This is a genomic window from Gordonia sp. NPDC003424, from assembly GCF_053588655.1.
The window spans coordinates 1-56,453 of sequence record NZ_JBSFQJ010000019.1 but is presented as its reverse complement, the minus strand read 5'-3'; the positions used below and the strand labels follow the sequence as shown (position 1 = coordinate 56,453).

At 67.7% G+C, this 56,453-nt stretch carries 53 protein-coding genes, 4 tRNA genes and 2 pseudogenes (1 of these 59 running past the window's edge); 24 read left to right on the top strand and 35 right to left on the bottom strand.

The annotated features are described in order from the left end of the window. The 9 genes from zapE to ACWDTI_RS22200 form a co-directional block, all read left to right on the top strand. A protein-coding gene (zapE, locus tag ACWDTI_RS22240; RefSeq protein WP_449740297.1) for a cell division protein ZapE crosses the window boundary here: on the top strand, nt 1-937 show its 3' portion. The gene continues 77 nt to the left of window position 1, outside the view; the window shows 937 of its 1,014 coding nt (coding positions 78-1,014); its start codon lies beyond the left edge, outside the window; it ends in the stop codon at nt 935-937. Between the two features lie 79 nt (nt 938-1,016). Continuing rightward, complete coding sequence (locus ACWDTI_RS22235) at nt 1,017-1,736, top strand: CBS domain-containing protein (protein WP_449740296.1); 720 nt, start codon at nt 1,017-1,019, stop codon at nt 1,734-1,736. 1 nt (nt 1,737) lies between these two features. Further along, nucleotides 1,738-2,865 (top strand): 4Fe-4S dicluster domain-containing protein, encoded by a 1,128-nt coding sequence (locus ACWDTI_RS22230; protein ID WP_449740295.1) that lies wholly within the window; start codon nt 1,738-1,740, stop codon nt 2,863-2,865. Then, nucleotides 2,862-3,278: a Crp/Fnr family transcriptional regulator gene (locus ACWDTI_RS22225; RefSeq protein WP_449740294.1), complete on the top strand. Its 417-nt coding sequence runs from the start codon at nt 2,862-2,864 to the stop codon at nt 3,276-3,278. The genes ACWDTI_RS22230 and ACWDTI_RS22225 overlap by 4 nt, the downstream gene beginning before the upstream one ends. Continuing rightward, nucleotides 3,275-4,105 carry an FAD/NAD(P)-binding protein gene (locus ACWDTI_RS22220; RefSeq protein WP_449740293.1) on the top strand — a complete coding sequence of 277 codons (831 nt, stop codon included), beginning with the start codon at nt 3,275-3,277 and terminating at the stop codon, nt 4,103-4,105. The genes ACWDTI_RS22225 and ACWDTI_RS22220 overlap by 4 nt, the downstream gene beginning before the upstream one ends. Continuing rightward, a complete protein-coding gene (locus ACWDTI_RS22215; protein WP_449740292.1) occupies nt 4,106-4,879 on the top strand; it encodes an NADH-quinone oxidoreductase subunit B family protein in 774 nt (257 codons plus the stop codon). Further along, nucleotides 4,863-6,170, top strand: a complete 1,308-nt coding sequence (locus tag ACWDTI_RS22210) for a Ni/Fe hydrogenase subunit alpha (RefSeq protein ID WP_449740291.1) — start codon at nt 4,863-4,865, stop codon at nt 6,168-6,170. Before ACWDTI_RS22215 ends, ACWDTI_RS22210 begins: the two co-directional genes overlap by 17 nt. After that, entirely contained in the window at nt 6,167-6,655 is a 489-nt protein-coding gene (locus tag ACWDTI_RS22205; RefSeq protein ID WP_449740290.1) for a hydrogenase maturation protease, read from the top strand. Before ACWDTI_RS22210 ends, ACWDTI_RS22205 begins: the two co-directional genes overlap by 4 nt. After that, nucleotides 6,655-6,927: a DUF1918 domain-containing protein gene (locus tag ACWDTI_RS22200; RefSeq protein ID WP_449740289.1), complete on the top strand. Its 273-nt coding sequence runs from the start codon at nt 6,655-6,657 to the stop codon at nt 6,925-6,927. Before ACWDTI_RS22205 ends, ACWDTI_RS22200 begins: the two co-directional genes overlap by 1 nt. Before the next feature lies 1 nt (nt 6,928). On the opposite strand, the gene ACWDTI_RS22195 is transcribed toward ACWDTI_RS22200, so the two are convergent. The 9 genes from ACWDTI_RS22195 to ACWDTI_RS22155 all read right to left on the bottom strand — a co-directional run bounded on the left by ACWDTI_RS22195 (nt 6,929) and on the right by ACWDTI_RS22155 (nt 20,163). Then, a complete protein-coding gene (locus tag ACWDTI_RS22195) occupies nt 6,929-7,171 on the bottom strand; it encodes an acyl carrier protein (RefSeq protein ID WP_449740288.1) in 243 nt (80 codons plus the stop codon). Between the two features lie 8 nt (nt 7,172-7,179). Next, the gene (locus ACWDTI_RS22190; RefSeq protein ID WP_449740287.1) at nt 7,180-8,625 is read right to left on the bottom strand and encodes a dihydrolipoamide acetyltransferase family protein; all 1,446 of its coding nucleotides are present in this window, start codon (nt 8,623-8,625) and stop codon (nt 7,180-7,182) included. Nucleotides 8,626-8,633: 8 nt separating this feature from the next. Then, nucleotides 8,634-9,611, bottom strand: a complete 978-nt coding sequence (locus ACWDTI_RS22185; RefSeq protein WP_449740286.1) for an alpha-ketoacid dehydrogenase subunit beta — start codon at nt 9,609-9,611, stop codon at nt 8,634-8,636. After that, nucleotides 9,608-10,639, bottom strand: a complete 1,032-nt coding sequence (pdhA, locus tag ACWDTI_RS22180; protein WP_449740285.1) for a pyruvate dehydrogenase (acetyl-transferring) E1 component subunit alpha — start codon at nt 10,637-10,639, stop codon at nt 9,608-9,610. The genes ACWDTI_RS22185 and pdhA overlap by 4 nt, the downstream gene beginning before the upstream one ends. Continuing rightward, nucleotides 10,636-12,405, bottom strand: coding sequence for an acetate--CoA ligase (gene acsA, locus ACWDTI_RS22175; RefSeq protein ID WP_449740284.1), 1,770 nt, complete (start codon nt 12,403-12,405; stop codon nt 10,636-10,638). The genes pdhA and acsA overlap by 4 nt, the downstream gene beginning before the upstream one ends. Before the next feature lie 52 nt (nt 12,406-12,457). Then, on the bottom strand, nt 12,458-16,054 hold the full coding sequence (otsB, locus tag ACWDTI_RS22170) for a trehalose-phosphatase (protein WP_449740283.1): 3,597 nt from the start codon (nt 16,052-16,054) through the stop codon (nt 12,458-12,460). Between the two features lie 69 nt (nt 16,055-16,123). After that, nucleotides 16,124-17,467 (bottom strand): aldose epimerase family protein, encoded by a 1,344-nt coding sequence (locus ACWDTI_RS22165; RefSeq protein WP_449740344.1) that lies wholly within the window; start codon nt 17,465-17,467, stop codon nt 16,124-16,126. Between the two features lie 161 nt (nt 17,468-17,628). Then, on the bottom strand, nt 17,629-18,993 hold the full coding sequence (locus ACWDTI_RS22160) for an MFS transporter (RefSeq protein WP_449740282.1): 1,365 nt from the start codon (nt 18,991-18,993) through the stop codon (nt 17,629-17,631). Nucleotides 18,994-19,158: 165 nt separating this feature from the next. Further along, nucleotides 19,159-20,163: an AraC family transcriptional regulator gene (locus tag ACWDTI_RS22155; protein WP_449740281.1), complete on the bottom strand. Its 1,005-nt coding sequence runs from the start codon at nt 20,161-20,163 to the stop codon at nt 19,159-19,161. 125 nt (nt 20,164-20,288) lie between these two features. On the opposite strand from ACWDTI_RS22155, the gene ACWDTI_RS22150 reads away from it, so the two are divergent. After that, nucleotides 20,289-22,628 carry an arylsulfatase gene (locus ACWDTI_RS22150; protein WP_449740280.1) on the top strand — a complete coding sequence of 780 codons (2,340 nt, stop codon included), beginning with the start codon at nt 20,289-20,291 and terminating at the stop codon, nt 22,626-22,628. Between the two features lie 48 nt (nt 22,629-22,676). Next, nucleotides 22,677-23,636: a formylglycine-generating enzyme family protein gene (locus ACWDTI_RS22145; RefSeq protein ID WP_449740279.1), complete on the top strand. Its 960-nt coding sequence runs from the start codon at nt 22,677-22,679 to the stop codon at nt 23,634-23,636. A gap of 29 nt (nt 23,637-23,665) precedes the next feature. On the opposite strand, the gene ACWDTI_RS22140 is transcribed toward ACWDTI_RS22145, so the two are convergent. Together ACWDTI_RS22140 and ACWDTI_RS22135 are read right to left on the bottom strand one after the other, a co-directional pair. Continuing rightward, complete coding sequence (locus ACWDTI_RS22140; protein WP_449740278.1) at nt 23,666-24,304, bottom strand: carboxymuconolactone decarboxylase family protein; 639 nt, start codon at nt 24,302-24,304, stop codon at nt 23,666-23,668. Continuing rightward, nucleotides 24,304-24,870 (bottom strand): VOC family protein, encoded by a 567-nt coding sequence (locus ACWDTI_RS22135; protein ID WP_449740277.1) that lies wholly within the window; start codon nt 24,868-24,870, stop codon nt 24,304-24,306. The genes ACWDTI_RS22140 and ACWDTI_RS22135 overlap by 1 nt, the downstream gene beginning before the upstream one ends. A gap of 62 nt (nt 24,871-24,932) precedes the next feature. Here ACWDTI_RS22135 and ACWDTI_RS22130 point away from each other — a divergent pair, with 62 nt between their 5' ends. The 4 genes and pseudogenes from ACWDTI_RS22130 to ACWDTI_RS22115 all read left to right on the top strand — a co-directional run bounded on the left by ACWDTI_RS22130 (nt 24,933) and on the right by ACWDTI_RS22115 (nt 28,092). Then, nucleotides 24,933-25,568, top strand: coding sequence for a TetR/AcrR family transcriptional regulator (locus ACWDTI_RS22130; RefSeq protein ID WP_449740276.1), 636 nt, complete (start codon nt 24,933-24,935; stop codon nt 25,566-25,568). Further along, nucleotides 25,529-25,768: pseudogene (locus tag ACWDTI_RS22125) on the top strand (nuclear transport factor 2 family protein); the annotation flags it as partial. The gene ACWDTI_RS22130 and the pseudogene ACWDTI_RS22125, both read left to right, overlap by 40 nt. Before the next feature lie 303 nt (nt 25,769-26,071). Continuing rightward, nucleotides 26,072-27,214, top strand: a complete 1,143-nt coding sequence (locus ACWDTI_RS22120) for an acyl-CoA dehydrogenase family protein (protein ID WP_449740343.1) — start codon at nt 26,072-26,074, stop codon at nt 27,212-27,214. Continuing rightward, nucleotides 27,199-28,092, top strand: coding sequence for an isocitrate lyase/PEP mutase family protein (locus ACWDTI_RS22115; protein WP_449740275.1), 894 nt, complete (start codon nt 27,199-27,201; stop codon nt 28,090-28,092). Before ACWDTI_RS22120 ends, ACWDTI_RS22115 begins: the two co-directional genes overlap by 16 nt. A gap of 263 nt (nt 28,093-28,355) precedes the next feature. Here the strand turns inward: ACWDTI_RS22115 and ACWDTI_RS22110 are convergent, their stop codons facing one another. The 10 genes and pseudogenes from ACWDTI_RS22110 to ACWDTI_RS22065 form a co-directional block, all read right to left on the bottom strand. After that, nucleotides 28,356-28,682 carry an HNH endonuclease gene (locus ACWDTI_RS22110; protein ID WP_449740342.1) on the bottom strand — a complete coding sequence of 109 codons (327 nt, stop codon included), beginning with the start codon at nt 28,680-28,682 and terminating at the stop codon, nt 28,356-28,358. A gap of 239 nt (nt 28,683-28,921) precedes the next feature. After that, a pseudogene (locus tag ACWDTI_RS22105) lies at nt 28,922-29,383 on the bottom strand (HNH endonuclease); the annotation flags it as partial. A 399-nt stretch (nt 29,384-29,782) separates the two neighbouring features. Beyond that, nucleotides 29,783-31,324, bottom strand: a complete 1,542-nt coding sequence (locus ACWDTI_RS22100; protein ID WP_449740274.1) for a long-chain-fatty-acid--CoA ligase — start codon at nt 31,322-31,324, stop codon at nt 29,783-29,785. Beyond that, nucleotides 31,325-32,278, bottom strand: coding sequence for an SMP-30/gluconolactonase/LRE family protein (locus ACWDTI_RS22095; RefSeq protein WP_449740273.1), 954 nt, complete (start codon nt 32,276-32,278; stop codon nt 31,325-31,327). A 162-nt stretch (nt 32,279-32,440) separates the two neighbouring features. Further along, on the bottom strand, nt 32,441-32,770 hold the full coding sequence (locus ACWDTI_RS22090) for a hypothetical protein (RefSeq protein WP_449740272.1): 330 nt from the start codon (nt 32,768-32,770) through the stop codon (nt 32,441-32,443). Nucleotides 32,771-32,899: 129 nt separating this feature from the next. Beyond that, nucleotides 32,900-33,229, bottom strand: coding sequence for a hypothetical protein (locus ACWDTI_RS22085; protein WP_449740271.1), 330 nt, complete (start codon nt 33,227-33,229; stop codon nt 32,900-32,902). Nucleotides 33,230-33,344: 115 nt separating this feature from the next. Then, nucleotides 33,345-33,536: a hypothetical protein gene (locus ACWDTI_RS22080; protein ID WP_449740270.1), complete on the bottom strand. Its 192-nt coding sequence runs from the start codon at nt 33,534-33,536 to the stop codon at nt 33,345-33,347. 77 nt (nt 33,537-33,613) lie between these two features. Next, nucleotides 33,614-33,685, bottom strand: a tRNA-Val gene (locus ACWDTI_RS22075). Nucleotides 33,686-33,707: 22 nt separating this feature from the next. Continuing rightward, a tRNA-Cys gene (locus tag ACWDTI_RS22070) sits at nt 33,708-33,781 on the bottom strand. 22 nt (nt 33,782-33,803) lie between these two features. Continuing rightward, nucleotides 33,804-33,876: transfer RNA gene (locus ACWDTI_RS22065), tRNA-Gly, on the bottom strand. Between the two features lie 186 nt (nt 33,877-34,062). Between ACWDTI_RS22065 and ACWDTI_RS22060 the strand changes: the two genes are divergently transcribed. The 3 genes from ACWDTI_RS22060 (at nt 34,063) to ACWDTI_RS22050 (ending at nt 36,784) form a co-directional block, all read left to right on the top strand. After that, nucleotides 34,063-34,137: transfer RNA gene (locus tag ACWDTI_RS22060), tRNA-Val, on the top strand. Nucleotides 34,138-34,236: 99 nt separating this feature from the next. Next, complete coding sequence (locus ACWDTI_RS22055; RefSeq protein WP_449740269.1) at nt 34,237-35,826, top strand: HsdM family class I SAM-dependent methyltransferase; 1,590 nt, start codon at nt 34,237-34,239, stop codon at nt 35,824-35,826. Nucleotides 35,827-35,833: 7 nt separating this feature from the next. Continuing rightward, the gene (locus ACWDTI_RS22050; RefSeq protein WP_449740268.1) at nt 35,834-36,784 is read left to right on the top strand and encodes a hypothetical protein; all 951 of its coding nucleotides are present in this window, start codon (nt 35,834-35,836) and stop codon (nt 36,782-36,784) included. An 11-nt stretch (nt 36,785-36,795) separates the two neighbouring features. Here the strand turns inward: ACWDTI_RS22050 and ACWDTI_RS22045 are convergent, their stop codons facing one another. From ACWDTI_RS22045 to ACWDTI_RS21995, 11 genes are all read right to left on the bottom strand, one after another. Beyond that, entirely contained in the window at nt 36,796-37,347 is a 552-nt protein-coding gene (locus tag ACWDTI_RS22045; protein WP_449740267.1) for a hypothetical protein, read from the bottom strand. 121 nt (nt 37,348-37,468) lie between these two features. Further along, nucleotides 37,469-38,962 carry an IS1634 family transposase gene (locus ACWDTI_RS22040; RefSeq protein WP_449740266.1) on the bottom strand — a complete coding sequence of 498 codons (1,494 nt, stop codon included), beginning with the start codon at nt 38,960-38,962 and terminating at the stop codon, nt 37,469-37,471. A gap of 520 nt (nt 38,963-39,482) precedes the next feature. After that, on the bottom strand, nt 39,483-40,010 hold the full coding sequence (locus ACWDTI_RS22035) for a hypothetical protein (protein WP_449740265.1): 528 nt from the start codon (nt 40,008-40,010) through the stop codon (nt 39,483-39,485). Between the two features lie 180 nt (nt 40,011-40,190). Next, complete coding sequence (locus ACWDTI_RS22030; protein ID WP_449740264.1) at nt 40,191-40,880, bottom strand: hypothetical protein; 690 nt, start codon at nt 40,878-40,880, stop codon at nt 40,191-40,193. Nucleotides 40,881-40,892: 12 nt separating this feature from the next. Continuing rightward, nucleotides 40,893-41,111 carry a hypothetical protein gene (locus ACWDTI_RS22025; protein ID WP_449740263.1) on the bottom strand — a complete coding sequence of 73 codons (219 nt, stop codon included), beginning with the start codon at nt 41,109-41,111 and terminating at the stop codon, nt 40,893-40,895. Next, nucleotides 41,108-41,437 carry a hypothetical protein gene (locus ACWDTI_RS22020; RefSeq protein WP_449740262.1) on the bottom strand — a complete coding sequence of 110 codons (330 nt, stop codon included), beginning with the start codon at nt 41,435-41,437 and terminating at the stop codon, nt 41,108-41,110. Before ACWDTI_RS22020 ends, ACWDTI_RS22025 begins: the two co-directional genes overlap by 4 nt. A 115-nt stretch (nt 41,438-41,552) precedes the next feature. After that, nucleotides 41,553-41,792, bottom strand: coding sequence for a hypothetical protein (locus ACWDTI_RS22015; RefSeq protein ID WP_449740261.1), 240 nt, complete (start codon nt 41,790-41,792; stop codon nt 41,553-41,555). Nucleotides 41,793-41,932: 140 nt separating this feature from the next. Next, nucleotides 41,933-42,121, bottom strand: coding sequence for a hypothetical protein (locus tag ACWDTI_RS22010; protein WP_449740260.1), 189 nt, complete (start codon nt 42,119-42,121; stop codon nt 41,933-41,935). Beyond that, a complete protein-coding gene (locus ACWDTI_RS22005; protein WP_449740259.1) occupies nt 42,118-42,759 on the bottom strand; it encodes a recombinase family protein in 642 nt (213 codons plus the stop codon). The genes ACWDTI_RS22010 and ACWDTI_RS22005 overlap by 4 nt, the downstream gene beginning before the upstream one ends. Nucleotides 42,760-42,898: 139 nt before the next feature. Then, a complete protein-coding gene (locus ACWDTI_RS22000) occupies nt 42,899-43,585 on the bottom strand; it encodes a hypothetical protein (RefSeq protein ID WP_449740258.1) in 687 nt (228 codons plus the stop codon). After that, nucleotides 43,582-44,064, bottom strand: a complete 483-nt coding sequence (locus ACWDTI_RS21995; protein ID WP_449740257.1) for a hypothetical protein — start codon at nt 44,062-44,064, stop codon at nt 43,582-43,584. Before ACWDTI_RS21995 ends, ACWDTI_RS22000 begins: the two co-directional genes overlap by 4 nt. Before the next feature lie 724 nt (nt 44,065-44,788). Here ACWDTI_RS21995 and ACWDTI_RS21990 point away from each other — a divergent pair. The 3 genes from ACWDTI_RS21990 to ACWDTI_RS21980 all read left to right on the top strand — a co-directional run bounded on the left by ACWDTI_RS21990 (nt 44,789) and on the right by ACWDTI_RS21980 (nt 48,966). Then, the gene (locus tag ACWDTI_RS21990) at nt 44,789-45,022 is read left to right on the top strand and encodes an excisionase family DNA-binding protein (protein WP_449740256.1); all 234 of its coding nucleotides are present in this window, start codon (nt 44,789-44,791) and stop codon (nt 45,020-45,022) included. Nucleotides 45,023-45,243: 221 nt separating this feature from the next. After that, nucleotides 45,244-47,553, top strand: a complete 2,310-nt coding sequence (locus tag ACWDTI_RS21985; RefSeq protein ID WP_449740255.1) for an AAA family ATPase — start codon at nt 45,244-45,246, stop codon at nt 47,551-47,553. Nucleotides 47,554-47,586: 33 nt separating this feature from the next. Further along, nucleotides 47,587-48,966: a hypothetical protein gene (locus ACWDTI_RS21980; protein WP_449740254.1), complete on the top strand. Its 1,380-nt coding sequence runs from the start codon at nt 47,587-47,589 to the stop codon at nt 48,964-48,966. Nucleotides 48,967-49,054: 88 nt separating this feature from the next. Here ACWDTI_RS21980 and ACWDTI_RS21975 read toward each other — a convergent pair whose 3' ends face one another. Next, entirely contained in the window at nt 49,055-50,221 is a 1,167-nt protein-coding gene (locus ACWDTI_RS21975; RefSeq protein WP_449740253.1) for a tyrosine-type recombinase/integrase, read from the bottom strand. A gap of 227 nt (nt 50,222-50,448) precedes the next feature. On the opposite strand from ACWDTI_RS21975, the gene ACWDTI_RS21970 reads away from it, so the two are divergent. Together ACWDTI_RS21970 and ACWDTI_RS21965 are read left to right on the top strand one after the other, a co-directional pair. Further along, entirely contained in the window at nt 50,449-50,919 is a 471-nt protein-coding gene (locus tag ACWDTI_RS21970; protein ID WP_449740252.1) for an FABP family protein, read from the top strand. Nucleotides 50,920-51,068: 149 nt separating this feature from the next. Continuing rightward, entirely contained in the window at nt 51,069-52,493 is a 1,425-nt protein-coding gene (locus tag ACWDTI_RS21965; protein ID WP_449740251.1) for a carboxylesterase/lipase family protein, read from the top strand. Nucleotides 52,494-52,507: 14 nt separating this feature from the next. Here ACWDTI_RS21965 and ACWDTI_RS21960 read toward each other — a convergent pair whose 3' ends face one another. After that, nucleotides 52,508-52,933: a zinc-binding dehydrogenase gene (locus ACWDTI_RS21960; protein ID WP_449740250.1), complete on the bottom strand. Its 426-nt coding sequence runs from the start codon at nt 52,931-52,933 to the stop codon at nt 52,508-52,510. Nucleotides 52,934-53,007: 74 nt separating this feature from the next. Continuing rightward, nucleotides 53,008-53,454, bottom strand: coding sequence for a quinone oxidoreductase family protein (locus ACWDTI_RS21955; protein ID WP_449740249.1), 447 nt, complete (start codon nt 53,452-53,454; stop codon nt 53,008-53,010). 334 nt (nt 53,455-53,788) lie between these two features. Here ACWDTI_RS21955 and ACWDTI_RS21950 point away from each other — a divergent pair, with 334 nt between their 5' ends. Next, nucleotides 53,789-56,362 (top strand): LuxR C-terminal-related transcriptional regulator, encoded by a 2,574-nt coding sequence (locus ACWDTI_RS21950; RefSeq protein WP_449740248.1) that lies wholly within the window; start codon nt 53,789-53,791, stop codon nt 56,360-56,362. Nucleotides 56,363-56,453: the final 91 nt, after the last annotated feature.

Sequence of the window (56,453 nt, the reverse complement as noted above, 5' to 3'; positions counted from 1 at the left end):
ATTCGACGAGGTCAGTTTCGATTCCTACATTCCCGACCCAGGCGAGCCGTCGCAGGCGCAGGCGGTGTCGTCGGCCCGCGATTTCGTCGCACGGGCCGGCAAGCTCCGGTCCGGCAAACGCGGCCTGTTCTCCCGCAAACAGACCGCTCAGGGCGTCGGCCTCTACCTCGACGGCGGATTCGGTGTCGGTAAGACGCACCTGCTGGCGTCGATCTACCACTCGATGCCCGAACCCAAGGCGTTCGCGACGTTCGTCGAGGTCACGCATGTCGTCGGTGCACTGGGCTTCGTCAACGCCGTGGAACGGCTCTCCGACCGCACCGTGCTCTGCATCGACGAGTTCGAACTCGACGACCCGGGCGACACGATGCTGGTGTCGCGCCTGCTCGCCGAACTCACGGCCAAGGGCGTGTCCATCGCGGCGACGTCGAACACGCTGCCCGGCCAGCTCGGCGAGGGACGTTTCGCCGCACAGGACTTCCTGCGGGAGATCCGCAAGCTATCGTCGATCTTCCAGACCATCCGCGTCGACGGCCCCGACTACCGGCATCGCGACCTGCCGCCCGCCCCGGACCCGCGCACCGATGCCGAACTCACCGAGATCGCCGAGGCGACCCCGGGCTCGACGCTCGACGACTTCGACGCGCTGTGTGATCACCTGAGCACGCTGCACCCGTCGAAATACAAGGACCTGGTCGACGGGGTGTCGCTGGTCTGCATCTCCGACGTCCATCCGGCGAAGGACCAGTCGGTGGCGCTGCGCCTTGTGGTGCTCGCCGACCGGCTCTACGACGCCAACATCCCGGTCACCGTGTCCGGGGCGAAGCTCGACGAGATCTTCACCGAAGAGATGCTGCACGGCGGCTACCGCAAGAAGTACCTCCGCGCCACCTCGCGTCTGCTGGCGCTGTCGCGGTTCGCCGAAGCCGGCGTCTGACGGTCTCCGCAGGACGAACGTCCTGTGTGTGGGGCGTTCGGCCCTTGCGTTCGGCGGCGTCACACGGTCGTATGTACGTGTGACGAACCGAACAGTCGCCGATGTGATGACCACCGATGTCCTGTGTTTCCCGCTCGACGCGACCTTCAAGCAGGTCGTGACATCGCTCGCCGACCGGCACGTCGGGGGTGCGCCGGTGGTCGATGTCGACGGGCGCGTGGTCGGGGTGGTCTCCGAGGGTGACCTGGTGGCCGAGCAGGCCGGGGTTCCACCCCACGGACGACATCGGTTCCTCGCGCGGTTCGACCGCGACAGCGGCGACGAGCCGGACCCGCACAAGCTGCGTGACGTGATGACCTCGACCGTCATCACGATCACCGCCGACACGACGGTCCGCCAGGCGGCCACGTTGCTGGCCCGGCACGGCATCAAACGGATGCCCGTCGTCGACGACGAGCGCCGGCCGATCGGCATCGTCTCGCGCAAGGACGTGCTCAGCGTCTACCTCCGCACGGACGCCGACCTCGCCGAGGACATCCGCACGACCGTGCTGGAACGCGCGATGTGGATGGACCCCCGCTCGATCGACGTCGACGTGTCGGACGGGCGGGTCACCTTCCGCGGGACCGTCGAGCGGCAGAGCATGATCCCGATCATCGGACACCTCACCAGGGCGGTCGACGGAGTCGTCGACGTTTCCGTCGTCGGCCTCGATGCCCGACTCGACGACCGGCACGTACCACCGCCGCCGCCGGAGGTCACCGGAATCCTGCATCTCCCGCATCACCAGGACGGATGACTTGAGCGCGGTCATCGACCGCAGTGGCCTCGACCGGCTGGTCGAGGTGCTCGCCGCACGCGGCTACGAGGTGATCGGACCGACCGTCTCCGACGACACGATCGTGCTGGGCCGGCTCGACAGCGGGTCGTTTTTGCCCGACGGATGGGGAGTGTCGACCGCACCGGGCAGCTACCGGCTGCGCCGCCGGGACGACGCCGCCGTCTTCGCACACTCCGCCGGGCCGCAGTCGTGGAAGCGTTTCCTGCACCCACCGCACCGGCAACTCGCCTCGATCGACCGCAACGGTGACTGGCACGAGCCCACCGACCCCGTCCCGCGGTACGCGTTCGTCGGGGTACACGCCTGCGACCTCGCGGCGATCCGGGTGCTGCGCGAGGTCCTCTGCCGCGGCGTCCACCCGGACGGCGCCACCGCACGGCGCTTCCGGCAGCTGTTCATCGTCGCCGCGAACTGCACCGAACCCGGCGAGGTGTGCTTCTGCGCCTCCATGGGGAGCGGCCCCGGCGCCGACCGCGACTACGACCTGGCACTCACCGAACGGATCGACGACCGGGGACACCGATTCGTCGTCGATGTCGGTTCCGACGATGGCGCCGACGTCCTGGCCGAGATCGACCACCGCGGCGCGGCGGACGCCGAGGTCGACGACGCCCGCGCGGCGGTGCGCGGCGCGGCGGACCGGATGGGCAGAGCTATGCCGGATGTCGACCTGCGCGGCATGCTCCGCGCGGCACGTGACTCCGACGTGTGGGGCGACGTCGCGGCGCGCTGCCTGACCTGCGGCAATTGCACCATGGTGTGCCCGACGTGCTTCTGCACGACGGTCGAAGACCACACCGACCTGACCGGTGAGCACGCGCAGCGGTGGCAGCATTGGTCGTCCTGCTTCGAACCCGACTTCTCCCACATCCACGGCGGCGATGTCCGCGGATCGACCGAAAGCCGCTACCGGCAATGGATCTCACACAAGCTGAGTACCTGGCACGACCAGTTCGGCAGCTCCGGATGTGTCGGGTGCGGCAGGTGTATCGACTGGTGTCCGGTGGGCATCGACATCACCGCCGAAGCCGCCCGGCTCACCGACGCGGTCGGGCGGGCCCAGCCGGACGGCGCACCGGCGACATGATCGCGCCGGATCATCGCGCACGGCTGCTCGGTCTCGGCCGGCCGGTGACGGTCGAGACCGGCACGATGATCTTCTCCGAAGGGCAAGTGGCGGAAGACTTCTGGATTCTGCACAGCGGTCGTGTCGCGCTGGTGGCCGGCCACCCGGGCCGCGGCGAACTCGTCGTCGAGACGTTCGGTGCCGGCGACCTGCTCGGGGTCTCCGGGCTGACCCGGCATCGCACCTTCCACTACGGGGCCCGCGCCGTGACACGAACCGAGGCGACGCGGATCGCCGTGCACGAGCTGCAGGCCCTGATCGATATCGACCCCGAATTCGGTTCCGCGATCACGGATTTGGTGGCGGAAACACTCGTCGACCGGTTGCAGTCGGCCCGTGCACGTCTGCTCGACCTCTACGGGGAGCCGACATGAGCGCCGGCACCATGGTGCCCACCCCGTACCGGGTGGACGAACGCACGATCGAGACGGCCGACACCGCTACCCTGACGCTCGAACCGGTCGGCCGGCGGCTGCCGACGTTTCGGCCCGGGCAATTCATGATGTTGTACGCGTTCGGGGTCGGTGAGATCGCGGTCTCCTGCAGCGGTGATCCGCACGCACCGGGCGGCCGGATGACGCACACCGTCCGCGGGGTCGGCGCGGTCAGCACGGCGTTGCGCGACGCCGGACCTGGCACCGTCGTCGGCATGCGCGGGCCCTTCGGCACCGACTGGAATCTGCCGCACTGCGTGGGACGTGACGTGCTCATCGTGGCCGGCGGGGTCGGGCTGGCGGCGGTGCGGGCCGCGGTTCTCGCGGCGGTGGCCGACCGTGACCGTTATCGGCGGATCATCCTCGTCGTCGGCGCCCGCACCCCCGACCAGATCCTGTACCGGACCGAACTCGATTTGTGGGCAAGCGATTTCGGTGTCGAGGTCGAGCTCACCATCGATCGCCCGGCCACCGGGTGGACCGGGCCGGTCGGGTTCGTGACCGACCCCCTGCGGCGGCTGACGCTCGACGTGGCGCGGACCTCGGCACTGCTGTGCGGGCCCGAGCCGATGATGCGTTACGCCGCGAGAGTCCTGGTGGAGAAGGGAATCCCGATCGACGACGTGCGGGTGTCGGTGGAGCGCAACATGCAGTGCGGGATCGGGCACTGCGGGCATTGCCAGCTCGGTGAGCTGCTGTTGTGCCGCGACGGACCGGTCGTGCCCTACTCCGTCGCCCGGCCGCTGCTGACCGTACGGGAGCTCTAGATGAGCCGCCCGACACTGGCCGTGTGGAAGTTCGCCTCGTGCGACGGTTGCCAACTCTCGCTGCTGGACTGCGAGGACGAACTGCTGGCCCTGTCCGGCGCGGTGCGGATCGCGCACTTCCTCGAGATGTCGACCGCCGTCGCCGACGGGCCCTACGATCTGTCCCTCGTCGAGGGCTCGGTCAGCACCGCCGCCGATGTCGAACGCATCCACCGCATCCGGGAGCAGTCACACACCCTGGTCACGATCGGTGCCTGCGCGACCGCCGGCGGCGTGCAGGCGCTGCGCAACTTCGCCGATGCCGCCGAGTTCACCGACGCCGTATACGCCCATCCCGAATACATCGACTCGCTGGCCACGTCCACACCGATCGCCGCGCACGTGCCGGTGGACTTCGAGCTGCGCGGGTGCCCGATCGACCGGAGCCAGTTGCTCGAGGTGCTGACCGCGTTCCTGGCCGGCCGCAGACCGAACATCCCGAACACCACCGTGTGCACCGAATGCAAGCGCCGCGGGCTCACCTGCGTGATGGTCGCGCACGGCACACCCTGTCTCGGTCCGGTCACCCACGCGGGTTGCGGCGCGGTGTGCCCGGGCCAATCCCGTGGCTGCTACGGGTGTTTCGGCCCGGCGCCCGACCCCAACATCGCATCGCTGACGGGATGGCTTCGGGATCTGGGGACGAGTGAGGCCACGATCGACCGGATGCTCGCGACGTTCACCGTGGCGGCACCGGAGTTCGTCGAGGGGCGCCGGCATGGCCGAGCAGACTAGACGGCTGACCCTGCAGGGTCTCGCCCGCGTCGAGGGTGCGGGCCGACTGCACGTCTCGGTGGTCGACGGGGTGGTGGCGCGCGCCGAGCTGAACATCTACGAGGCGCCACGGTTCTTCGAATCCCTGTTGCGCGGCAGGGACTTCCGTGAGGCGCCGGACATCACGTCGCGCATCTGCGGGATCTGCCCGGTGGCCTATCAGGTCAGTGCCACCAACGCGCTCGAGCAGGCGTGCGGGGTCGAGCTGAGCGACGGCCTGCGCGCCCTGCGGCGCCTCCTGTACTGCGGGGAATGGATCGCCAGCCACGTCCTGCACGTCTACTTCCTGCACGCTCCGGACTTCCTCGGATGCGCGGACGCGGTCGAACTCGCGCGGCACCAGCGTGTGGCAGTGGAACGTGGCCTCGCCCTCAAGAAGGCCGGCAACGCGATCCTCGAGCAACTCGGTGGCCGGCCCATCCATCCGGTCACCGTCCGGGTGGGCGGCTTCTACCGGGTGCCCACTCGAGCCGAACTCGCCCCGCTCGCCGAGCAGTTGCGCCGCGCCCTCGACGACGCCGTGCAGACCGTCGCGTGGGTGGCCGGTTTCGAGTTCCCCGACGCCCACCTCGACTGCGACCTGCTGGCGTTGCGCGGCCACGACCGGTACCCGATCGAGAACGGCACCGTCGCCTCGACGGGAGGTGCCGCGTTTGCCCCCGCCGCGTTCGCCCCCGCCGACCTCTCGGCGCATGTCACCGAGCATCAGGTGCCGCACTCCACCGCGCTGCACGCCCTTCTCGACGGGCACCGCTATCTCACGGGTCCGATCGCCCGGTACGCGCTGAACTCGTCGCTGCTCTCTCCGGTGGCCCGGCAAGCGGCCGCCGACGCGGGGCTCGGCGACGAGTGTCGTAACCCGTTCCGCAGCATCGTGATCCGCGGTGTCGAGACCGTCTATGCGGTGGAGGAGGCGCTGCGCCTGATCGACGAGTACGAACGCCCCGAAGAGCCGGCCGTCGAGGTCGCGCCGCGCGAGGCCGTCGGGCACGGGGTCAGCGAGGCGCCGCGCGGACTGCTGTACCACCGCTACGCGATCGGTGCCGACGGCGCGATCCGCGAGGCCGTCATCGTGCCACCCACCGCGCAGAACCAGGCGGTGATCGAGGACGACGTGCGTGCGATCGTGACGGCGAATCCCGCTGCCACCGACGCCGAGCTCACCGACCTGTGCGAGCGAGCGGTACGCAACCACGATCCGTGCATCTCGTGCGCCGCGCACTTCCTGCAGACGACGATCGAGCGGCGATGACCGGCGTGCTGATCGGGGTCGGCAACATCTACCGGCGCGACGACGGCGTCGGTCCCGCCGTGGCCCGGGCGCTCGAGCGGTCCGCCCCGCCGGGGTGGCGCGTCGTCGAGTCGAGCGGTGAACCCACCGAACTCCTCGACGCGTGGGCGTCGGCGACGACGGCGCTGACCGTGGACTCGATCGTCTGCGAGCCGTCGCGTCCGGGCACCGTGCATCGGTTCGAGCCCGGCGCGCTCCCGGCGGCTTCCGCGGGTCCGGCGAGTTCGCACGGTCTCGGCCTCGCCGAGGCGCTGCGTCTGGCCGCGGTGCTGGGCCGGCTGCCGCATCGGCATCTCGTGTACGCCATCGAGATCGCGGATACCTCTGTGGGAGAGGGGTTTTCGCCCGATGTGGCGGCCGCGATTCCGGCTCTGCTGGATGTGCTGCGCGCCGAAATGGCCGCGGGTCTTGCCAGCGACGGTATCGTCAGAACAGGAGGCGCGTGATGTTGGCAAAAACCGGAGACTGGCTCATCACCGAACAGCCCGTGCTCGGCAAGGAACCAAGGATGGGTCTGATCGTCGAAGTACACTCGTCCGACGGGTCACCGCCGTACCTCGTGCGATGGACCGACAACGACCACACCGCGCTCGTCTTCCCCGGGCCGGACTCGATCGTCCGGACCGCCGACGAGGTCGAGGCGGCGAACAAAGCGGCGGCCGAGCGGGTCGCGCGGCTGCAGTCGGAACCGGCTCACGGGGCCGACACAGGCGACTAGATCAGCGACGCTGCTCGACGTAGCCCACGATGTCGTCGAGCGTCCGCAGGCCGGCGTAGTCCGATTCGGGGATGTCGACCCCGAAGGCGTTCTTCACGCCGATCAGGAAGTTCAGCCAGTCCATCGAGTCCAGGTCGGCTTGGTCCCGTAGGGGTTCGCCGGCGACGAGTTCCTCGTCGGCCAACTCCGGCGCGACCTCGTACAGCGCGCCGATCACGGTGGTCAGTGTCGTTTCGGTGCTCATGATCCCCTTCACAGTTGTTCTGGTCGCTGCAACAGATCCCGGATCGCCGCGAGAAACAGTCCGCCGCGGCGTCCGTCGCTGACCCGATGGTCGGCGGCGAGGCTGGCGACGACCACCGGCACGGGTCGGATCTCGCCGTCGACGACCCAGGCCCGCTCGGCGGGTTTGCCGAACCCGACGAGTGCCACCTGCGGCGGGTAGATCACGCCGAACACCGATTCGACGCCTTGATCGCCGAGATTCGTCACCGTCAGCGTCGGATCCGACATCTCCGAACTCCGCAGTTTTCCGGCCCGGGCGCGTTTGACGAGATCGGTCAGGTCGCTCTGCAGCTGCTCGGGCGACTTGTCGGCCACATCGTGGATCGCCGGGGCGATCAATCCGCCGCGCCGCAGCGAGATCGCCACGCCGACATGCACATCGGGCTGTGGATGGTAGTCGTCGTCGAGCCAGAACCCGTTCATCTCGGGGTATCGTTTGGCGGCCACGGCGACGGCCTTGAGGAGCAGCACGGCCGGCAGGATGCGGTCGGTGACCGAACGTTCGGCGTTGTACTGCGTCAGCCACGACTGCGCGGCGGCCAGCGAGATGGATTCCGACAGGTAGTAGTGCGGGATCTCGCGTTTGGACCGGCCCATCGCCGCCCCGATCGTGCGCCGCATCTCCTGGGCACGCTCGGCCGCCGACATCGGGACGATCGGTCGCGCGGCCGCTGGTGATGAGGCCGTCGGTGACGCTGCCGCCGGTGCCGCGGCTGCCGGTGGCGCGGGTACCTGCTCGGCCGGTGCCGGTGCCGGTGCCGGTGCCGGTGCGGGTGTCGCGGCCGCGCGGTCGACGTCGCCGATGGTGACCGCACCGCCGGGGCCGGTGCCTCGCAGCCGTTCCGGGTCGATGCCCTTGCGGCGGGCCTGTCGCCGTGCGGCGGGTGTGATCGGGCGGCGCGTCGTCGGTGGCGGGCCCGGTGCGGCGGCCGGCGTCACGACGGGGGCGGGGGCGGGCGCCGGGGTCGGTACCGGCGGAGTCGCGGGCGGTGGAGGCGTCGGGGCCGGTGGGGGAGTCGGCGCCACCGGAGCCGCCGGAGCCGCCGGGGCCACCGGCGCCGCAGGCGGCGTCTCGACCACCGGCGCCGCAGGCGTCGTCTCGACCACCGGCGTCGCTGCGGGAGCCTGAGCCGGCGCCTCGCCGGGCACCGACGGCTGACCGGTGGCCGGTGCCTCGCCGGGTTCGAGGAAGATCGCCATCACCGTCCCGACCGGGATCGTCTGGCCCACCTCGACGGTGAGTTCGGCGACGGTGCCCTCGTGCCACGACTCCACGTCGATGGCCGACTTGGTGGTCTCCACCTCGGCGACGATCTGACCCTTCTCCACCGGGTCACCGGGTTTGACCAGCCACTCGTTGAGGCGCGCCTCGTCCATGTCGGCGCCGAGCGAGGGCAGCCGGAATTCGATCACGCGGTCACCTACTCCGATCCGAGGACGGAATGCACTGCGGCCACGACCTTTTCGGGCTGTGGGAGGGCGGCCTCCTCGAGGTGCCGGGCGTACGGGATGGGCACCTCGGTGCTGCAGACACGTGCGAGCGGGGCATCGAGCTCGTAGAAGGCCTCCTCGACGATGCGCGCCATCACCTCGCCGGCGAGGCTGCCGGTGCGCCAGCCCTCGTCCACCACGACCGCCCGGTGGGTCTTGGTCACCGACGCCACGATCGTCGCCATGTCCAGCGGCCGCAGCACACGCAGATCGATGACCTCGCAGGCGACGCCTTCGAGGGCGAGCATCTCGGCGGCGCGCAGCGTCTTCGGCAGCGATCCGCCGTAGGTGATCAGCGTGACGTCGCCACCCTCGCGCCGGATCGCGGCCGAGCTGATGTCCACCGGCACTGGCGGGTCGTCGAGATCGTCGGCGTCGTTGTAGAGCGTCGCGTGCTCGAAGATGATGACCGGGTCCGGGTCGGCCAGGGCGGGGCCGAGCATGCCGCGGGCGTCGGCCACCGTGGCCGGGGCGAGCACCGTGATGCCGGGGATGTGGGCGTACCAGTTCTCCAGGCTGTGCGAATGCTGCGCGGCCAGCTGCCGGCCGGCGCCGGTGGCCATCCGCACGACGATGGGCACCGAGAACTGTCCGCCGGACATGTGCCGCAGGGCCGCAGCGGTGTTCACGACCTGATCGAGCGAGAGCAGGCTGAAGTTGACCGTCATCACCTCGATGATCGGTCGCATCCCGTTCAGCGCGGCACCGATCCCCACACCGACGAAGCCGAGTTCGGACAGCGGGGTGTCGCGGATGCGTTCCGGGCCGAACTCCTCGAGCAGCCCCTTGGACACCGCGTAGGTGCCGCCGTAGCGGCCCACGTCCTCGCCCATCAGGAACACCCGCTCGTCGGCGAGCATCGCCTCGCGGATGGCGTCGCGTAGCGCGCTGCGATAGGTCGTTTTCATGCCGACTCCTCGACGACAGCGTGTGGATAGGTGGGGTTGGGGGTGGGCGGGGTGGTGACGTCGCGTTCGAGGGTCTCGACCGGCTCGAAGGTGCCCTGCTCGGCGAAGGCGACCGCGGCGTCGACCTCCGCACCGGCGCGGGTGTCGATCTCGGCGGCCTCGTCGTCGGTGAGCAGCCCGGCCTGGCGCAGCCGGTCGGTGAAGGCGTCGATCGGATCGCGTTCCTTCCACGTCGCGACCTCGTCCTTGTCGCGGTAGAGCTCCGGGTCGAACATCGAGTGCGCGCGGAAGCGGTAGGTGAGGAACTCGATGAAGTACGGGCCGCCCGTGTCGCGGACGTGCTGAGCGCCCAGGCTCGCCGCCTCGTGCGTGGCGATCACGTCCATCCCGTCGACCTGCACCGTGGGCACCTTGTACGCGGCGGCCTTGGTGGCCAGGTCGGTCTGCGACTGGGCCCGCTCGATCGCGGTGCCCATCGCATAGAGATTGTTCTCGCAGCAGAACAGGATCGGCAGATTCCACAGTGCGGCCATGTTGATCGACTCGTGGAAGGCGCCCTCGGCCACCGCGCCGTCCCCGAAGAAGCAGGCGGTCACCCGCCGCCGGCCGGCCATGGCGTCGGCCAGCGCGATCCCGACCGCCAGCGGCAGGCCGCCGGCGACGATCGCGTTGCCGCCGTAGAAGTGTGCCGCGGCATCGAACAGGTGCATCGAACCGCCGCGCCCGCCCGAGCAGCCCTCCTGCTTGCCGAACATCTCGGCCATGATCGCGTTCATCGGCACCCCACGGATCAGGGCGTGCCCGTGCTCGCGGTAGGTCGCCACCACGGCGTCGTCGTCGGACAGTGCCCGCAGGGTTCCGACCGCGACCGCCTCCTCACCCACGTACAAGTGCAGGAAGCCGCGGATCTTGGTGGCCCCGTACAGTTCTGCGGCGCGTTCCTCCATCCGGCGGATGCGCACCATGTCGCCGAGGAGGTCGTGGAGGAACTCCCGGCGGTAGGGCAGGGTCGTCGTCGGCGTGTTCATGTGTTCGCCTCCAGAGTCGAGATGTCGCCTTCGGGCAGGCCGAGTTCGCGGGCCTTCAGCAGCCGGCGCATGATCTTGCCGCTCCGGGTGTGGGGGAGGTGGGTGGCATGGTCGATCTCCTTCGGCGCCACCGCGGCGCCCAGCTTCTTGCGGGCGTGCCCCATCAGTTCGCGGCGCAGCTTGTCGTCGAACTCGTATCCCTGCCGCAGCGTCACGAAGGCCTTCACCACCTCGCCGACGATCGGATCGGGTTTGCCGATCACCGCCGCCTCGGCCACCGCCGGGTGCTCCATCAGCACGTTCTCCACCTCGAACGGCCCGATCAGATGGCCCGCGGACTTGATCACGTCGTCGGCGCGCCCGACGAACCAGAAGTAGCCGTCGGCGTCACGTCTGGCCAGATCGCCGGTCAGGTAGAGGTCGTCGACGAAGCACTTGCGGTAGCGCTCGTCGTTGTTCAGATAGCCCCGGAACATCGACGGCCAGCCGATCCGCAACGCGAGTTCGCCCTCTTCGTCCGGGGTGTCGATCACGGTCACGCTGTGGTCGGGGTTGTGCGCGACGACGACGGCGTCGATGCCGGGCAGGGGGCGGCCCATCGAGCCGGGCTTGATGTCGAAGGCGGGGGTGTTGGCGATCATGATGCCGCCGGTCTCGGTCTGCCACCAGTTGTCGTGGATCGGCAGGCCCAGGACGTCCTTGCCCCACAGCACGGCCTCGGGGTTCAGCGGCTCGCCGACGCTGGCGATGAACCGCAGGTGCGGGCGCGGAAACTTCTGCGCCAGTTCGGTTCCCGCCTTCATCAGCATCCGGATCGCGGTGGGTGCGGTGTACCAGACCGACACGTCTTCCTGCTCGAGGATGCGGTACCAGCGTTCCGCGTCGAAGTCGGCCGGATCGATGATCGAGGTGACCCCGTGCAGCAGCGGGGCGATGATGCCGTAGGACGTCCCGGTCACCCAGCCCGGATCCGCGGTGCACCAGAACGTGTCGTCGGGGTGCAGATCCAGGGCGAAGAGCCCGGTCGCGTAGTGGGTGGCGACCGCGCCGTGCACGTGCACGGCACCCTTCGGCGTTCCCGTCGTGCCGCTGGTGAAATGCAGCAGCGCCGGGTCGTCGGCGGTCGTCTCGGTGATCTCCGCGACGTCGGACGCCTCGGCGAGGAGGGTGCGCAGATCCTCGGTACCCGGAACCTCGGTGCGGGCGCCGGATTCGTCGACGAGCAGAACGTGGCGCAGGGTCGGCATCTGCTCGCGCATCTTGGCGACCTTGCGCAGATAGAGCGACTTGGTGGTCAACAGCACCGATCCGCCGCCGAGCTGGACCCGCATGGCGATCGGTTCGGGGCCGAAGGCCGAGAACAGTGGCGAGACGACCGTTCCGTTGCGCAACGCTCCCATCACTCCCGCGTACAGCTCCGGGATGCGGGGGGACACGACGAACATGGTGTCGCCCTTGCCGACTCCCAGCCGGCGCAGCACGTTGGTGAAGCGGCGGGCCAGGGTGGCCAGTTCGTCGTAGGAGATATCGCGCGCGGAGATCGCCCCGTCGGGTGCGGTGTCGCCCAAGAAGCGCAGGGCCGTCTTGGCGCCCGATGCACCCCCGACGTGTCGGTCGACGGCGGAGTAGGCGATGTTGCATCCGCCGCCGGGCATCGTCAGGCTCTGCGCCATCCGATCCCACGCGAACGCATCGCGGGTCGCTGCATAGTCGTCGAAGTTGGGTGACACCCGCATGTCGCGGTGGGTCTTGTGGATGACCTCCATGACCCGAAACCTACTGTGCCCGACGTCACACGTACAGGGTAATTGGGCCCTGTCAGTGGAATTCGATGATCCCACCCGGCTCGAGCCGCCGGACCACGGCGCGGCACTCGACCGTGATGGGGTCGACGCGGCGCGGCTCGGAGACCACCCGGACGCCGCTGCCGCTGATCCGGAGCTCCAGCCGGTGGCCGCGGTAATAGATCCGAAACGACAGTGTGCCAAGCGCTTCGGGCCACCGCGGATTGAGGATGAGGCGATCGGAGCGTAACTCGAGTCCGGAGAAGCAGCGCTGCAGAAGGTCGATGCTGCCCGCCATGGCGGCCAGATGGATGCCCTCCGAGGTGGTGCCGCCCTGGACGTCGGCGACGTCGGACAACAGCACGCGGTCGAAGAAGTCGACGGCGTGCGCGCGGTTCGCCCGGGCCAGGACCCACGCGTGCACCACCGAACTCAACGTCGAACCGTGCGACGTGCGGGCGATGTAGTAGTCGATCGTGGCCGGGATCGCCTCCGGCGCCAGGTCATAGCCCAGCTGCCCCAGCACGTCGCGCAACTCGTCGGCCGAGAGCAGGTAGAACAGCATGAGCACGTCGGCCTGCTTGGACACCCGATAGCGGCTGACGTCGTCGCCTTCGGCCTCCAATATCCGGTCGAGTCGCTGGATGTTGCCGTAGGTGGTGCGATAGGCCTCCCAGTCCAGTTCCGCCAGCTTCTCGTACCCCTCGAACTGGCTGATGACGCCGCCGTCGTGGAACGGCACGTACATGCGGCACGTCAGTTCCCGCCAGTGCTCGAGTTCGGGTTCGCGCAGCCCGATCTGGTCGAGCAGGTTGACGCGGTCACGCTGGGGGATCGCCGCGAGGGCATCGAGGGCGCGGCCGATCACCCACACGGCCATGACGTTGGTGAACGCGTTGTTGTCGATGCCGTCGTAGGGCGCTTCGGGGTATCCGGCGTGGAACTCGTCGGGTCCGATCACCCCGCGGATCGCGTAGCGGTCGCGCGCCGCGTCGTAGGTCGCCAGCGACGCCCAGAACCGCGCGATCTCGACCAGTAGTTCGGTGCCGCATTCGATGAGGAAGTCGAGGTCGTCGGTGACCTGGACGTATTGCCACACGTTGTAGGCGACGGCGAGACCGATGTGATGCTGCCGGGCGCTCGGGTCGGGATTCCAGCGGCCCGACCGCGGATTGAGATGCAGCTTCTGACTCTCCTCACGGCCGTCGCTGCCGGACTGCCACGGGAACATCGCGCCCCGGTACCCGGACTCGCGGGCCAGCTGACGGGCCTCCGGCAGTCGGCGAAACCGATAGCGCAGCAACGTCTTGGTGAGTGTCGGCAGTCGCGGATTGAGGACCGGCAGGACGAACAGCTCGTCCCAGAAGATGTGACCGCGGTACGCTTCGCCGTTCAATCCGCGGGCGGGGACGCCGACGTCGAGTTCCGCGGTGTGGCCGGAGACCACCTGCAGCAGGTGCAGCAGGTGCAACCGGATGACGCGCTGGGCCTCGGAGTGGTCGCCCAGACTGATGTAGAACAGATCCCACAGCGCCACGATGGCGCGGGCATGCTCGGCGAGCAGCTCGCGGAAACGCCCCAGCCGGGCGAGCAATCGCGTTGCGGCCTCACCGGGTTCGGAGGTCCCGGGATCACGGGAGGTGTAGAGCGCCACCACCTTCTCCACGGTGATGGCCTCGCCGGCCGCCATGTCGACGGCCACTTGGTGACCGATCCGCCCCGGTTCGTCGACGACGCTGTAGCGGCCGTCCGCTGCGGCGTCGTCCGCCCAGATCGTGGTCCGGGCCGCCAGCGCGACGCCGATCCGTGACTGAGTGGTGTGCACGCGCATCAGTACCGAATCCGGCGACAGCACAGTGGTTTCCGGCGCGGTGAGGTGTTGGCTCGCCAGGTCCCGGTACCGCTCGACCAGGCTGTTGCGGACGTCGCCGTCGAGCACCGAGGAGACCTCGAGCGTGCCGCTCCAGTCCTCGGCGACGATCGTCGTCTCCAGCGCGCACACGTGCGGCTGGTCCATCGACACGAATCGACGCTGCCGCAAAGTCGATGTGCGGCCGTGCGTGTCGCGGAAGCGGATCTCGCGGTTGAGGATCGCGCGACGAAGATCGAAGGACTGCCGGAAGGACACGAGATCGACCTCGTCGATGTCGAACCAGTCGCCGTCGTCGATCCGGAAGGTCAGGGGCAGCCAGTTCGGCAGGTTGACCAGGCTCTCGTTGTCGATGTCGGTACCGTCGACGCTGTCGACGAGCCGGTTGAACAGCCCCGCAGCGTAGGTGCCGGGGTAATGTACCTGGCCCGCATCGCATTCCGGCGCACACCCGCGGCTCGCGACGTACCCGTTGCCGACGGTGCACAGCGCCTCCCGCAGTTTCTCGGCATGCGGGTCGTAGCCGTCGTAGGTCAGCGTCCATGTGCCGGTGGGTTCGCGTGACTGTTCGAGCAGATCGGCGACGCGGTGCAGCAGCTGCGCCAGCGCGTCCGGCGAGTCGACGGCGAACTGCGCGGCCGATCGGCGGTGGATGTTCTCGCCGGCCCGCACGACGATCCCGAAACCGTCGGTCGCGACACGGTCGAAGGCGTCCTCGTCGGTGAGGTCGTCGCCGAAGTAGATCGGCACCGCATCGGCGGGCACGTCCATCCGGTGCAGGAGCCACGACAGCGCGCGGCCCTTGTCCCAGTCCACATCCGGGCGTAATTCGATCACCTTGCGGCCGTTGGTGACCCGCAGTCCGTGTGCGGCACCGGCCGCATACACGGCCGCGCTGATCTCCTCGACGCGATCGGGAGCGGCGTTGCGGTAGTGGACGGCGACTCCGAACTGTTTGTGTTCCACGAGAACACCCGGGATGTCGCCGAGGCGTTCGGCGAGATCGTCCGCCGCGGTGCCGATCGTCGCGGTGGCATCCCGCGCGACGTCGTTGACATGATGCTCTCCGGTCGGACCGACGAGTTCGACACCGTGGCCGCCCGCATACCAGATGCCGGGCACACCGACGCGTTCGCGGACATCGGAGAGATCGCGCCCGCTGATGACGGCGACGGGGCCGAAGGCGGCGAGCCGGGCCAGGGTTTCGGCGGCGGTGTCGACCAGGGTCGCGGTCGCCGGGTCGGTCACGATGTCCGACAGGGTGCCGTCGAAGTCGAAGAACATGGGTGCCACCCGTGTCGCCGCGATGGACTGCAGATGGTCGAGGTAGGTGTTCGCATCGGGTTTCGCCGAGATGTGGGCGCCGCCCAGGCGCACCCGTATCTCGGCGGTGTCGGTGACCGTCGCATCCGCACCGTGCCGACGCAGTGCCCCGGGGTCACCGGTGCGATCGAGGCCGATGACCAGGGCGAATCCGCCGCTACGGGCGGCGGTGACGCCGTCGGGCGAGTCGGCGAGCACGACACACCGCTGAGGTGGTGTGTCGAGCAGGTGGGCGACCTCGAGGAGGGTCGCGTCGCGGGGCCTGCTCTCGCCGGCGATGCCGAACGCGGAGAGGCGGGACAGCAGCGCCGTGGAGATCTCGCCCGGCGGCACACCGTCGACGTCGAGGATCACCGCATCGTGCAGGCGGGCGTCGATCGTCACGGCGGCGCGGAGGGACGAGTGCTCGGCGGTGGGCGCTTCCTCGGGCGTCGTCATGCCTTCAGCATTCCCCACCGACCGTGGCCGTGTTCGCGATCGCGGATGAAGAGGACTTTGGTAACGGTCTCATTCGCCGGCGAGGTCGGCCGTCATCACGTAGTCGTGCTCGATCCGGCCGCCCAGGTCGAAGGTCTTCACGCCGGCGCGGGTGAATCCCATCTTCTGGTAAAACCGTTGGGCGCGTACGTTTTCCTGGTTGACCCCCAGCCAGGCGACTCGGCTGCCGAGCGCGGCGGCGCGCGCGAGCGCCGCGCTCATCAAGGCGCGCGACGGTGAACGCCCGTCGGTGCGTCGGTGCGCATGCAGGTCGGACAGGACATACACCTTGGACACCTCGGTGACCGGTCGATCGGTGACCGCGGCCGCGACGTCGGGATCGGTGGGTGCCCGGTGATGCAGCAGGACGTAGCCCACGATCGGCCCGCCGATGCCGTCGCGGGCCACCAGGACGTCGCTCTGCGGATCGGTGATGTGGTGGGCGAACTCGCTGGGTGACAACGATTTCCGGATGAACTCGGCAATCGCCTCGGGTGGTGAGTCGGGCGGGCAGGCCAGGGGAAAGGTCACGGCGGCGACGTCCGCGATGGCGTCGGCGGTGGCCGGGTCCGTGACGAGCTCGACGAGGTCGTCGCACAGCGGCGCCGAGGAGATCGTCTGCCACAGGGTGTGGGTGCCGCCGCCGGCGAGGGTGACGGTGTCGGGTCCGGCATTGGCGCTTTCCACGCAGAGGAAACCGCTCCAGTGCTCGCCGACATCGGCCATGCCGTCGGCCACCTCGGCGCCGGGATTCCACACCACCACGGTGGCGGCGGCGCGGGCGGAGACCTCGATGACCCGCCCCAGTCCCGGGTCGACCAGGCGGTAGTGGCCGCGGGCGTCCGGGTACAGCCGGTCGCAGCGGGCAGGGTCGGCCGGTAGCGTCCAATCACCGTGCTGGAAGACCTCTTTGGCGTTGTCGAACTTGTCCAGGTAGGTCAGCCCGGCGACGCCTTCGACGACGACGTCGCGTACGTCGGACACCCGGAAGTAGTTGTGCAGCGCCTCGGTGATCGTCACCGGCACCGCACCTTGGTTGCGCGTGTGCAGACCGATCTCCAACGTGGCGCCGACCCGCAGGGTCATCGTCACGCCGAGGTCGAGATGGTCGAGACCGGTCGGGGCGAGCACGAGTTCGGTCCGGCCGTCGTCGATCGCGCGTCCGGTGATCAGCTCCCAGCGCGCCGTGCGCGCGTACCCGTGCGACGGCACATCCGCCGCCTGTCCCTCGCGGGCGAAGTAGGGCCAGCACACCGGTACCCCGCCGCGCAGCGGAGTCGGTGGCGCGGCGAGCGCCGGCGAGAGCCACAGGACGTCGTCGGGTGAACCGGTCGGGACGAAGGAGACCACCTGGCCGCCGAACACGGAGATCACCGCGGTCGACGCGACGGTGTCGACGATCAGGACGTCGAGACCCCGGAACGTGCCTCGGCGCACGCCGGGGACCTCGATGCCCTCGAGCCCTGGGCCGTTGAACGCTTCGTCGGTGTCCACAGCCGAAGGTTACTCGGACCGCGGTGTCGCCGACGGTGGGATCAGCGTGTCGTGTCGTCGCCGAGGCGACCGGCGGTGGTGGTGCGGTAGCGGCGCACCAGGGGGAGCAGGCACAGCAGGAAAACGGCGGGGATCAGTGAGAATCCGAGCAGCAGACCCTCGAGCGCGGTGGCGGACTGGGTGATCGCGTGCGTCGACGAGACGAAGCCGGTCGCGGCGAGGATGAGGCTGTAGCAGAGCGGACCCAGCGCGTGGGAGCCGTTGTCCGCGGCGGTCCACAACCCCGTGAAGGCCCCGGCCTGGTCCCGGCCGGTGCGTGCGGTATCGGCGGCGATGGTGTCGGGGAGCATCGCGAACAGCGGGACCTGGGTGCCCATGGTCGCGATGCCGATCAGGGCGGCGACGACGACGGTCGGGAGCAGGCCGGACTTGACGGCGGGATAGAAGGCGGCGGCACAGGCCGCCCACGCGCAGATCATCGCCATGAACATGCGCGGCTTGCCGAAACGACGGGTGAAGCGGCCGATCAGTGGGGCCGACAGGGCGCTCGCCGCGGTGAGCACCAGGAACACGATCGCAGTCTTCGCCTGGCCGCCCAGGTAGTAGGTGGCGACATAGGGCAGGCCGGTCATCACCATGGTCTGGAAGATGACCATCAGCGCGTAGGTCGTGACCAGGACGAAGAAGGCCTTGTTGCCGCGCGCGGTCCGGAAGGACTCGCGCAGGCTGAGGCCTTGACCGCCCGAGCCGGAACCGGAGCGGATCCACCGAGTCGAACGCGCGGGCACGAGCATCGCGACGAGGAGTCCGATGCCGACGATGACCGCCATGGTCCGGTAGGAGGCCACGGTGGGATGACCGACGAGTTTGGGTGCGATCACACCGCCGATCAGGAATCCGCAGGTGAAGAACATCGACCGCCAGGTCATGATCCGGGTCCGCTCGACCGGCGAGCCGGTCATCTCGGCGGCCAGCGCGGTCTGCGGAACCTGGAACAGCAGATAGCCGGTGGACGCAAGCAGGAAGGCCGCCAGCACCCACAGCGCTCCGATCATGCCGGTGAACGGAGACGCGAATGTCAGGACGAAGAAGACGGGCAGGGTCAGCCCGCCGATCCACATCATGCGTTGGCGTCCACGTGTGCGGGCGGCTTCGCGGTCGCTGAGTGCTCCGGCCCAGGGGCTGAGCAGGGTGTCCCACAATTTCGGCAGTGCGACGACGAGCCCGGCGATCCCTGCGGCCACGCCGAGGGTGTTGGTCAGGTAGATGATCAGCATCAGACCGGGTGCGGTCAGGAACGTGTTGGACGCCAGGAATCCGGTGGACCAGCCGAATAATCGGGGCCGGGACAGACTTGCCGTCTCCGTTCTCGGGGGTGTGGTGGTCGGTGCGTCGGTCAGGGACATAGGGGTAGATCCTTCCGGTGTGGTGCGGGCCGAACGGATCTCAGTGTGCGACCTGAGTCACATCGCAAACTTGACCTGAGACGACGCGTCTTTGACTTCGGAGGCCATGCGGCGCCGCACCGACCCATGCCGCGCCGGCCGGAACGAGGCGTGGTGCAGCGGCGATCAGCGGGGGGAGATCTGCTTGCGGTACGCCCGCGGACTGCTGTCGAACCACCGCCGACATGCGCGGGTGAACGCGCTCTGCTCCGAGTACCCCAGCTCGCGGGCGATGAACGTGAGACTCAGATCCGTGTCGCGGAGATAGCGTTCGGCGACGTCTCGCCGGACGTCGTCGATGAGGTCGGCATAGGTGGTGCCGTGCGCCTCCAGGCGTCGTTGGAAGGTCCGCGGGTGCATGGCGAACTGCTGGGCGACCATGTCCAGCGTCGCCCCGGTGGGAAGCAGGTGGCGGACGAGTTCGGTGGCGCGAACGGTCAGGTCCGTCTCGCGCGACGGCATGACGGTGTCGAGGTAGCGACGAATCACCTCGTTGGCGGCGCGATCGTTGCTGAGGGGACGATCGAGGTCGCCGGCGCGCAGGACCAACCCGGCACGCGGCTGTTCGAATCGCGGGGCGCAGCCGAAGTACGCGAGATAGTCCTTGCGCGGCGCGAGCGCACGATGTGTCATGTGCACCTGCAGCGGCCGGTAGTCGGGACCCAGCAGGAACCGGAACAACTTCAGTGACACGCCGAGTGCGAGCTCCAGCGTCTGGGCGTGCGGCGGGAGATGGTCGAGCAGGATGCGGAACTCGTAGAACACCCTGGCCTGATTGCCGGTCGGTCCCAGCGACACCGCGATCGCCGGTCCGTAGGCGGAGACGTACTTCGCGCCGATGGCGACGGCGTCCTCGATGTTGCGCGCCGTGCGCACCGCCACACCCAGCGGGCCGAGGATCTCGACTCCTTGTCGGCGATCCGCGAGCTGTCGGCCGAAGTCGATCGCACCGGTCACCGCCGCGGCACTCTCCACCGCCTTGATGTGGCTCAGGTAGGGGATGAACACCTCGTGGTTGCCCGCATCGCCGGGCTTCAGGCCGGCAGCGCGCAGCAACACGTCGGGATCGGCGCCGAGCTCGGCGACGTGCTCCCGATAGCCGGCCAGCACCGACCCGCGAATGACCGACACACATCCATCTTCGGAGCGCCTGTCGTGTCGGGTCAAGTTGTTGTCGCGTCAAGGCAAGTTTCCGGCTAGGCCGGTCGCGCATGATCGACGTCACACCGCATCGACCTCCCTGGAAAGGAACCCTGATGGTCCACGCCGATTACCGCACCAGCCTTCCGATTCAACAACCCCGGCCCGCGCAGCCGGCGGCCATGGACGTGCGGCACACCGAGACCCCCGCATCGCTGCAGCCGCTGCGACCGCCCGCCGGTGCGCCGAACGTGGTGATGATCCTGCTCGACGACATGGGCTTCGGCGCGTCGTCGGCGTTCGGCGGTCCGTGCCGGATGCCGGTGGCCGAGCGACTGGCCGCGGAGGGCTTGCGCTACACGCGTTTTCACACCACCGCGATGTGCTCGCCGACCCGCGCGGCGCTGCTGACGGGGCGCAACCACCACACCGCCGGCATGGGCGTGATCACCGAACTGGCGACGGCGTTCCCCGGCTACTCGTCGTCGCGGCCCGACTCGGTCGCCACTCTGCCGGAGATGTTGCGGCGCAACGGATACAGCACCGGCTGCTTCGGCAAGTACCACCAGACCCCGACCTGGGAGATGAGCCGGTCCGGCCCGTTCGACCGGTGGCCGACCGGTGAGGGCTTCGAGAAGTTCTACGGATTCATGGGCGGCGAGACCGACCAGTACGCGCCGACCCTGTTCGAGGGCACCACCCCGGTCGCCACGCCGCAGCGCGAGGGCTACCACCTCAGTGAGGACATCGCCGAGCGTGCGATCGCCGACATCCGTCAGCAGCAGGCACTCTCGCCCGACAAGCCGTTCTTCAGCTATCTGTCCTTCGGTGCCGTGCACGCCCCGCACCACGCGCCGGCGGAGTACGTCGAGTCCTACCGCGGCGACTTCGACCACGGCTGGGATGCGCAGCGTGAGCGGACCCTGTCCCGGCAGAAGGAACTCGGCATCCTGCCGGAGGAGACCGATCTCAGTGCCCGGCCCGACGAGATCGGTGCCTGGGACGAGCAGCCGGAGAACGCGCGGCGCCTCTACGCGCGGATGATGGAGGCCTACGCCGCGATGGCCACGCACACCGACGAGCAGATCGGCAAGGTCGTCGACGCGCTCGACGAGCTCGGTCAGCTCGACAACACGATGATCATCTACATCCTCGGCGACAACGGTGCGAGCGGTGAGGGCGGACCCCACGGCTGCCTCAACGAGTTCGCCACCTACAACCTCGAGCCGGCCACGGTGGAACAGATGCTCGAGCGGATCGACGAGATCGGCGGCCCGAGTCTGTTCAACCACTACCCGGTGGGCTGGGCGCATGCGATGAACACGCCGTACCAGTGGACCAAACAGATCGCCTCGCACTGGGGTGGCACCCGCAACGGGATGATCGTGCACTGGCCCGCGGGCATCGAGGCGGCCGGCGAGAACCGCCACCAGTTCACCCACGTCAACGACGTCGCGGCGACGATCCTCGAAGCCGCGGGCCTACCGGAGCCGACGACGGTCAACGGTGTGGCACAGAAGCCGTTCGAAGGTGTCTCCATGGTGTATTCGTTCGACGACGCCGACGCACCCGAACAGCACACCACGCAGTACTTCGAATTGTTCAGCAATCGCGGCATCTACCACGACGGCTGGTCGGCGTGCACGATCCACGGCATCCCATGGGTTTTCGACGGCGAGACCCCCAGCTTCGCCGACGACGACTGGGAGCTCTACGCTCCGGGCGACATCAGCCAGGCGCACAACCTGGCCTCGGCCGAGCCCGAGCGACTGCAGCAGCTCAAGGATCTCTTCCTGATCGAGGGCGCCAAGTACAACGTGTTCCCGCTCGACGACCGCAAGGTCGTCAGGCTGCATGCCCCCACCGTCGGGCGCCCGCAGCTGATGGCCGGCCGGACCACCCTGACCCTGTTCCCCGGGATGTCGCACATGAACGAGAACGTCGTGCCCGACACCAAGAACTGTTCCTGGCGGGTGGGTGTCGAGGTGGGTGTCGGCGCGTCGGACGCGGGCGCGCTGGTGACCCAGGGGAGCCGGTTCGGCGGCTGGGCGCTCTACCTGCGCGACGGCGTGCCGGCGTTCCACTACAGCTGGATCGACGTCGAGCACTACGAGATCGTCGCCGACGAACGGCTGGCCCCGGGCGATCACACCGTCGAATACGACTTCTCCTACGACGGGGGCGGCGTCGGCAAGGGCGGCATCGGCCGGCTCTTCGTCGACGGGATCTGCGTCGGTGAGACGGTGCTCGAGCACACCGTTCCGTTCCTGTACCACACCACCGACGGCCTCGACGTCGGCGCCGACAACGGGTCGCCGGTCACCGAGCACTACGGCACTCCCGGTGGGGTTTTCACCGGCACCATCCATCGTGTGGTGCTGGAGACGGACACCGACAAGGGTGACGAACCCGGTGCCGCGGAGGCCCGCCTGCGCGCGGCGCTCGCCACGCAGTGAGTCCGGCCCGGTCCGAACCGTCTGGAACAATGTCGGCAGGAGGCAGTGATGGATTCTCGGATCGGACAGCCGGGGTGCTGTGCGCCCGGGCGGTCACCTGACGACGCGCACGTGGATACCGGATCGGCTGCCACCGCAGCCGGTCCGGGCCCGGCGGACGCCTCGTGGGTAGACCTGCCGGGCGGCGAATTCCTCATGGGCACCGAGGATTCGGAAGGTTTTCCGGACGACGGTGAGGGACCGGTCCGCCCGGTGCGCGTGGACGGTTTTCGCATCGCCCCGTACGCGGTGACCAACGACGACTATGCGGCGTTCGTCGACGCGACCGGATACGTCACCGATGCCCAGCGTTACGGGTGGTCGTTCGTCTTCGCCGCGTTCCTGCCGGCCGCGCTGCGCAAGGGCGCGCCGCGACCGGATCAGGCACCGTGGTGGTGTGCCGTCGACGGCGCCTACTGGTCTGCTCCCGAGGGACCCGGCAGCACCGTCGAGGACCGGGGACGTCATCCCGTCGTCCACGTCTCCTTCAACGACGCCCAGGCGTACTGCACGTGGGCCGGCACCCGGCTGCCGACCGAGGCGGAATGGGAGTACGCGGCACGGGGCGGTCTGGCGCAGAAGCGTTTCGCGTGGGGCGACGAACTGCTGCCCGGCGGGGAACACCGGTGCAACATCTGGCAGGGCAGCTTCCCGACCAAGAACACAGCCGAGGACGGATATCGCGGCACGTGCCCGGTGGATGCCTTCGCGCCCAACGGTTTCGGCCTGTACAACGTGGCCGGCAACGTCTGGGAATGGTGTGGCGACTGGTGGGGTACCGCCCACTCGACGGACCACTGCGTCAATCCCGGCGGGCCGGCGGACGGACCCGCGCGGGTGATCCGTGGCGGCTCGTACCTGTGCCACGACTCCTACTGCAACCGCTATCGGGTCGCCGCGCGCACCGCCAACACGCCGGACAGTTCCACCGGCAACACCGGTTTCCGGTGTGCCGCCGATCCCCGCTGATCCGTCCGGCCGCCGGGTCGCGGTGGCGTCTACTCCCCGGCGAGGTCGGCCGACAGGTCGGCGACTTCGACTCCTTCCGGAATCCGCACCTCGGTGATCCGTTCGGGGACGTCGTCGAATTCCAGCCGCAGCGCCTTGCACATCGTTGCGTGCATGTCGTAGAGCGCGGTGATGTAGGTCAGCTGCAGGATCTCATCGGGGGACAGGTGATCGGTGAGGACGTCGAAGACGCCGTCGGGCACGCGTCCGCCGTCGAGGACCAGCGCGTCGGCGTAGGCGAGCACCGCACGTTCGAGCGGCGTGAACAGGTCGCTGACCTGCCAGGCCGGGATCGCGGCGATCTTCTCCTCGGGCATCCCCAACGACCGCATCTGCTTGCAGTGCTGGGAGAAGACGAACTGGCTGCCGCGTGCGAAGCCCGCGCGACCCTGTCCGAGTTCACGCAGCAGCGGGTCGATCGTCGCGTTGCGGTAGAGGGCGAAGCCGCGCACCGCGTGGCGGAAGACTTCGGGGGACTGGGCGAACACCGTCCACCAGTCGCCCGGCGTCGCGTGGATGGTGCCGTGGTCGACGGCCGGGTCCTTGTCGGGGCCGAACAACCGGTCGTAGTACCAGAGGATCTTCTCGTCGGTGACGTCGGCGCGATGGACCTCGGGCAGTCGTGGCATCAGGAGTTCACCCCCGCCTTGCGGTCGGCGGCGGTCTTCGGTTCGTGTGCCACATCTGCGTCGGTGAACTCTTTTGTCCAGCAGGCGAATTCCAACAGAACCCCGTCCGGGTCCTGGAAGTAGAAGGACCGGACGAAGGTGCCGGGATGGACGTCGCGGGACACCCCGCGCGGGCTGTCGTCGTGGTTGAGGACCATGCTGACCGGGACACCCTTGGCCTCCAGGCGTGCCCGATAGTCATCGAAGTGCTCCGGCGGAACCGCGAACGCGACGTGGTTCATCGAGCCGACCGCGCTCGCGAGCTCGCCCTCGTCCGGGCGGCCCTTGGGAGCCGCGATTCCGGGCGCGGCGTCGGGAGAATCGGCCAGCCAGAAGAAGGCGAGAGTGTTGCCGCCGCCGCAGTCGAAGAAGAAGTGCTGACCCAGGTCACCGGGCAGCTCGATCGTCTTGACCAGCGGCATGCCCAGAACCCCGGTATAGAAGTCGATGGTGCGGCGCATGTCCGAGCAGACGAGTGCGAGGTGATTGATCCCGCCCAGCTGGAATTCGGGATTGGTGGGGGCCATGGAGCGCTCCTTGTCCAGAAAGTGACTTGACTGTCATGTCAGGTTCTTGGATAGTCTTGAACGTGACCAAGGCACCTGTCAACACCCCAGCGCCCGTCGACGCGCTCTCCGCCCGTGGGCGCGCCACCCGGGACGCCCTCCTCGACGCCGCCCAGCGGGTCTTCGAGACCGTCGGGTTCCTCGATGCCCGGGTGGAGCAGATCGCCGGCGAGGCGGGCGTCGCCTACGGAACGTTCTATCGATATTTCGAGTCCAAGGAAGACGTTTTCCGGGAATTGAGCACCCGACTGTTCACCGAGGTGCACAGTCGTGAGCCGTGGGCGACGGACCTGTCGCCGGCACAACGACTCGTCGCGTCCAACCGCGCCTACTACCAGGCATATCGACGGAACGCGAAGATGATGGCCATCGTCGAACAGGTGGCGACGTTCAACGAGGAATTCCGCACGCTGCGCCACGATCACCGGTCACAGTTGATCGAACGCACCGCGGGAGCGATCCGCCATTGGCAGGAGCAGGGTCTGGGGGTCCGCCAGACGCTGGACCCGGTGATGGCGGCGCGCGCGATGGCCGCGATGGTCGACCACACCCTCTACCTCTGGCTGGTGCAGGGTGACACCGCCGACGAGGAGGCACTGCTGGACACGCTCGACCAGATGTGTCTGGGCGCACTGGGACTCACGGAGGACGCGCAGTGACCACGACGCTCGCCGACCGCTTCTTCGCCGCGATCGAGGCCGGTGACACGGAGGCCCTGCGCCGGCTCTATGCGCCCGATGCGGTCATCTGGCACAACGACGACGGCGTCGAACAATCCGTCGACGACAACCTCCGCGTGTTGCGCTGGCTGTCGCGAACCGTGCAGGGTTTGTCCTACAACGACATTCGACGCATCACCCACGATGACGGGTTCATCCAGCAGCACGTGCTCACCGGCGAGATCGACGGCGTGGGACCGGTTGCGGCCGGCGGCGCTGTTCGTCACCGTCGCCGACGACAGAATCGTCCGGATCGACGAGTACGTCGACTCCGCCGGCATACGACCATTTCACGAAGCCGCCGCCCGACACCGAAAGGGGCAAGGATGACCCTGCCCGATACCACCCTGCCCAATCCCACGTTGTCCGCCACCTCGCTGCCCGCCACCTCGCTGCCCGCCACCACCCTGCCCGCCGCCGACCTGGCCGACCTCTGCGCGCGGATGCGCGCGTTCATCGACGACGAGGTCATCCCGCGTGAGTCCGAACTGACGACCGGGGGTGCGGGAGCGGCGAAGACGCTCGACGAACTGCGTTCGCGGGCGAAGGAACTCGGCCTGTGGGCGCTCGGCCATCCGGCCGATGTCGGTGGTGGTGGACTGGCATTCATGGACTTCGTCCACCTCAACGAGATCATCGGTCGGTCCGAATACGGGCAACTCGCCGTCGGATCGGTCACCATGCAGGACACGATCATGCTGCACAAGCACGGCACCGAGGAGCAGAAGCGGCGGTGGATCACCGGGATGGTCGCCGGCGACATCCTGCCGTCGGTCGGACTGACCGAACGCGAGGTCGCCGGCTCGGACCCGACGCTGATCGCGACCCGCGCCGAACTCGACGGCGACGTGTGGGTCATCAACGGCCACAAGTGGTTCACCACCGGGGCGAACCAGGCGGCGTATTGCACCGTGTTCGCCCGCACCGAAGACGATTCGGTACCACGGCATTCCGCCATCAGCTCGATCATCGTGCCCACCGACACACCGGGTTTCGAGATCGTCCGGTCCATCCCGACGATGGGTCACGACCCGAGCGACCACTTCGAGGTGCGGCTGACCGACGTGCGGGTGCCGGCAGAGAATCTGCTCGGCGAGCGCGGCAAGGGCTTCGTCATCGCACAGGACCGGCTCGGACCCGGCCGGATCTTCCACTGCATGCGGTGGCTCGGCCAGGCGCAGCGTGCGTACGAATTGATGTGTGAGCGGGCCAACTCCCGCTTCGTGCACGGATCGCTGCTCGCCGACAAGGGGGAGGTGCACCGCTACATCGCCGAGTCCGCCGCCGAGATCCACGCCGCCCGGCTGATGACGCTGGACGCCGCACGGGTGATGGACACCGGCGACGACGCGCGCGTGCAGATCGGGCTGATCAAGTTCTGGGGAGCGCGCATGTTGCACAACGTGATCGATCGCGCGATCCAGGTGCACGGTGCGCTGGGACTGACCGCCGACACCCCGCTCGAGGGGATGTACCGGCACGCCCGCTATGCGCGCATCTACGACGGGCCCGACGAGGTGCATCGGATGTCGACGGCCCGGCGGTTGTTGCGTAACCCGGAGGCGGCACCATGGCGAAATTCCTAGGCACCCGCCGGCATCCACGCGAACGCCTGCGCGCGCTGCTCGGTACGGGTGAGCCGCTGCTCGCGCCCGGGGCGTTCGACGGGCTGTCCGCGCGGCTCGCCGAACAGGCCGGCTTCGAGGCCGTGTACATGACCGGATTCGGCGTCGCCGCAAGCCTGTTGGGGAGACCGGATGTCGGGCTCGTCACCGGTTCGGAGATGGCCGAGGCCGCGCGCCGAATCGCCGCGGGCGTGGACCTGCCGGTGATCGCCGACGCCGACACCGGATATGGCAACCCGCTCAACGTGATCCGCACCGTCCACGACTACGAGGCGGCCGGCATCGCGGCCATCCAGCTCGAGGATCAGGTCGCGCCGAAGAAGTGCGGGCACATGGCGGGCAAGGAGGTGGTGGCTCCCGGCGAGATGATCGCCAAGATCGAGGCCGCGGCCGCCGCACGCTCCGACCCCGACCTGCTCATCATCGCCCGGACCGACGCCATCGCCGTGCACGGTATCGACGACGCGATCGAACGCGCCCACCGCTACGCCGGGGCCGGCGCCGATCTGCTGTTCGTCGAGGCGCCGACCACCGTCGAGCAGGTTCGTCAGGTGGCCTCCGAGTTGCGCGGGCATCGTCTCGTCTACAACTGGGTCGAGGGCGGCCGGTCGCCGGAGCTGAGTCGAGAAGAGTTGGCGGATCTCGGATTTGCCCTCATCCTGTTCCCGATCGGTGGTTTGCTCGCGGCCGCGCGGGCGATGAGCGACTTCTACGCACAGGTGCGGCTCGACGGCACCCCGGCGGCCGCACTCGGCGATCTGCCGGCGTTCGACGAGTTCACCGGGATGATGGGTCTGGACGAGATCGTACGGCTCTCAGAGCGTTTCGGCCCACACTGAGTCCCGGCGCCGGGCCGCCTGCCGGGCCGTGCCCGGCCCGGCAGGCAACCGGTGCCCGTCCGTTCACTATGGAGTTCTCAAAGGTCGTGCGCGGTCCCGGTGGTGCCGGGTGCGCGGAATGTGCTGCGCTGAAATGTGCTGCGCTGAAATGTGCTGCGCTGAAATGTCCTGCGCTCATTACTCCCTGAGCCGGCCCGCAGCGCCGGCTCGGGACCGTGTCGGGGGGTCGACGGGCGGGCTGCGATCGCGTGCCGGTTGCCGCATCAGGCGACCCGGTCCTCGAGGGTCATGGTGCGTCTGTTGTAGGCGGGTAACGGTTTTCGGGACGGGTCAACCGACGCGGGTGGCACCAACCAGGGGTGTCGATCGGCGCCCATGATGATCTCCCACTCCGAGGAGTGAACCTGGGTGTGGCAGGACGCGCACAGCAGGCACCCGTTGTCCAGGTCGGTGGGGCCGCCCTCGCTCCAGTACGTGATGTGGTGGCACCGCCCGAGCCACGCGGGCGCGCCGCACTTGATGCAGCACTGGTCGCGGATGATGATCGCTTTGCGCAGGTGGGCGGGGAACAGTCGCTTCTTGGTGCCCATCTGCAGGGGCACGGTTTCCCCGTCGATGATGACCTCGGTGACCGCGGAATCGCACGCCAGCAGCCTCGCCGTGGCTTGGGTGAGCGGGCTGGTCCACTGCAGGGTCGCCGCGCCGGGGCATCGGAGGGGATGGTCAGGTTGAGTTCGATGTTCGGGGTCGGGATGAACGGAGTGGTGTTGTCCGCCGCGGCGTCGAGCACCGCGTCGAGCGCATCCGCGCGTTGCTGCCCCGGCGAGCGCATATCCGTCGACCCGTCGGGTTCCGGACGTGGTGTGGCGAGCGAGTCGATTGCCGTCTTGAGCTTCTGACCGGTAACGATGTCCAGGTCGCCGCGCACCGCCACGCGGCCGTCAGGCGTCTCCGAGATGGTGAAGTCGTTGATGCTGCGATCCTCGCCGGCGGGTAGCCCACCGGTCTCGGCTGCGTAGTGGTTGCCCAACTTCCGCGCCTTCTCCGCGATCTGCTTCGGGGTTGCTCCCGACATCGCCTGCGCGATCAGCGTCAGCTCCACTTCGTGGCGTTCCTCGTCGCACAGTCCATCGAGCGCCCGCCGCGCGACGTGCGTGAGTCCCTGCACGATCGCGTCGATGTGTTCGGCCGGGAATACTCCGTCGGATGCGTACCCGGGCAGCAACCGCATCGAGGGCGTCGCTCTCCCGATGCGCAGCAGCCGATCGGCGACCGACGGCGCCAATCCCATGGTGATCAACAGCGCCTTGGTTTTTCCGCCGTTGGCCTGGGCCACCCCCAACCGATTCATCTCGGCGGCACACACCGCCAGGAGGTGTGCGACGGTGTTGGCCGCCGAGATCACGATCTTGGTCGTCTCGAACGCGTCGCTGCGCGAGGGTATCGAGGCGGGGTCGAGCTCGCGGGCCGCAGTGAGGAGTGCTGCGGCCACGCAGGCCTGGGTGGTGGCGGATGCGGGAGTGGGGATGGTGGCGGGCATGTCTCCAAGTGTACTCGCACAAATGTTCGAGTCAAGTGCTCGAACAACTGGATTCAGCTGTGCTACAACACTATTCGATGCCCTTCGGCTGGCGAAACCTCAAGTCTATCGCCTGCCACCGACAGTCCGGCTTGGCGCCCGATGGGTTCCTCAGACCGGCTGGGTGAGACGACTCCGCAGGTCCTTCTTGAGGATCTTGCCGGTGACGTTCTTGGGCAGCGCGTCGACGAACTCCACCCGCCGGGGTACCTGATAGCCGGCCAGATGCTCCCGGCACGTCGCGACGATCCCGGTCGCCACCTCGTCGGGATCCGCGCTCACGTCGGGCCGCAGAACGACCACGGCACAGACGACTTCACCCCAGGTGTCGTCGGGAACGCCGACCGCGGCGGCCTCGGCCACGGCCGGATGGCGATAGAGCGCCTGCTCGACGGCCAGCGACGCGACATTCTCGCCGCCGCTGATGATCATGTCCTTCTTGCGGTCGACGATGTAGACGAAACCCTCGTCGTCCTGCCGGGCGAGATCCCCGGTGCGCAGCCATCCGTCGGTGAAGGTGTTCTCGGTGGACTCGGGGTCCTGCCAGTAGCCCGACATGATCTGGTCGCCACGCAATGCCATCTCGCCGATCTCACCCGTTGCCACGTCACGCATCTCGTCGTCGACGATGCGAACGTCGGCCAGTCGCATGGGCTTTCCGGCCGCGGCGAGCAGATGCGATTCGCCGGCGGCGGCGCGACGATGGGTTGCCTCGTCGAAATGCAGGACGTTCCCACCGGTTTCGGTCATCCCCATGCCTTGGTAGAAGTCGACGCCGAGACGTTCGAGCCCTTCGCGGAGCACGGCCGCCGGAATCGCCGACGATCCGTAGCCAATGGCCTGCAACGTGCTCAGGTCGTGGTCGTCGAGCGTCGGGTCCTTGAGCAGGAAGTTGATCATCGTCGGGGCGAGACCCGTTTGCGTCACCTGCCATTCGGCGACGAGGCGGAAGAATGTCGCGTTGTCGTAGGTGCGCAGGATGCCGACCGTGGAACCCATCAGATGGTTGACGAGGTTCACGTACCCGCCGACGTGGCACAGCGGGAAGCAGAACAGGAACACCGTCTCCTCGGTGATGTTCCACTCCATTGCCGACGAGGTGACCCCGGCGACGAGATTGCGATGCGAGAGCATGACGCCCTTGGGCATTCCGGTGGTGCCGCTGGTGTAGACGAGCCACGCGAGATCGTCGGCATCGGGACGGGTCGCCGGCTCGTCAGCGGAAGCACGACCGACGAACTCGGCCCACGACGTTGCCGGGTCCTCACCGTCGATGACGACGATCTCGTGCACCGTGGTCAGTCGGTCGCGGATCTCCTCGACCACACCCGACAGTTCCTTCGAGACGATCAGGACCGACGCGCCGGAATGCTCGACGAGTCCGGCGATCTGATCGGGGTGAAGCCGAAAGTTGAGGATGGTCAACGCCATTCCGGCCATCGGGATGCCGTAGTAGCAGTCGAAGTACTCGGTGCAGTTCGTGGAGAGTACCGCCACCCGATCGCCGGGCGAGGCGACGCCCAGCAGGGCGTTGGCCAGCCGGCGGCTCCGGTCGCGCAACTGCGCGTAGGTGATCGTCTGATCCTCGAAGCGCACGGCGATCCGATCGGGATGCTTGCGTGCGCCGTATTCGACGATGTCGCTGACCAGCATTCAGACCACCGCCGCCCGTGACTGGTTGTTCAGCACCAGGCCGGGACGCGGCCATTCGAATCGCAGGAGCTTGCCGGTGCTCGAGGCGGTCACGTAGGCGGTGCGCATGTCCTCGCCGCCCCAGCAGATGTTGGTGATGCCCGGGTCTCCGTCGGTGTCGATCTCGACGAACTCGACCAGCTCGCCCTCGGGACTGATCACGCAGATGCCCGGGGTGGCCAGCGAGGCGACGCACACATTGCCTCCGGCCTCCACGCCCAGAGAATCCAGGTAGCGGAAATCGCCTGACCCCCAGAGGAAGTTGGCGTCACCGGACCCGGCGAGGGTGCGGCCGCCGACGATCTGGCCGGGGGCGACGACATCCCACCACCACACGCGTGCGGTGTAGGTCTCGCTGACGTACAGCCGCGTTCCGTCGGGGGAGAGGCCGATGCCGTTGGGGGCGTTCATGTCTCCGGCAACCTGGGTGATCGACGACCCGTCGGCGGCGCAGTAGAAGATGCGGCCGCGGTCGGCGACGGCGCTGTCGCTCTTGCCGTGGTCGGTGATGTAGCAGCCGCCATGGGTGTCGAACACGATGTCGTTCGGGCCGCGCAGTGGGCTGCCGTCGCAGTGGGTGTAGAGCGTCTCGACCTCGCCCGTCGTCAGGTGCACCGCCTGCAGACTGCCGGTGGTGTAGTCCTCCGGCGTGCCCCCGGCGAAGGCATACGGTCCGACCTCGAAGCGGTTGAGACCGCCGCTGTTGGCGACGTAGGCGCGGCCGTCGGGCCCGATGGCCGCACCGTTGGGTCCGCCGCCGAGTTCGGCGACCACCGACCGGGTGCCGTCGGCGGCGACGCGGGTCAGGGCCTTGCGATGGATCTCGACCACCAGGACGTCTCCGTCGGGCAGGGCGATCGGTCCCTCGGGGAACAGCAGTCCGGTGGTGACGACGTCAAACTTCAAAGGGCTCACGGATGTCGCTTTCTGTGACGTGACAGTCATGTCATGTTTGGCCTATGCATTGTGACCTGCCGCACTGGCCGGTGTCAACGGTCGGGGCACAGAAAAGCCGCCGGCCCCGACATGCGGGACGGGCGGCTGCCGGTCACGGGAAAGGTGTTGTGGTGATGGGGTTTAAGGGCCGTAGACCCAACGTCGGTTGACGCAGACAACCGCCTTGCCGCGCGGGGTCTTGGCCACGGGGTACTGGTTGTTGCAGTGGCTGCCGAGCGTGCGGACGGTCGGATCGACCCGCGCAGTGCGCACCCACTTGAAGCCGCCGTGCGCACCCATCCACGCGCAGACCGTCGGCTGGTGCCGGGCCGTATAGCGAAGGTCGTTGGCCTGCGCTTTGGTGCACGTGGTGCCGATGATCGGAGCGGCGTCCGCACCCGCCGGCGCGAGTGTGACGAGAGTACCCGCGACGGCCAATGCGCCGAGGCCGACGGCGATGCGCGTTGTCATGCCGGAAGTGTAGTGGCGTGCGAGACGTCCGCGGCTCTCCGACATCGCCATGTCGAGAAATTCACCGAGACGACGGCAGCCGCCTCCGGGCGGGAAGCGGCTGCGGGCTGTCGGGGAGGGTGTCGGGATCTACGGATTGGTGACCCAGCGTCCGTCAGCGCAGAGCAGTGCCTTGCCGGTCGGCGAGCCGGCGACCGCGTAGGCGCCCGAGCACCCCGTGCCCGCATGTCGGGTGACCGGATCGACGGCGCCGGTGCGCACCCAACTGATGTCGCGGCCGGTGTTGGCGCACACGGTGGGCTGCTTGGCCGTCGTGTATCGCAGGTTGCCGATCTCCCCGGCACCGCAGGCGTGTCCGATCGCGGGGGTGGTGGTGGCGTGTGCGGTGGCCGGGGCCAACGCGACGATGGCGCCGGCGGCCGCGAGTGCCGAGAGTCCGGCGGTGATTCTGATGCTCATGACGCGGGAGTCTATCGGCGCCGCTGTCCGTGACATTTCCGTGTCATCCGCCTGACCGACAACAGGTTTCGGGTGCGAGTGGCCTCGGGGGGGGGAGGCCAGGGTCGACGTGGCCTCAGACGAGGACGAGGCGACGCGACTCGACGCGTGCGATCGCGGCGAGCAGCTGCGCCTCGCGGTCGACGACGTCGTCGACGTGACGCGTGATCGGCAGCAACTCGGTGACGACGTCGGTGCCGCTGACCGTGAATCCGTTGGTCTTGACCCATTCGAGGGTGAACTGGAGGGCATCGCGGTCAGCAGTCATGACAGGTCCTGGAGTGTGAACTGGGGTGGGCGTTACAGCATTTCAGACCCGACTGCGGGCAGCGGGTCTGAAATCAGTGCGCGATACTGGGATTGAACCAGTGACCTCTTCCGTGTCAGGGAAGCGCTCTCCCGCTGAGCTAATCGCGCGGGCTTATTAAGTTGGTGCTCATGGAGGCGGCGACGGGAATCGAACCCGTGTGCACGGCTTTGCAGGCCGTTGCCTCACCACTCGGCCACACCGCCACTTGCGAGAGGACTCGCCTCGAGCGGATGACGGGATTCGAACCCGCGACCCTCACCTTGGCAAGGTGATGCGCTACCAGCTGCGCTACATCCGCGTGGTCGGGAGCGATCTTGTGGACCGTTGTGCTCTCGACGCGATGAGGAACATTATCGGAACATTTCACGCGGACCAAATCGCCTGGTCAGAGAGTTGCGGATCGGGCCCGGGGGCGGATTTTGGGAACTGCGCCGAGAACGTGTAATCTTCTGCCTCGTGCACCGGCGCCGAACGCGCCGCGCGCGGTCCCGTGGCTCAGTGGAAGAGCGTCCCGTTCACACCGGGGAGGTCGCTGGTTCGATCCCAGCCGGGACCACCAGGTCAAGGCGATAATTAGCCAGTCCGGGCAATAACCGGGCAATATCGAGGGGAGTGGCGACCCGTGCGGAGCGGATGGCACCCCGGCGAAGGGGTTTGAATGGCCGATCCGGAAAACCGCACCCTGTCCGGCCCCGAGCACCAGCTGGTCCGGCTCCCCGTCGTCGAGGCATTGGTGAAGGCCGGGTGGGACCGCAACCAGCTTCAGTGGGCCCCGGAGTGGCGTGTCCCGAAGTCGCCTCACGATGCCGCGAGTCGTGAGGGCGGAAAGTCGTTCTCGGCGTGGCCCGTGGACCTGGCTCTGTTCGAAGACGCCAGTACGGTCGGGTCGTGGGAGCACGTTGTCGTGCTCTTCGAGTTCAAGGCCCCCGACCTGAACGCCGGAATCTCTCAGCTTGAGGTCTACCTCACGCGAGAGCCACGTGCTCGCATGGGCTTCTGGACGAACGGATCTGAGGACGTCCGCGTCTACAAGCTTGCTGATGGCGGCTTTCTCCATCAGCGCGGTCGTGGCATCCCGCGACCTGGTGATGACCTTACTAAGGCGTCGAAGGAACCGTTGACCTTCGCGGACCTGAAGGTGCCGAAGAGCGGACAGCTCCGTTCGGTCTTCAGGCGGTTGTTGGACGTCGTGGTCGCCCGCGACAGTAAGGCGACGAGGTCTGAAACTCAGTTGGATCAGCTCTGCAACCTGCTGCTTCTCAAACTGGAGTCGGACACCAACGGAGAGTACGACCCAACAAACGACCTGGTCTTCCAGCTGAGTGAGGCTGGCGAGAGCTACACTGCGCGCAAGATGCGGGTGGAGTTTCAGACGCTGCGTAACCTTCGGCCAGAGGTCTTCGCCGAGAATGAGAAAACCGACCTGTTGCTCGACGATCACACGATTGCGGAGGTCGTCTACGAGCTTTCGAGTTACAACCTGTTGGCGGTTGGGGCCGAAGCCATTTCGTCCGCCTTCCAGGTCTTCCGCAGAGCCAACTTGAAGGCCGGTGAGGGGCAGTACTTCACACCTGAGCGGGTGATCTCTGCTGCCATCGAGATCTTGGATATTCGCCCACAGGACAAGATTATTGACCCGGCGTGTGGGACAGGCGGCTTTCTAGTGCAAGCATTTCTCAGCGTCCTTTCCCACGGCACCGGGAAACGGGCCGAGGCTCAGGCGCGGACGTGGGCACACCGCCAAGTATTTGGAGTTGATAAGGACGCGATCAACGTCAAGCTGACTCGTGCCATCATGGTGAGCCTCGGCGACGGATCAGTCAATATTCACTCGGGAGACTCGATCCGCGAGCACAGGTGGAAGATCGACTACCCCTATCTCGAAGGTCCGCTGACTGACGGATCGTTCACGGTGGTCGTGACAAATCCCCCGTTCGGCAAGAACCTGAAGGTAAGTGCGTCAGATTCGAGGGCCAACCAGTACTCCATTGCAAAGCAGTCCAAGGGCACCTACGTCGATCTGGAGATCGGCCTCATTTTCCTTGAGCGTGCGCATCGACTGCTCATGAAGGGCGGACGCCTGGGGATTATCCTGCCCGAAACGTACTTCTTTTCATCAACGTACTCGTGGCTTCCGGATTGGCTTGAACCGCGATTCAAACTGCGCGGCGTCTTCAATATTCCAATGGAAGCATTTCAAGGATTCTGTCGCGCAAAGACCAACTTCTACGTGTTTGAAAAGCGGTGATCGGACAATGGTTCACAAGCCGAAGTGGTTTACAGACGGGCAGGTCTACGTTTCTTACGCCCCGACTGTAGGGATCAACAAGGACGGTGAGGAGCTGTATGTTGTCGACCGCGATTCGGGCCTTCGGACCACGGCGATTGACGATCAGCTCGCAGTCGACGTTGCTAGTCTGCGGACCGGCAAGGCCACGACTACTGCTCGATGGGTCGAAGTCGGCGATCTGACACCGCGCCTGATGGCGGTCCCGGCCTACTTCGATGCTCGCCCCCTCAGTGATTTTTCCGCATTGATGCAGAGCTCTGAAATGGGAGGATACGGGAGTACATCTCTTGGGGCGCTGATTGATGACGGCCGGATCGAAGCCCTCGCTGGCCACGGCAGCCCCTCGGCCGATCTGCGACTCGGCGACGTTCCCTATATCAAGGTCTCGGACATTCGAGCCGGCCAGATCAACATCAACCCCACCAACCGAGTGAGCAGAGTTGTTGCTGAGAGATTCTGGAAAGGAAAAGAGTCCGGGATTCGCGCATGGGACCTCGTCACTCCCATTCGAACAAGCAAGAACATCGGTGATTTCGCGGTCATCATGCCCGGCCAGGAGCAAATGGTCTTGACGAAAGAGGTTCTGATCCTTAGGGCCTCGGAGTTGGCCTCGTTTGACAATTTCTACCTACTTTGGGCCATGACCCTGAAAGCGGTGCGCCGCCAGTGGGATCGAGTCGTCTTTATGCAGACCAATCGAGAAGACGTAGGCAAACGGTACCGGGAGATTATGATCCCAATTCCGCCCAACCGTCGGATTGCAAATAAGGCCGCCGAACCATTTCGGAGCTACTACGAAGGGATGGACAGGCTCCGGACAAATCTGGTTACGTACCTGGAATCCGACGAGAAGCACCACATCTTCATATCAACCGTCGAGGCTGCGGAGGAAGATCAGGAACTCACCGGCGAATGACGCAGCCTCCTCTACGCGCCGACGGCGGGACGGCCCGATTCGGTGTCGTACCAGCGAATGAAGTTCTCGACCGAGCGCCAACCCCGCGTGACCCGGTCATGGAGCGCGCGCTGATCATGGCCTGGTACCCAACGTCGACCAGGTGGTAACTCGGTTTCGCAGCCGCACAGGCAAATTGAGTCAGCGACGTCGTCAACTATGTACCGGACTGGATTCCGGAACGGCTCGATAGTGGTGTTGATGAGTCGGTCGTAGTCGGGATTGCCCGGGGCCAGGATGCGACCAGCGACCGCTTGTTTCACACCGCCTTTGTGTAGAGGAATGTCCTCTATGGCGTCGATCTCAGCGACGATCCGAATCTGATGTCCGACGCTCATCGTCGCGATTCGCTCTCGATGACCACGTGGTCCGATGTTGTAGACACCACGGTTTTGCTCGAAGTTCACGGCATCGCTTGCGTGCGGGTCGTAGCCAGCCCAGTCTCGATTCCAGATGGAGGGGTCGGCGCCGACAGTGGTTGCAGGCCCTACCAGAAATCGTTCGCGCAGATTCAGATTCAGCATGATGCGGTTCCCTTCGTTCGTGGATACGATCTGAGACTACATCTATTACTAGGGCCAAGGCAATAGGTATAAGTTATTCCGGTGTCCAAGCAGTCAGCTTTGTAACCTGACTTGGCTCAATTTAGTGTCCACCGCGGATTTCGATGAGCGCTTTTTGCAGGTCGTCGGGGATTGGGTCGGCGGCGTTGATGGTGTGCTCGCCGGCCTGGATGGTGATCGCGCGGTATCGGCGGGCGGTGGTGACAAATTTCTTGATCGACCAGCCAGAGCGGGCCTCGATGACTCGGGTGATCGCCAGGGCCGCGAACACGATCGACAGGTGCGCATCGATGGAATCGCGTAGCCGGTGGTAGATGGGGCGGGCGGCCAGATCGTGTTTCGACATCCGGAAGCTCTTTTCGATCTTCCACAGGTTGTGGTAGGTGCCGATCACGAAATCTGCTGTCGGAGAACTGATATTGGTGGCGTATGCCTTCCAGCCGGCCAAGGTGCGGGCACGGGTCTCCAAATCGCGGTTGACCGTCTTGTCGGCGCCCTTGAGCGTGACGAACCGGTTACGTTTGACCGGAATCTTTCCGGCCACAGCCTTTTCGGCTTTGGCGATCTGTTCATCGATACCGCGGATCGACCGGCGCGCCCGGTCGGCCTTGTACTGGTAGTACACCACCTGATTGCGGCGATACCGTGTTTTGGAGGTCGCCGGCCACGGCTGGGTCAGCACCAGCCCGTCCGGCGGTGTCTGATTGGGATTATCGGTGTGCCACTTACTGATCACGTACGGGATCGTCGGGATCCTCTCGCCCAGGATGAACGACAACCCAGCCACCTCGATGGCCTCCTTGTTGGCCGCCGAGATCATCCCGGCATCCGCGACCACGGTGACGTCCTCAAGGTCGTAGGCGGCCATGAATGCCCGCAGGGTGGGCATCATCGTGGCTGTTTCGGCTCGGTTGCCCTCGAACGCCTGAATCATCAGCGGGAACCCCGACGCGTCGGTCAACAACCCCACGGTGATCTGCGGTTCGAGCCGGCGTTCTTTGGAGAATCCGGGCTCGCGGAACCCGTCGGCCTTATCGGTCTCGAAATACAAGGTCGTGACGTCGTAGAGGCAGAAGGTTGCCGGTCCGACCCGGGCGTGATCGGCGCACGCCGCCGCGAGGTCGCGGCGAAACTGCGCGGCCGCGTACGTCGGCAGACGACGCTTGATCGTCGCATACGACATCGGCTCGACACCGACCTCGTTCAACACCCGCAGGGAGTCGAGTTTGCTGGTGGGTTCGATGATCCTGGCGACCACGAGATCACGAAAAACACTGTCCCCGTTGGACTTCTCCGCGAAACCGAGACTGTCGTAAACCTCAGTGAGGGTGTCCCAGAGCACCGCCATACGCGAGGACGTGATCGGCAACGCTCCCGGCCCGGCCATCAACCCCAGATCCAGTTGCTGCTGGCCGGCCTGCAACCGCTCGGTCGCCGCCGCATTCAGCGCTGCGAGCTCCTGGTCGTTGTGGGCCGAACCGATGTGCTCGATCGTGCGCGATCCGCGGCGGTTGGAGTGCACGATCTGGACCGCCGTCGCCCCCGATTTCGTCTTCACCGTGCGCACAAATGCCACGCCCGCCAGCCTACGAGGCGCCGGTTAGTGTCCACCCCGCGACCCACACCCCAGATCAGACCCCATCCGAACCCGAAAATCCGGGAAAATGAGCCAAGTCAGGAGGCGCCGGTTAGTGTCCACCCCGCGACCCACACCCCAGATCAGACCCCATCCGAACCCGAAAATCCGGGAAAATGAGCCAAGTCAGGTATAAGTTATTCCGGTGTCCAAGCAGTCAGCTTTGTAACCGTCTGCGGCAGCGGGCGACGACGCTGAACGAGCCGGGCGCACTGCAGGGACCGGATCACCGCCAGGGCGTGGTGGCGACCGTCGAGGTCGTCGCGGAGGAGCTGCAGGCGGCGTCCACGTCGGCCTGGTCGCGCTGTGGTGATGGGGCCGGGTTCCGGTGGCCCGCAGCCAATCCCGGTTCCCGGCCCATCGGTGGGCGGCGGACGATAGACGCGCACCCCGGGGTGGGTGGTTCAGAGGATGGAGGTGATCGTGGCGGCTCCGATGGTGCGTCGCTGGGCCAGGTCCGTCAGGACACTGCCCGATAGCCCGAACGCAGCTCGGCGACGTACCGATCTCCCGCCGGTCCCGGCGGGACCCGCAGCGCCTTGATGACGTCGCCCTCGCCCACCTCGCCATGCACGTAGAGCGACCGTGCGAGCGTCGTCACCGCTGGCCAGCAACGGTCGACGAGTCCGCGCGCATGGTCGAGATCGAACGTGCCCGCAGAGGCGACTATCGCCCGGTCCTCGCGGTGTGTATCGAGACGCGCGCTCACCTGGTAGGCGGATGGGCGGCAGCCGAGGGTCCACCGCAGTTCGGCGACGGTACCGGCGTAGGCCACCAACGGGGGTGTCCCGCCGGGGTGACGGGCGAACTCGCACGCTCCCGCGTGGCGCGGGTTGTTGGGAAACAGGCGGACCCGCTCGACGTCGAGACCGCACACGAAACCGGCTATGGCATGGGCGCTTTCGTGAAGTGCAGCGGCGAGCATCCGGCGTTCGGTCGGGGTGACGTCGGCGCGGGTGAGGCGGGCGCGGGTCTGGTTACTGGCCACCGGATACCTCCTGGCGATGGGACTCGATGAAGTACGACGACCGGCGTTCGTGGCGCGTCGGCCCACGGTCGAGGCCGATCCGCGAGTTCATGCAGGCATCGCAGGTGAACCCGTGTACGGTGCCCCGGTACCGAATCGTTGGCTTTCCGCACCCCGAGCAGGCGTGCAGGTAATCCGCGGTCACGACACACTCCCCTCGCCTACGGTCGTCGCTCCGACACCCAGCTCCACCAGCGTCTGCCGGGCCGACTGTGCGGCATCGGGTCCGGTGGTGCCGTCGGCGTCGGGGGTGATCGAGCGCCAGTACTCCGATTTGTCGACACGACGGGACAGGTCGAGGGCGGCGCGATCCAGTTCGCGGAGTGCGTCGATCAGGAGATCGCTGGCCGTGGGTTCACCGCGTCGAGCAGCGTTCTGGTGACCGAGCAGCCGCGCCAGCGCTTCGGTGTGCGGCTGCGCGATCTCGACGAGGGCTGCTACCCAGGTACCGTCGGCGAGCGCCTCGGGCGAGATCGTCGGGACCGCAGAGGTGTTCACCGTGCGCAGTGCCTCGCGGGCGCGCGCCCGGTCCACGGAGTCGAGGCTACGCAGGCGGGTGTCGGCGACCAGCTCGGCGACGGTTCCGCACAGCCCGCCCACGGCCTCGGTGACGGCTTCGGCGTGCGCGCCGAACACAATCGGGCGCGGCTGGGCGGCGACGCGCTGGGCGAGGGGGCCGACGATGGCGTCGATCTCGGCGGCGAAGTCGAAGTCGGCGTCGTAGACCGTGGTGAGCCACCGCCGTCGGCGCTCGCGCTTGGTCGTCTGGTCGAACACCGGCGTCGGTCCGACCGGCCACTGGGGGCGGGGCTTGAGGTATCCGCTGGCCATGATGTGTGTCTCCTAATTCCGTTGTGCGGTAATGGCTGTGGGTGCTGATGGACTGAGCACGGCCCGCGCCCGTTCGAGGTCCAGGTCGAGGACGTGGCGGGTGAGTTCGGCGAGGCCGGTGGTGTCGAGGCGGACCTCGGCGAACGCGCGCCCGGTGAGCTGGCCGAGGACGTGGAAGGCTTCGAGGTCGGGAGCCGGTGTGCTCCTGCGGGGGATCACGGTGGTGGTCACAGCATCACGACGGTGCGGGGTTCGCCGCGCCGGTCGCACGCGGCGTTGGCGAGCCGGGTCACCTCGTCGGCGAGGCCGACCCACGGCGTGCCCTTGATCTGGACGATGACGAGATCGCCGCGCCGCCACAGCCGGTGCTGTGCCTCGTGCGCCTGCCAGAACCCGCAGCCCTCGGGCAGGCGGGTGCGAATCTTGCTCCACCGCACCAGATCGCCATCTGCGGGCGCAAGGTCGGCGACGGCGGCCAGGATGGCGGACTCGATCTCGTGGTCGGTGTGGGGGCGGCGGGCGGTCCGCGTCGGCGTGGTGGCCGTGGTGCTGGTCATGGTGGGTCTCCTCGGTGTGGCGCGGTCGATAGACCGGCGGGTGGGTCGAACTGCATGTCGTCGATCCGGTGCTGCTGCCGTGGCGTCGAGGCCCGCCGGGGCGGCAGGGTGGTGGTCAGGTGCGCATGGTGAGCGCCCCCTGGAGGATTGCCGCGTCGGCGGGGTCGAGGGCGTCGCGCTCGGCAACGATGACCCGGCGGACCCGGTGATAGGCCAGCGCGGCGCGGCATTCGGCCACACGCGGGTCGTCGTCGGCAGCGCCGCGTCCCAGGAGGGCGTTGTGCCGAGCGGCCCACTGTCGCGCGGTGAGGTCGCCCGGGGCCGGGGTCTGCGCGTCGGCGGTGGCTGCGGTCATGGGACCCATCATGCACCGAGCCGAGCGGCTCCGCAACGGCGACACTCGGCTAATTACGTTGTGCCACACCAACTGTAGTAGGTGTTGTGGATAAGACACGGCCCCCGCACCGTGGTGGTGTCGGGGGCCGTGGGGTGGAGTCAGCGACGGCGCGGAGCCTGCCGCAGATCATGGGGATGGACGGTCTCGGGAGGCGCGTCGCCGAAGCGGACGACCACGCAGTCGCGGCGGAACCGAACGATCCGGCAGGGGATGCTCACGCGCTCGCTGATGCCGACGTAGGTCGCGGGGCCGGTGCGCAGCCCCCAGTGCTCGAAGGTGGCGGTCATGCCGACACCGCCTCGGTGCTGGCGAGCATCCGGTACAGCGTCGCCTTGGACACGCCCAGGGTGTCGGCGATGATCGGTACCGGCTCACCGTTCGCGCGCATCCGCTCGGCCAGGGCGATCTGGTCGGAGTCGAGCTTGCGGGGACGGCCCAGCGGCATCCCGCGAGACCGGCGGGCTGCGCGTGCTGCGGCGCGGCGCTCACGGCCCAGCTCCAGTTCCAGCTCGGCCATCGAGGCCATGATGCCGAACACCGCGCGCCCGGTGGCGGTCGAGGAGTCGACGCCCTCACGCAGCGACCGGATGACCACGCCGGAGTCGAGCAGCTCGCGGATGGTCAGCATGACCTCGGCGGCGCTGCGGCCCAGACGATCGATGCCGACGACGACGATGGTGTCGCCGGGGCGGACGTAGGCGAGCAGGGCGGAGAGGCCGGGCCGCTGCTCCTTGGCCGAGGTGCCCGAGAGCTGATCGGAGTAGGTGCGCTCGGCGGGCACCCCGGCTGCGGCCAGCGCGTCGTGCTGCTGGTCGAGGTGCTGATGCCCGGTCGAGGTGCGGGCGTAGCCGAGGAGCTGCCCGGTCGGTGCGGGGTCCTCGTGCGTGGAAGATGAAGGGGCGCTGGGTGATTCGGTGTTCGTCATGCCAACGACGTTACTCGCAGAAGTCGCGCGTGGGTGGTTCTGATTCGCGGCAACTTCTGCGACTGGCGACGTGGGGATTCAAGCGCCGCAACGGGTCTCGGGACGGCCCTCCCGATATTTGAGAACTGCGAGACCTCGGCTACCGCTGGTCGCCCAGGTGCGGGCTGTCGGTGTTGATCTGGGTGACGGGTCGGCCACCGCCCCCGATCCGGCGGGCGAACCCGTCGGCCCGGGGCGCGTAGACCTGGCCGGTCGGCATCCGGTAGCGCGTCTGCGAGGAGGTGGTCTGGCCGACCTCCTCGATCACCTCGGCGTCGATGATCACCTCGGGGTCGTCGTCGGTGGACTCGGCTGCGGGTGATCCGTCATGTTCGGTGTTGTCCCCGTTGGTTTCTGACGGTCCGTCGGGCGTCGCCGGGGTATCGGGGTGGGCCACGCCCTGTTCGCCCGGCAGCGGGGCGCTGGGGGCCGGGAGCGAGGGGACGGGGCCGTCCCACGGCTCGGGTGCATCGGTGGCGTCGGCCCACCGCACCTCACGCATCGTCTCGGTCAGCTCGTCGGGGGTGAGGAGTTGGAGGACCTTCACGGCAACGTCGCGTTGCACAGCCCACAGCGGACCGTCCCGGTCGACGAACCCGAACGCCGAGAACACCCCATCGGTGACGAGGCGGTCCACGTCCTCGGCGGTCCGCTTCCTGGTCGCGGCGGCGTGCGCGGTGTCGAGGCTCGACGCCACGAGGTCGAGGTCGGCTGCCGGGTTGCCGTCGGCAACCTCGGCGGCAATGTCGTACGCGGCGTTGATCGCGGCCTTGCGCTGTTCGCTCATTCGGTGACGACCTCCGCGTCGAGTACGGGCTGGGGTGATGGTTGGTTCAGGGATTCGAGGGTGGCTTGCCGGGCCTGCTCGATGCGCTCGCGCGGAGTCATCACCACGGCCTCGATCCGCTCGGGGGCGTGCAGGCCGACGAGCTTGGCCAGCTCGGCGTCCTCGGCGAGCAGGGTCCGCAGCAGCGAGGACACCGACGAGAAGTCGTCGGCCTTCATCGCCGACGCGAGCGCCTTGGTTCCCATGCCCTGCCGAAACCGACGCCGCTCCAGAATCTCGGCCAGGGTCGTCGGGCCGTCCGGTATCTCGTTGCGCTTGAGGTGTCGCTGATACGCCGACTGCACCGCGCCGACGGAGCCGTAGGACTTCTCGCGCATGATGGCGCGCCAGCTCATCCCGAGCACGGCTCGCATGTAGTACACGTCCTCGGCACGCTCGCGCGACTCGGCTCGCGACATTCCCTTGGGTGGACCTGGCATGTCCGTATTTGTACCGTTCTGGGGTGCATCGACAACAGTGCCAGAACTCGGTGTTATGCGTTGGGGAACGGTCGGATTCGGTTCTCGTCGGAGGTGTCGGCGCCCGGCTCGGGGTCCGTCGATCAGCACCACCGAGGCCGCAGTCCTCGTCGTCGGGCGGCACGGTCGCCAGCGTTCACGACACACAGCTCAGCCTCCCGCGTAGACCCCCGCAATCTTGCAATCTTGCGATCTTCACTGGTCGGAGCCGATGTACCCGTGCAACCTTGGTCACCCGGCCCTGCAACCTTGCATTCTTGGTCCGAGGCGCTCGGATAAGAGAGAAGAAGGTAGTTACCTCCCTCCCCAAGAACGCGCGTGCAACCTTGCATTCTTGAAACTGCCTGTGACCAGGGAAGATCGCAAGGTTGCAAGATTGCACGGGTATACGCGAGGGGCGCACTCTTACCGGGAACCCGCCCCCGGGTAACCGTGTCGGCGATGACCTCGTGGTTCCGGCCGTCGCGTAGCTGTGTGTCCGCTTCGGCCCGGGGTACCTATGTCGTACCTGACCTCGAGGTGGGCGCCCACAACACCGACAGTGGCGGAATTGTCTATGCCCCAACGAATCTCGCGAGACCCAGAAGCTTGCCGCGACCGCCCCCATCCCGTAACGTCGTCGGCAGCGGGTCACCCGCGCCACGGGAGCACACCCCTCAGATTGGAACGAGGGAGAGGAAACACCGTGGCACCCACCACATCTGCAGGCGAGCAGTGGGAGAGCATCCAGCGCGCCGCCAAGCGCACCGGATACTCGACCTGGACGCTGCGCGAGCTGATCAGCGAGGGCAAGCTGCCCGCCTACAGGATTTCGGACAGGCCGAAGTCCCACATCAGGCTCAAGGTCTCCGACGTGGACGCGCTGTTCAGCGCCATGATCCCCGTCGAGGTCTACGGGACCAATTCCGCTGGCGCGTAATCGCTTCTGCCCGCTCTCGAATCACCCCACACCCGGCATCGAGCGGCCCTGTCAGCGAAAACAGCGAACGGGCGTCCTACCCACTGGACGCCCGTTCGCGGAATCAGATTGGACCCGAGGAATTGGCCCGCGACCATGATACCGCGAATTCCGCCGCAGAACAGCGCGCGAGGAACCTCACGAAGCTCCTCGGCGATGCCGGGCGCACAACACCGAATACGTTGGGTAACTACATCTCTGACCTCGCCGCCGAGGGCTGTGCGGTCATGTTCGCCGTGCCCGGCTCGAAGCTGCCGTGCGATGCCCGGCGGATTCCTGACCGCCGGGCCGCCGACGAGACCGCCAAGAAGGCCGCCCGCGATGCCGGGAACCCGCGCTGGGACAAGGTGAAGTCGCCGTCGGGGGTGAAGCTCGCCACCGACGACCCCGGCACCCACAACGACTACCTCGACGAGTACCGCCGCAGGCACCGCGACAAGCCGGTCAACCTTGCCCTCGCGGCGGGGCGTAGCCGCCTGCTCATCGTCGACTGCGACACCCCCGAGCAGGTGGCCGCGTTCCTCGCCGACGCTGACGCTGACCCCGACACACAGCCCACCGTCACCACCCCCGGCGCGCGGGCTGAGACCAAGCCCGGCGAGCCGGAGCGGTGGAACCACCACGGGGGCGGGCACTACTACTTCGTCGTCCCCGAGGGCGTCGAGCTGCCTGACTGCCCCGACAAGATGGCCATCGGTGACGGCGAGTCGACCTACGACGTGAAGGCGGGCGACAGCTACGCCCTCATCCCGCCCAGCCAGCGCCCCGAGGGGGACTACCGGCTCACCGGCACCGTCGAGGTCGCCCCGGGCTGGCTGCTCGACAAGATCGCCGAGTTCGGGGCCGCGCGCCGCGAACGGGCAACGAGGGTCCGCACCGACCACGACGGCGGCGCGGTGGCCGAGTGGGGGTCACAGATCACCTGGGCCGACATTCTCGGCGGCACCGACTGGATGCCGACCGGCAAGGCCGACACCTGCGGGTGCGACACCTGGACCGCCCCGGGCGTCCACGACAGCGAGAAGTCGGCGACGGCCCACGAGCCTGGCTGCGCGGTGTGGACCGTCTCACCCGACCCGCCGCTGCACATCTGGACCTCCCACAGCTTCGAGCCGTTCGAGGAGTGCGCCCGGGTCGCCGACACCGAGGGCCACTTCGTCACCCGGCTCGATGCGGTCGCAGCCGTGGACTTCGACGGCAACACCGACGCGGTGATGGCCGAGCACGGCCTGTTCGAGGAACCGGCGACGTTCACCTACGAGGACCTCGGGCTGGAGGACCCAAAAGCTAATGGAGACAACGTGAATCAGCGTAAGGGCGAGGCCACAGTCGGGCGGACGGCGCGGGTGATTCGGTCGACGCCCGCCGACCAGATCGAGGACGACGCGCCGACGTGGGCCTGGGAGTACGCCGGGGCCGGCCGGATCATGCTGGGGACCCTCGCGATCTTCGCGGGCCGCCCTGCGGTCGGGAAGTCGACGGCTGCTCGATGGTTCGCCGCCGGGTTCACCACCGGGACCCACGAGGGGTGCTTTCACGGCCAGCCCCAGACTGTCGCCTACATCGCGACCGAGGAGCCGTGGAACTACACGATCAAGCCCAGCCTCCGCGCGGCGGGTGCCGACCTGAGTCGGGTGCTGCACGTCTACGCCGAGCACGACGGCAAGGAGTCGCGGATGCTGGCCGTCGAGGACGAGCAGGCCCTGACCGAACACCTCCTTGAGGTAGGCGCGACCGTCGTGATCCTCGACCCCCTCATGGGGACCATCGCGGGCAAGACCGACATCTACCGCAACAACGAAACGCGCGAGGCGCTCGACCCCTGGAAGCGCATCGCCGAGCGGATCGACGGCGTGGTCATCGGTATCGCACACCTCACCAAGTCGCCCTCGGGTGACCCTCTGGCCGCGATTCAGGGGTCATCGGCGTTCGGTGAGGTTGCCCGCTCGGTCCTGGCCTTCGCCAAGGACGACGACAGCAACCGGGTGATGTCACAGACGAAGAACTCCGCTGGGCCGGAGGACCTGGCCCTGGAATACGCCATCGACACGCAGAATATAACCACCAGCACGGGCAAGGTGGCCGAGGTCTCGAAGTTCGCGATCACGGGATCCTCGGACCGGACCGTCGACGACATTCTGCGCGACAAGTTCCGGGGCAGGGGCGGGTCTTCGGGAGGCGCCGCCGCCGGTCAGTGGCTCGCCAAGTACCTCGCCGACGGACCTCGCTGGGCTGCGCAGGGGATCACCGACGGCGAGCGCGACGGGTTCACCAAGCACCAGTTGACCCGGGCGCGCCGCGCTTGCCAGATCGAGTCGAAGAAGGCCACGGGTACCGATGGGAAGTGGTACTGGGCGACGCCGGAGCAGATCAAGGCCGAGGAACTGCCGCCGGAGCGCGGGCCGGTAACGCTCCCCGACACCGTGCCGGTGGTGAAGCCCGATCCGTTCCCGGGTCCTGCGCGTTCGGAAGTCGACGACAAGGCCGAATGATCAGCCCAAATTGCTCAGGCGATACGGTTCGGCATGACTTCGCCTATTGCTATTCCAGTTCTGGCTGTTCGCATCGGAGACACGATCTTCAAGGATCGTGCGACTCAGCCGCTGACAGTGGACGAGATCGACTGGGTTCTTGAGCACGAGCACGGGCCAGTTGCGCGGTTCATCGGCGTACCGGAGGGCAACGCGCGGCGGACTTGGGTCTACCGGCTGTCGGGCGTCATTGGGTGCTTGAACGCGCCGGATGACGAAGCCTTGGATGAGCGGGAACCTACGCTTCGCAGTGTCGATCTGATTGGTGGCGACAAATCCCGCGGAGTCGTGTCCCAATACGAAATCGCTGCTAAGGACCTAACAGGCGACCACCTCGGCCTGTTCATTGGTGCTCATTCGGATGACGGAAAGCACAATGTGCAAGCCCAGATCATCCAAATTCACCAGATTCCCAACCGCGCAACGCGCCCCGGTGCGGTCGTCAAGGTGAGAATCGGGGAGACACCCAAACAACCAGCACGTGTTGACGGCGGGCTATATCCGCCAGATCAGGTCTTCGAGATCATGGAGCTTTACCAAGAGGGTGATCCGAGATATCGCCACCCTCGCTGCTACGCGAATACCCGTGGAGGTTGCTCGGCCACGATCTCGGGCGAGCACTACGTATCCCACGGCCTCATCAAGCTGTTCACCTTCGATGACCCGAACGCGACGATCCAGCACAACCACGGAGCGGGAATCGTGCGGCCCGTCAAGCCCAAGAAGTTCGTCGCCAACGTGCTCTGCACCAGTCACAACCACGGACTTCACCCGGCGGACGACGCGGCTATCAGTTTCGCCCGGTTCATCCGAGACGTTGCACTTGAGTGGCGCGGTGGAGCAGGTGAGTGGGGAGAGGAGGCTGAGGTGCACATCTCGGGCGATGACTTCCAGAGGTGGGCGTTGAAGCTCCTGTTGAATCATGCCGCCGCGAACGCTTTCACAGGAAACGGTGGCCGTGTGTCCACGCCGATACCCCCGGAGGCCGTGGATATCTTGCTCGCCCGCGCCGAGTGGCCGGAGACATGGGGAATGTGCGTGGCGAGTCAGGTGGACAGCCCACTTACGTTCGACCCCTTCAGTAATCCAGAGCCGATATTTAGCGACTGGTGGTCTGCGCAGCCGTTCTTGGCCAATGGAACCGACGCGATACGCGGCGGGACGGTTCGCCTGGCTGGCGTTGATTTCGGGATCACCCTGTTCAATCAAGGTCGGGAACTGGACGCCTTCAACGCACCTGAGAACCCAATTCGGGGCTCGATTCAACGGCCCGGTTTCCTGCGCTGGGAGTTTGAGGGACTCGGCAAAACGGTCTATTTCTCGTGGGAGGACGGCTGGGAGCACAAGACCATCACCTATGCGATGCGGCGTTGATCGCTCGGGCGGTGCTAGCGCCCACCAACGCACCGAGGCCCCCGCCGGAACCGTCCGGTCGGGGGCCTCGCGCCGATGCGGTGCCGGGTCAGCCAGCGCCACCGGCCAGCGCCGAGAGCTTGTCGGCCAGCGCGTCGGCACGGCCCGCCGCGACGTGCTGGTAGCGCATCGCCGCCGTCGAGGTGGTGTGGCCGAGCCGGTCCATGACCTCCCTCGTCGTCGCGCCGGTCAGCGCCGCCATCACACCGCCGAAGTGCCGCAGATCGTGGAAGTGCAGCTCGGGCTTGCCGATGGCGTCGCGGGCGGCGAAGAACGGGACCCGGAACCGGCCCTCCGCGAAGTAGGACCCCGACTCGGGATCGGGGAACAGCAGCGCGGTCTTGGCCTTGCCGACGTGCTCGCGCAGATGCGCGGTGATGACGGGGCGCAGGTGCGGCGGCACGGTGACGGTCCGGTTCGACTCGCGGGTCTTGGGCGGGCCGCACACATACTTGCGCTCCCGGTAGGTCACCGCCTTGTTGATCCGCACGGTGGCGGCCTCGGGGCCGATATCGGCGCGGGTCAGGGCGAACACCTCGCCGCGCCGCATCCCGCACCACCCGGCCAGCAGAACCGACAACTGCAGGTTCTCCGGCATGGCGTCGGCGAGCGCGGTCAGTTCGGGGGCCTCCAGCAGCACCACGTCGCGCTTCGTGCGCTTGACCGCCGACGCGCCCTTGATCCGGGCGGGGGAGCGGTCGATCAGCCCGTCGTCGACTGCGGTGTTGAGGACTGCCGTCAGCACCCCGTAGGCCCGGGCGTTGCGCGTCGCGTGCTCCTCGCCGAGGCCGGAGTGCCAGGCGCGCACGTCCTCGGTGGTGATCTCGGTCAGCACCGCGTCGCCGAGGACCGGGAAGATGTTCTGGTCCAGGTGGTAGCGATAGTTCTCCCGGGTCCGCCGCGACAGGGAGCGGTGCTCCAGCCATCGGTCGGCGTAGACCCGCAGCGTCAGCACCGCCGCCTTGGCCTTGGTGGCGCGCTCGGCAGGCGGGGTCCAGATGCCCTTGCCGGGGTTGCGGTGATCGAGGTCGATGAGGTCCTGCTCGGTCGAGAGCCACGCCGTCGCAGCGTCCTTGGTCGGGAACGTCGCCGGGGCGTTGTGGATCGAGCCGTGGTGGAGGTACCCCGCCTGCCACCGTCCCGAGGTCCGTTGGCGCAGCCGACCGAACGAGCGGCGGGTGCGGGGCTGTGTCTTGCTGGCGGCGCTACGGGCCATGTCGGGTCTCCTCGGGGTGCATCGGCGGGCAACAGTTGGGCAATAAGCGGGCAATAGTGACCCCAAACCACCCATAACCATCCTCACTCGCCACAATACTCATAACCGCACGTCAAGTAGCTATTTTGGGCCTGTTCGCGCTGGTCGGGCGGAGATTCAGACTACCCGCTGGGGCTGGTTCGATCCCAGCCGGGACCACCGTGACGATCCGGCATTACTCTCGCAGGGTGAGTCTTGCGCCGAATCTGACCCCGATCGCCTCCCTCATCGGTACCTGGACCGGTCCCGGCCGAGGTGAGTATCCGACGATCGACCCGTTCGCCTACACGGAGACGATCACCGTCGAGGACATCGGCAAACCCTTTCTGGTCTACCGGCAGCGCACTCGCTCGGCGACGGGCGCCGGTCTGCACACCGAATCAGGATTCCTCCGACTGCCGGCGGAGGGCGTCGTCGAATTCACCCTCGCGCAGCCGACCGGGCACACCGAACTGTGCGAGGGCGTCCTCGAGGTCGTCGACGGGGTCGTGGAACTCAGGATGTCCGGCGTCGTGACGGGGACGGCGACGGCGAAGTCGGTGGAATCCACCGAACGTCGCTACCGTCTGGACGGAGACAGCCTGCGCACCGACTTCGCGATGGCGGCGGTCGGTGTCCCGATGACCCATCACCTCACCTCGGAGCTGGGCCGCGTCTGATCGAGGCCCTCGAGGTCTTCGCCGACACGAAGATCCGTCCCAACGAACGTCAGGCGCGGCAACATCGACCGACCGCAGGATCGGCGCCGTCTGTCCGGGACCGAGGATCACCCACCGGCGGCCACCGCCGTCGCGTACCGTCGGTCGGTATGACTCGTGCTGACGTGCAGGCACCCGCGGTGCTCACCTCCAGTGGCCGGGTGTCCGGCCTGGTCGCCGATGGGATCTTCTCCTATCTCGGAATCCCTTATGCGGCACCGCCCGTCGGCGAATCGGCCTTCGCCGCTCCGGCTCATCCGGTGGCGTGGGATGGCGTCCGGCCGGCCACCGAGTACGGTCCCACCGCCCCGCAGGTCGACTATCCCGCCCCGATCGCCGCATTGCTCGACAACGCGATCGTGCTCGGCGACGACTATCTCAACCTCAACGTGTGGACCCCGGACCCGGGTGCGCGCGGACTGCCGGTGATGGTGTGGATTCACGGGGGCGCATTCACGCGCGGCTCCAATCGCATCGAGATTTATGCCGGGGACACCTTCGCGCGTGACGGCGTCGTCTGCGTCGGCATCAACTATCGGCTCGGCACAGCCGGTTTCGCGTCGATCGAGGGGGCGCCCGACAACCGCGGGTTGCTCGATCAGATCGCCGCGTTGGCATGGGTGCGCGACAACATCGCGGCCTTCGGTGGCGACGCCGACAATGTGACCGTCTTCGGCGAGTCCGCGGGAGCGATGAGTGTCGCGTCGCTGTTGGCGTCACCGCTCGCCGCGGGCATGTTCCGACGCGCGATCATGCAGAGCGGCAACGGCTCTGCCGCCGCGGATCCCGCCGACGCACGCAAGGTGACCGCACGGATCGCGCAGATCCTCGAGATCGATGCCACCGCGGAAGCCTTCGGCCGTGTCGGCGTCGCAGATCTGCTGCGCGCGCAATCGACGGTGGCGCTGGAATTGATGCTCGACCCGGACCCGGAGGTGTGGGGGCCGACGGTTGTCGAGGTCGGCTTGGGGATCATGTCGCAGTTCCCGGTGGTGGACGGGGAGGTGCTCACCGCGACTCCGCACGAGGCGATCGGGGCGGGTGCCGGCGCCGACATTCCGTTGCTGGCGGGCTGGAACGCCGACGAGTTCCGGTTCTTCATGGCCGCGACCGGCGGAGCGCAGGCCGTCACCGAGGAGGCCGCGGCGGCGATCCTCGGCCGCGGTCCCGGCGGCCTCGACTATCTCCGCAGCCGGCTCGATGCCGGGGCGAGTGCGGGCGATGCGGTCAGCGAGGCGCTCACCGCGCGGGCATTCTCATCTCCGACGACCGCGATCGCCGCGTCCCGGCCGGCCGGTGCGACCCACCTGTACGAGTTCGGATTCCGCAGTCCGCAGGCCGACATCCAGGCCGGTCATGCGGTGGAGATCCCGTTCGTCTTCGACCACCTCGCCGCCGCCCATGCGTTGACCGGGCCCGAACCCGACCAGCGCATCGCCGACGAGATGCACCACGCATGGGTGCGCTTCGCCGAAACCGGAGATCCGGGGTGGTCCGCCCATCGCGACACCGGAGACGTGCGGCGTTTCGTCTGATCCCCGAGGCTCCCTCAGGGGGTGACGACGACCTTGCCGAGGGCCTGACCCGCGCCGACGCAAGCGAGGGCGTCGGCGGTTTCCTCGAGCGGATACGTGCGATCGACCTGGGTGGCGATCTCGCCGGCGAGGCACAGGTCGGTGACGGGCGTGAAGTGGGCGGGGCCCTCCCTGACCGCCAACACCCCCAGGCGCCGGCCGGTGACGGCGCCGACGATGACACCGGCGGTGAGTACCCGCAGCAGGGTCGGCACGGTGCCGCCGACGCAGTGGTAACGGCCGCCGCGGTTGAGGGACCGGCGGTAGGCGAAGACCGAACGGTGGGCGACCAGGTCGAGGATGAGGTCGTAGCGCCCACGGGTGAAGTCGTCGCGGTGGTAGTCGATGACGTCGTCGGCGCCGAGTGAGAGCATGAAGTCGAGTTTCGCGGCGTTGTCCACGCCCGTGACGTGGGCGCCGGCCCGTTTGGCGAGTTGGATCGCAAGAGCACCCGAACCGCCTCCGCCGCCATTGATCAGGACCCGCTTGCCCGGGGCGGCGCCGCGGGTGCCCCGCAGCGCGATCGCGCCCGACTGGGGATCGTCGAGGCCTCGACGAAATCCAGCTCGGCTGGTTTGAGCGTCAGCACCTTCTCGGCCGCGACGGCGTACTCGGCGAATCCACCCCTGACAGACAGATTGTCGCCGTACACCGCGTCGCCGGGGCGGAATCGCGTGACACCCTCACCGATCGCATCGACCCACCCGGCGATGTCGGAGCCGAGCGTCGGGTGTGCCGGTTTGCACAGACCGCCGATGCGCGAGTAGGCCGGGCGGCCGCGCAGGGCTTCCCAGTCGCTCAGGTTGACCGATGTCGCGACCACCTTGACCCGCACTTGTCCCGCAGCGGGATCGGGGACCGGTACGTCTGCGACGCGAAGTACCTCCGGTGGCCCGTAGTTGTCGTAGATGACGGCTTTCACGAGCCTCTATGTTATTGCCCGGAGCCGGTGAGATCGCGAGATCCGGGCCCGCCGGCGAACGTGCTCGGCGATGGTGTCGATGCTCCTCCGCCTCGGCGCGCTGGTCAGACCTTACCCAGGGGCCGTGGACGGCGAGGCTCGAACCGGCGGCCCTTGGCTGCGCGAACCGCGTCGTAACGCCGTCCCAGCCCACGTCACCTCGGCTCACGCCTGACGCCTTCTTGACGAAAACCGCTGTGGCACAGGTACTCCCGCAATACACACGAGTCCGTGACAGCACAGCTACGCAGAAACCATGGTCGACCTCGCGCGACGGCGTAGATTTGGCGGCCACATGGAATCCAACGACCTCCTCCTCGTCGAGACCAAGCTGCACGCTCCGCGGCGCCGCCGCGGCGTCGTCCCGCGCGCCCGTCTCGTCGAGCGCCTCGGGCACGCCGACCTTCCGGCGCTCGTGCTCGTGTCGGCGCCGGCCGGTTTCGGCAAGACGACGCTGCTGACCGAATGGCTCGGGGCGGCCGGCGATGCCGGCAGGACGGCCTGGGTGTCGCTGGAGCATCGGGACAGCGACCCGTCGGTGTTCTGGTCGTATGTCGTCGCGGCACTGCGCAGGGTCGCCCCGGACGTCGGCGCTGGGGCCATCTCGATACTGGAGTCCTCGCCGACGGCCCTGGACAGTGTTGTCGGATCGCTCGTGAACGACCTGGCCGCACTCGCCGACGACGTCGTGCTGGTCTTGGACGACTATCACGTCATCGAGTCGGTCGAGGTGCAGGAGTCCGTGCACTTGCTGGTGGAGCGCCTTCCGGCGCACATCCACCTGGTCGTGTCGAGCCGGGCGGACCCGCCGTGGTCGCTGGGAGGCATGCGTGCCCGCGGGGATCTGCTCGAGATCCGGGCCGCCGACCTCCGCTTCACTGTCGGAGAGGCTGCGGACTACCTCAACGAGGTCTCGGGTCTGGCGTTGTCGCCGACGGACATCGAGGCGCTCGCGGGTCGCACGGAAGGATGGATCGCCGCCCTGCAGCTCGCCTCACTGTCGCTGCGTGGCCGCGACGACCCGTCAGGATTCATCGACGGATTCGCCGGAGACGACCGTTACGTCGTCGACTACCTCGTCGACGAGGTCCTCGGCCGGCAACCCGACGCCGTGCGGTCGTTCCTTCTCGAGACCTCGATCCTGAGTCGGATGACCGACTCCCTGTGCGCTGCGGTCACCGGCCACACCGACCGCGGGCCGACACTCGACGTGCTGGAGCGCTCGAATCTGTTCGTCGTCGCTCTCGACGACCGCCGGAAGTGGTACCGCTACCACCATCTCTTCGCCGACGTCCTGCGCGCCCGGCTCGACGTCGAGCATCCCGGGCGGGCGGCCGAGTTGCACCGGCGGGCGGCCGAGTGGTTCGACGCGCACGGCGACCGGCCCGAGGCCATTCGCCATGCGTTTGCCGCACAGGACTTCTCGACGGCAGCCGACCTCATCGAACGTGCGATCCCGTCGCTGCGCCGGGCCCGCCAGGACGCGACGCTGCGGGCGTGGCTCGACGCGCTTCCCGCGGAGATCTTCGCCAACCGCCCGGTTCTCGAGATCGGCTGGGTGGGTGCGCACATGGTGACCGGCGACGTGGCCGGCGTCGAGTCCGCCCTCGACCGCATCGAGGCGTGTCTGGAGCACGGGCGGCGCGCCGACGAGATGATCGTGCACGACGCCGACGAGTTCCGCCGGCTGCCCGGGCAGGCCGCGATGTACCGCGCGGGACTCGCACTGCTGCACGGCGATCTGGCCGCAACGATCGCGCACGGCGAACGCGCCGCCGCCCTCAGCGCAGCGGACGACCATCTCGGCCGTGGCCCCGCGGCGGCCCTCATCGGACTCGCCCAATGGACGGGGGGAGACCTCGAATCGGCCGCTCGCCGGTATGCCGCAGCGATTGCGGCGTTCGAGGACGCCGGATACTTCGCCGACGTGCTCGGCTGCTCCCTCGGCCTCGCCGACATCCAGGCCGCCCAGGGCCACCTGCGGGCCGCCGAGCGCACCCTGAGGTCCGGGCTGGAACTTGTTGCCGCGCAAGGGCCGTTACGGGGTACCGCCGACATGCACATCGGTCTCGCCGAGCTGCACCTCGAACGCAACGAGCTCGACGAGGCGGCCGGGCGCCTGCGGACGAGTCGCGCGCTCGACGACGGCCTGGCACTCGGCCAATACGCCTACCGGTCGCGCGTGGTCGATGCCCGACTCCGGGCCGCCGCCGGAGACCACGACGGCGCACTCGACGTGCTGCGGGTGGCCGAAAGCCGCTACGACACCGACTATTCGCCCGCGGTCCGCCCGGTTGCCGCCACGATCGCGCGGGTGCGGTTGGGCGCCGGGGATCTCGACGGCGCCCGACGGTGGGCCGCTTACTCCGGTCTGTCCGCCGATGACGAGCTCACCTACATCGGCGAGTACGCGCACCTGACCTTCGCGCGCGTCCTCCTCGCGACGGGCCGGGTCGCGGACGCCACGCGACTGATCGAACGCCTCCGTACGGCTGCCGAGCAGGGGGGCCGCACCGGCAGCCTCGTCGAAGCACTCGTGCTGCTCGCACTCGCCCGTCGGGCCGGCGATGATCCCCGCGCGCCGGCGGCCCTCGAAGAGGCGCGCATTCTGGCGGCGCCGGAGCGCTTGGTCCGCGTCTTCCTCGATACCGGCGCCACGGCACCCCAACAGGGCCTGACTGACCCGCTCACCTCACGGGAGTGTGAGGTCCTGCGTCTGCTGCGCAGCGAGCTCACCGGACCCGAGATCGCGGCCGAACTTGTCGTCTCCCTCAACACCGTCCGGACCCACATCAAGAACATCTTCCGCAAGCTCGGCGTGACGAACCGTCGAGCCGCGGTGCGCCGCGCCGACGAACTCGGCATCTAGCCTGAATTTTTCGTGCTGATTTGCTGTGGCGTCGTGTTGATACGCGAAAGTGCCTGTCTCACAGGGCATGATCCGATTTGTTCAGGATCAA

Coding starts and splice junctions, on each gene's coding strand:
- ACWDTI_RS22225 (WP_449740294.1), top strand. CDS start 2,862: ATGATCGCGCCGGATCATCGCGCACGGCTGCTCGGTCTCGGCCGGCCG.
- ACWDTI_RS22220 (WP_449740293.1), top strand. CDS start 3,275: ATGAGCGCCGGCACCATGGTGCCCACCCCGTACCGGGTGGACGAACGC.
- ACWDTI_RS22215 (WP_449740292.1), top strand. CDS start 4,106: ATGAGCCGCCCGACACTGGCCGTGTGGAAGTTCGCCTCGTGCGACGGT.
- ACWDTI_RS22210 (WP_449740291.1), top strand. CDS start 4,863: ATGGCCGAGCAGACTAGACGGCTGACCCTGCAGGGTCTCGCCCGCGTC.
- ACWDTI_RS22205 (WP_449740290.1), top strand. CDS start 6,167: ATGACCGGCGTGCTGATCGGGGTCGGCAACATCTACCGGCGCGACGAC.
- ACWDTI_RS22200 (WP_449740289.1), top strand. CDS start 6,655: ATGTTGGCAAAAACCGGAGACTGGCTCATCACCGAACAGCCCGTGCTC.
- ACWDTI_RS22195 (WP_449740288.1), bottom strand. CDS start 7,171: ATGAGCACCGAAACGACACTGACCACCGTGATCGGCGCGCTGTACGAG.
- ACWDTI_RS22185 (WP_449740286.1), bottom strand. CDS start 9,611: ATGAAAACGACCTATCGCAGCGCGCTACGCGACGCCATCCGCGAGGCG.
- pdhA (WP_449740285.1), bottom strand. CDS start 10,639: ATGAACACGCCGACGACGACCCTGCCCTACCGCCGGGAGTTCCTCCAC.
- acsA (WP_449740284.1), bottom strand. CDS start 12,405: ATGGAGGTCATCCACAAGACCCACCGCGACATGCGGGTGTCACCCAAC.
- otsB (WP_449740283.1), bottom strand. CDS start 16,054: ATGACGACGCCCGAGGAAGCGCCCACCGCCGAGCACTCGTCCCTCCGC.
- ACWDTI_RS22160 (WP_449740282.1), bottom strand. CDS start 18,993: ATGTCCCTGACCGACGCACCGACCACCACACCCCCGAGAACGGAGACG.
- ACWDTI_RS22150 (WP_449740280.1), top strand. CDS start 20,289: ATGGTCCACGCCGATTACCGCACCAGCCTTCCGATTCAACAACCCCGG.
- ACWDTI_RS22145 (WP_449740279.1), top strand. CDS start 22,677: ATGGATTCTCGGATCGGACAGCCGGGGTGCTGTGCGCCCGGGCGGTCA.
- ACWDTI_RS22140 (WP_449740278.1), bottom strand. CDS start 24,304: ATGCCACGACTGCCCGAGGTCCATCGCGCCGACGTCACCGACGAGAAG.
- ACWDTI_RS22135 (WP_449740277.1), bottom strand. CDS start 24,870: ATGGCCCCCACCAATCCCGAATTCCAGCTGGGCGGGATCAATCACCTC.
- ACWDTI_RS22120 (WP_449740343.1), top strand. CDS start 26,072: ATGCGCGCGTTCATCGACGACGAGGTCATCCCGCGTGAGTCCGAACTG.
- ACWDTI_RS22115 (WP_449740275.1), top strand. CDS start 27,199: ATGGCGAAATTCCTAGGCACCCGCCGGCATCCACGCGAACGCCTGCGC.
- ACWDTI_RS22110 (WP_449740342.1), bottom strand. CDS start 28,682: ATGGGCACCAAGAAGCGACTGTTCCCCGCCCACCTGCGCAAAGCGATC.
- ACWDTI_RS22100 (WP_449740274.1), bottom strand. CDS start 31,324: ATGCTGGTCAGCGACATCGTCGAATACGGCGCACGCAAGCATCCCGAT.
- ACWDTI_RS22090 (WP_449740272.1), bottom strand. CDS start 32,770: ATGACAACGCGCATCGCCGTCGGCCTCGGCGCATTGGCCGTCGCGGGT.
- ACWDTI_RS22085 (WP_449740271.1), bottom strand. CDS start 33,229: ATGAGCATCAGAATCACCGCCGGACTCTCGGCACTCGCGGCCGCCGGC.
- ACWDTI_RS22080 (WP_449740270.1), bottom strand. CDS start 33,536: ATGACTGCTGACCGCGATGCCCTCCAGTTCACCCTCGAATGGGTCAAG.
- ACWDTI_RS22055 (WP_449740269.1), top strand. CDS start 34,237: ATGGCCGATCCGGAAAACCGCACCCTGTCCGGCCCCGAGCACCAGCTG.
- ACWDTI_RS22050 (WP_449740268.1), top strand. CDS start 35,834: ATGGTTCACAAGCCGAAGTGGTTTACAGACGGGCAGGTCTACGTTTCT.
- ACWDTI_RS22045 (WP_449740267.1), bottom strand. CDS start 37,347: ATGCTGAATCTGAATCTGCGCGAACGATTTCTGGTAGGGCCTGCAACC.
- ACWDTI_RS22030 (WP_449740264.1), bottom strand. CDS start 40,880: ATGGCCAGCGGATACCTCAAGCCCCGCCCCCAGTGGCCGGTCGGACCG.
- ACWDTI_RS22020 (WP_449740262.1), bottom strand. CDS start 41,437: ATGACCAGCACCACGGCCACCACGCCGACGCGGACCGCCCGCCGCCCC.
- ACWDTI_RS22015 (WP_449740261.1), bottom strand. CDS start 41,792: ATGACCGCAGCCACCGCCGACGCGCAGACCCCGGCCCCGGGCGACCTC.
- ACWDTI_RS22010 (WP_449740260.1), bottom strand. CDS start 42,121: ATGACCGCCACCTTCGAGCACTGGGGGCTGCGCACCGGCCCCGCGACC.
- ACWDTI_RS22005 (WP_449740259.1), bottom strand. CDS start 42,759: ATGACGAACACCGAATCACCCAGCGCCCCTTCATCTTCCACGCACGAG.
- ACWDTI_RS22000 (WP_449740258.1), bottom strand. CDS start 43,585: ATGAGCGAACAGCGCAAGGCCGCGATCAACGCCGCGTACGACATTGCC.
- ACWDTI_RS21995 (WP_449740257.1), bottom strand. CDS start 44,064: ATGCCAGGTCCACCCAAGGGAATGTCGCGAGCCGAGTCGCGCGAGCGT.
- ACWDTI_RS21980 (WP_449740254.1), top strand. CDS start 47,587: ATGACTTCGCCTATTGCTATTCCAGTTCTGGCTGTTCGCATCGGAGAC.
- ACWDTI_RS21975 (WP_449740253.1), bottom strand. CDS start 50,221: ATGGCCCGTAGCGCCGCCAGCAAGACACAGCCCCGCACCCGCCGCTCG.
- ACWDTI_RS21965 (WP_449740251.1), top strand. CDS start 51,069: ATGACTCGTGCTGACGTGCAGGCACCCGCGGTGCTCACCTCCAGTGGC.
- ACWDTI_RS21950 (WP_449740248.1), top strand. CDS start 53,789: ATGGAATCCAACGACCTCCTCCTCGTCGAGACCAAGCTGCACGCTCCG.